This window comes from Xenophilus arseniciresistens (assembly GCF_028023875.1).
Classification (GTDB): domain Bacteria; phylum Pseudomonadota; class Gammaproteobacteria; order Burkholderiales; family Burkholderiaceae_C; genus Xenophilus; species Xenophilus arseniciresistens.
In genome coordinates, this window is record NZ_JAQIPB010000014.1 from 1 (window position 1) to 55,697 (window position 55,697).

The window sequence follows — 55,697 nt, forward strand, 5'->3', positions numbered from 1 at the left end:
CTGAGCACGGCCGACGGCTATGACGTGTATGGCGACGGCTCGTTCATCTACGGCGCGCAAGCGCAGTCCGTGAACAAGGCGCGCTTCATCGTCACGCTCGCCAAGTCCTTCTGATCCACAGCCTCTGCGCTAAGCTGCCCGCGCCATGGCCGACACCACCCGCCCCGACCCCGACGCGCTGCTGGCGCAGCTGCGCGCCGACCAGGCGCGCGCCGGGCGCGGGCGGCTGCGCATCTACTTCGGCGCCAATGCCGGCGTGGGCAAGACCTGGTCCATGCTCAGCGCCGCGCAGCGCGAGCGCGCGGCCGGACGCGACGTGCTGATCGGCGTGGTCGAAACCCATGGCCGCGCCGAAACGGCCGCGCTGCTGGCCGGGCTCGAGGCGCTGCCGCTGCGCGAGCTGCCGCACCGCGAGCGCGTGCTGCACGAGTTCGACCTGGATGCCGCGCTCGCGCGCCGGCCCGAGTTGCTGCTGGTCGATGAACTGGCCCACAGCAATGCGCCGGGCTCGCGTCATGCCAAGCGCTGGCAGGACGTGCAGGAGCTGCTGGCCGCGGGCATCGAGGTGTGGAGCGCGCTGAACGTGCAACACCTAGAAAGCCTCAACGGCACCGTGGGCGCCATCACCGGCGTGCGCGTGCAGGAGACCGTGCCCGACCGCGTGCTGGACGAAGCCGACGAGGTGGTGCTGGTGGACGCGACGGCCGACGAGATGGCGGCCCGGCTGGCGGCCGGCAAGGTCTACCTGCCGCGGCAGGCCGAACGCGCGGCGCAGAACTTCTTCCGCAAGGGCAATCTCATCGCGCTGCGCGAGATCGCCCTGCGCCGCACGGCCGAGCATGTGGAAGACGACGTGCGCGGCTGGCGCGTGGAGCAGTCCGGCGCGGCCAGCGCGGCACCGCCGGCCTGGCACACCTCGGGCGCCATCCTGGCGGCCGTGGGGCCGAACGAGGAAGCCGCGCAGACCGTGCGCGCCGCCGCGCGGCTGGCCGGCCAGCTCAACGTGCGCTGGCATGCCGCCTACGTCGAGACGCCGGCGCTCGCGCGCCTGCCCGCGGCCCGGCGCGACCGCATCCTGGCCGTGCTGCGGCTGGCGCAGGAGCTGGGCGCCGAGACCGCCGTGCTCAGCGCCGACGACGTGGCCGCCGCCCTGGCGCAGCAGGCGCAGCGGCTCAATTGCGCCACGCTGGTGATGGGGCGCGAGGCCGCCGCGTCGGCGGCGCGACTGGCTGCGCTGTGGCGAGGCCTGTGGCGGCCTTCACTCGCGCAGCGCCTGGCGCGTGCGGCGCCGGGGCTGGATCTGGTGTGCGTGGCACCCAGCGACAGCACGCGCCGCCTGCCGCGCGCCAGCCTGGGCCCGCCGCGCCCCGAACTGGCCGACGAGGCGCACGCACGCGCGGGCGGCGGCAGCCAAGGCGCGACCTATGCCTGGGCCGCGGCCAGCAGCGTGGCGCTGACCCTGCTGGCCACCCCGCTGTCGGGCGTGCTGGAGCTGACCAACATCGTCATGCTCTACCTGCTGGGCGTGGTGGGCGTGGCCTGGCGCTTCGGGCGCGGGCCTTCGGCGCTGGCGGCGGCGCTCAACGTCATCGCCTTCGACTTCTTCTTCGTCCAGCCCACCTTCTCCTTCGCGGTGAGCGATGTGCAGTACCTCATGACTTTCGGCGTGATGCTGGGCGTGGGGCTGCTGGTGGGGCAGCTGATGGCGGGTCTGCGCTTTGCGGCCGGCGTGTCGGCCAGCCGCGAGCGCCGCGCGCAATCGCTGTTCGAGCTCACGCGCGAACTGTCGGCTGCGCTGGAGCCGTCGCGCATCGCCGAGCTGGGCGCCGCCGCCGTGCAGCGCCACTTCGGCGGCCAGGCGCTGGTGCTGCTGAGCGAGCCTGATCCGCGCGCCACCGCCGACGGCGCCAGCGACCGCCTGCGGCCCCCCGCGCCACAGCAGCTGCCCGAAGGCTTCGACTTCAGCGTGGCCGACTGGGCCTTCCGCCACGGCCAGAGCGCCGGCCTGGCCACCGCCACGCTGGCCGCCCAACCCTGGCACTACATACCACTGGCGGCGCCCATGCGGGTGCGCGGCGTGCTGGCGCTGCGGCCCGAACGGCCACGCTGGCTGCTGATTCCCGAGCAGGCGCAGCAGCTCGAGACGCTGGCGCGGCAGATCGCCATCGCCGTCGAGCGCGTGCATTACGTGGAGGTGGCGCAGCAGGCCGTGGTGGACGTCGAGTCGGAGCGGCTGCGCAACGCGCTGCTGGGCGCGCTCTCGCACGACGTGCGCACGCCGCTGACGGCCCTCATCGGCCTGGCCGAAACGCTGCGCCACCTGCCGCCCGCGCTCAGCGAGGCGCAGGCGCAGGCCGCCCAGGCCATCGTCAGCCAGAGCCAGGCCCTGCATGCGCTGGTCAGCAACCTGCTGGACATGGCGCGGCTGGAAAGCAGCACCTCGGCCGGCGGCGCCGTGCGGCTGCGGCGCGACTGGCAATCGGTGGAGGAAGTGGTGGGCGCCGCCATCCGCGCCGCCGCGCCCGCGCTGGCCGGGCAGCCGCCCGTGCGCACCCAGGTGCCGGCCGAGCTGCCGCTGGTCGAATTCGACGCCGTGCTCATCGAGCGCGTGCTGGTCAACCTGCTGGAAAACGCCGCGCGCTACGGCGCTGCGCCCATCGTGGTGGCGGCCCGGGCGCTGCCCGGCGCCATGCAGATCAGCGTGCGCGACCACGGCCCCGGCCTGCCCGCGCACCTGCGCGGCCGTGAACAGGTGCTCTTCGACAAGTTCACGCGCGGCCAGGCCGAAACCGCCACACCCGGCGTGGGCCTGGGGCTGGCGATCTGCAAGGCCATCGTGCAGGCGCATGGCGGCAGCATCGGTGCGGCCAATGCGGGCCCAGGAAACGAGGGCGAAGGGGGCGGCGCCGTGTTCACCGTGACCCTGCCGCGGCGCGATGCCCCGGCACTGGAGTGAAGCGCAGGCCTGCGCGCCGGACTCAGCCTTCCTCGCCCGATGAAGTCAGAAGCGCCAGCACGCCCGTCACCAGCAGCACCGGCCCGGCCGCGGTCGTGACGTAGCCTTCGAGGGGCGTGCCGCGCCCCGCCATGAAGGCGTAGAGCGACAGCGTGATCCAGAACACCGCCGCAATCTTTTCGTGGAGCCAGGCTTTCATCCGCAGTGCGTCTTTCGTGAGGCGCCACTGTGCACGGGCCCTGTGACTGCTGCAACAACTGTTTACTGATGTTGATGCGCTCGCAGGACTATTTGTAAGACAAAGTATTCCTTTTGCCTGCGCGTGCGCCGGCCGGTGTGGTCGCAAGCGCACATGGCAGACTCCTTGCCGCTGCACCGGCCGCTGTTTTTTTCCCGATGTCCTCCCCCACCGCCCTCGTGATCGAAGATGAAGTCCAGATCCGCCGCTTCGTGCGCGGCGCGCTGGAGGCCGAAGGTTTTGTGGTGCACGAGTACGGCACGCAGCGCGAAGGGCTGGCGGCGGCCGGCACGCGGCGGCCCGATCTGCTGGTGCTGGACCTGGGCCTGCCCGACGGGGATGGGCTCGTGCTGATCCGCGATGTGCGCGGCTGGTCGGCGGTGCCGATCATCGTGCTCTCGGCCCGCACCGATGAAGACGACAAGATCGCCGCGCTGGACGCGGGCGCCGACGACTATCTGACCAAGCCCTTCGGCACTGGCGAGCTGCTCGCCCGCGTGCGGGCCAACCTGCGCCGGCCACGCGGGGCGGTGCCCGGCGCATCAGGCAGCCCGGAGGCCTTGGGCGCCGATGCGCCGCTGTTCCGTTTTGGCGAAGGCGAAGGCGCGGTCGAGCTGGACCGCGCGGCGCGCCTGGTGCGGCGTGCGGGCAAGGAAGTGCATCTGACGCCCACCGAGTACCGGCTGCTGGCGGTGCTGGTGGCCAACGCGGGACGCGTGCTCACCCAGCGCCAGCTGCTGCGCGAGGTGTGGGGGCCGGCGCACAGCGAGCAGAGCCACTACCTGCGCGTGTACATGGGCCACCTGCGCAGCAAGCTCGAAGTGGAGCCCGCGCAGCCCCGGCATCTGCTGACCGAGACGGCCGTGGGCTACAGGCTGGTGCCCTGAAAAAAGACGAGGGCCCCGCTGGGGCCCTCGTGCCTTTGGCGTGCCAGCGGGCCGCTGCAGGCCCGGCCGGCGCAGTGCCGCTCAGCGCGGCGAGATGCGCGTGATGCGGTCGCCTTGCGCGTCGTCGGCGCCGCGCGCCTTGTTCACGGCATAGATGCTGCCCTTGCCGTCGAAGGTGGCGTGGTTGGGCAGCGTGCCGCCGGGCAGGTTGGCCACGATCTGGCCGTTGGTGTTGACCACCGTCACGGTGCCGGCGGCGCGGTTGGGCACATAGGCCAGGCCGCGCGGCGCGTCCACCGCCACGTTCAGCGCGCCGGCGCCCACGGGCACGTCGTGCAAGGTCTTGCCGGTGGCCGGATCGACGATCACGACGTTGTCGCTGCCCTGGCCGGTGACGAACAGGCGCTTGCTGCGCTCGTCGATGCCGATGCCGGTGCCCGACTTGATCTCTTCCACGATGAAGACCTTCTCGACCGTGCCGCTGCGCGTGTCGATGACGGCCACTTCACCGGCGCCGCTCACCGCGTAGAGCTTGCCGGACGCGCGGTCCAGGTCGATGCTCATGGGCGAGAAGTCCTTGGCGTCGCGGCCCTTGATCGTGGTCTGGACCTTGATCTCGGGCAGCTCCTGCAGGCTGCGGGTGTCGAAGACCTTGATGGCCGGATGGCCCACGGGCGAGGAGAAGGCCTTGCCGCGTGCTTCGTCGACCAGCACGTCACGCGCATGCGGCACGGTGCCGGGCGCGAACTGCTTGACCAGCTGCAGGTCGGACTGGCGGTACACGGCGACGGTGTCCTGGCGGGTGTTGGTGACCCACACGGTGCCGTTGCTGTCGTCCACGCCCACGCCATAGACGGCGAAGACGCCGGGTGCGCGGGCCTGCTGGCCGGGCGCCGGGGCCCGGGCCGGGGCGGCGGCGGGCGTCACGGCGGCTTCGACGGCCAGCGTCTGCGCATTGACCTTGAGAAGCTGCGACTGCGTGACCGGCGGGCGGCCCACGGCGGAGGTGACGAAGACGCGGTCGGTCTTGGCGCTGTAGGCCGCCTGGTACAGGCCCTGCACCAGCTTCTGCGAGCTCAGCGCGAACTTGTCCTGGCCCGACAGCGGCACGTTGGGCGAAACCTTCAGCGGATGCACCAGGGCCGCGGCCGGCTTGGTGGCGCTCACCACCACGGGGTGCTGGCCGGCCGGCGCATTGGCGGGCACGGTGAAGGCCGTGCGGAACTTGCCCTCGGCGTCGGCCGTGGCGGGGGCGGCCAGCGCCACGCCGCCGTAGCTCAGCTGCACCTGCTGGCCGGGCACGAAGCCCTGGCCGGCGATCTTCACTTCCGTGCCCGGCACCACGACCGGCGTGTCGACCAGGCTGATGCGGCCCTTGAAGTCATCGGCGGGCGCCTCGAAGCTCGGGCCGGTGGCACAGGCGCTCAGCAGCAGGGCCAGGCCGATGGCGGCCACGGGGCGCGCAACGCGAAAACGGGAGGGCAGTTGAGCAGCGCTCATTCAGATTTCCTTTGGAGGCAATGAATCAGGGTCTGTTACGGATATTACCGGGTTCATGTAAAGACGAATCGTTCTCATGAATCTTGTGCGGTCGTGCGTGACAACGCGCTGTCAATGAAGCGGGCACACTGCGCGCTGGGCCGCGGCCGAGCGAGGCGGCCCGGCGCCCGCGAGCGCCCCACAACAACGACCCGAGACATGTCCACCGCCCTGCCCACCCAGCCCGCCCGGCGCGATCGAGCGCACCTGCCCGATTCGCCCTATGCCTGGCTGCGCCTGGGCGTGACGCTGCTGATCATGACCGTGGGCAGCAGCGGCATGTACGTCATCTCCGTGGTGCTGCCGGCCGTGCAGGCCGACTTCGGCGTGGCGCGGGCCGACGCCTCGCTGCCCTACACGCTGCTGATGATCGGCTTTGGCGTGGGCGGGGTGCTGATGGGGCGGCTGGCCGACCGCCATGGCGTGGCCTGGCCGCTGTTTGGCGGCGCCTTCAGCATCGGGCTGGGTTTCATCGCGGCCAGCTTCGCGCAGAGCGTGACGGCCTTCGGCCTCATCCAGGCCGTGTTCATCGGGCTGGGCAGCGGCGCCGTGTTCGCGCCGCTGGTGGCCGACACCTCGCTGTGGTTCGTGCGCCGGCGCGGCATCGCGGTGGCGGTGTGCGCCAGCGGCAACTACGTGGCCGGCGCCGTGTGGCCGCCCATCGTGCAGCACTTCGTGGAGGTCGCGGGCTGGCGCCCCACCTACGTGGGCCTGGGCCTGTTCTGCGCACTCAGCATGGCGGCGCTGGCGCTGTGCCTGCGCGAGCGAGCGCCCGCGCTGGACGAACCCGCGCCCGCCGCAATTCAGGCCGGCCAGGCCGCGCCCGTGCAGGCGGCGCTGCGGCCTTTCGGCTTCAGCCTGGGCGTGGCGCAGGCGCTGCTGTGCACCGCCGGCGTGGCCTGCTGCGTGGCCATGGCCATGCCGCAGGTGCACATCGTGGCCTATTGCGTGGACCTGGGCTTCGGCGCCGCGCGCGGGGCGCAGATGCTGTCGCTGATGCTGGCCTGCGGCATCGTGAGCCGGCTGGTCTCGGGCTGGATCTGCGACCGCATCGGCGGCCTGCGCACGCTGCTGCTGGGCTCGGTGCTGCAGGGGCTGGCGCTGGCGCTGTTCCTGCCCTTCGACGGCATGGTGCCGCTGTTCGTGGTGTCGGCGCTGTTCGGCCTGTTCCAGGGCGGCATCGTGCCGGCCTACGCGATCATCGTGCGCGAGTTCTTCGCCCCGCGCGAGGCCAGCGCCCGCGTGGGCCTGGTGATCAGCTTCACACTGCTGGGCATGGCGCTGGGCGGCTGGCTGTCGGGCAAGGTCTTCGACCTCACGGGCAGCTACCACGCGGCCTTCCTCAACGGCATCGCGTGGAACGCGCTGAACCTGTGCATCGCCGGCACCTTGCTGTGGCGCGCGCATCGGCTGGGCACGCTGGCGCCCATTCGTTGACCCCCTGAATTTCCGGGCACCGGGCTCACCCGGGCTTGCGCGCCGGAGCGCCATGCGCATACTGGCGCCATGGCACTCGAACACTCCCAACCTGGACAGGCCGCGGACGTGACGCCATTCGGCAGCCGGCTGGCCTCGCAGCGCACCACGGCGCTGTTCAAATCCAACGACCTCGAAGTCATTCGCCTCGTGCTGCGCGCAGGCGAGGTCTTCCCGCCCCACAGCGTGAACGGCGAGATCACGCTGCAATGCATCGAGGGCCGGCTCGAAGTGCAGTCCGATGGCCACAAAAGCCAGACGCTGCAGGCCGGCCAGCTGCTCTACCTGCTGGGCAAGACGCCCCACAGCGTCACGGCACTCAGCGATGCCTCGGCGCTGCTGACGCTGGTGGTGCGCAAGTAGCGCAGGCGGGCGCCGCGCGGGCAGGGGGTCGGTAGCATCGGCCCATGCTCGACAACCTCGCTCCCTTCCTCCTCCACTGGGCCATCACGGCCCTTTCCCTCTGGGTGGCCAGCCACATCTTCAAGGGCGTGCGCTTCGACAGCACGGGCGCGCTGGTCGTCGCCGCGCTGCTGCTGGGCTTTGCCAATGCCATCGTCAAGCCGCTCTTGATCGTGCTCACGCTGCCGCTGACGCTGCTGAGCTTCGGCCTCTTCCTGCTGGTGATCAACGCGCTGGTGATCCTGCTGGTGGCGGCGCTGGTGCGCGGCTTCCACGTCTCGGGCTTCTGGACCGCGCTGTTCGCGAGCCTGTTCGTGTCGGTGCTCAGCCTGCTGATCGGCGCCTTCTTCGGCGGCAGCGACCCGGCCACGCAGATCCAGATGCCGCAGGGCAGCGGCAACTGGCTGTAGCCGCGCCGATCAGCGCCGCCGCGCCGCCAGATCGGAGGGCGGCACGGGGCTGCGCAGATAGGGCAGCAGGCCGCCCAGCGCCAGCAGCGCCGCCAGCCCGAAGATGGCGGCATAGGTGTGGGGTGCGCCCCAATGCAGGCGCTGGCCCGCATCGGCCACCTGGCCGAAGAGCCAGGCGGCGAAGCCCGAGCCCAGAAACACGAAGCTGTTGAGCACGCCCAGGCCGCGCCCGCGATAGGCCGGCGGCAGCAGCTCGCGGCCGTGGGTCATCACCAGCGGATGCAGCATGCCGATGGTGACCAGCAAGGCCAGCAGCGGCAGATTCAGCGCCAGGCCCCAGGCCGGCACCAGCGCCAGCAACAGGGCCGCCAGCAGGCCCACCACGCCGCCACGCCAGATGGTGCCGCGCAGCGAGCCGCGCCGCACCAGCACCGGCAGCAGCACGGCCGTGACGATGCCCATGCCGCTGAGCACGGCCAGCGCCAGCCCGCGCGTGCCGGCCGGCAGCCCGAAGACATCGGCGAAGTACGGCCCGCCCCAGGCATTGCGGAAGGTGGTGCCGGCGGCCATCGCCACGCAGAAGGGGATCAGCGTCCACAGCGCGGGCTGCCCCAGCAGGCGCAGGCTGCTGCCCAGCATCTGCGCTGCGCTTTCCTCGCGCGCCTCGGCATGGCCCTCGTCGCGTACCCAGCGCCACACGGCCACGCAGGCCAGGGCCATCACCGCGGCGGCCAGCAGCAGCGGGCTGCGCCAGCCCCAGGCATGGGCGGCCCAGCCCAGCGGCGCGGTGGCGGCCAGCGCACCCAGCATGCCGCAGGCATTGGCGCGCCCCAGCACGGCCACGCTGCGCTGTGCCGACAGCGCCGCGAGTGTGTAGTGCATGAGCCCCATGAACACCGGTGCGCAGGCCAGGCCCAGGCCCGCCTGCGCCAGCATGGCGGTGGGGCCGTTGGGCGCCGCCATGAACAGCAGCGCCGCCACGGTGCCCAGCGCCAGCAGCCAGCGGGTGGGCCGGCCCACGCCCCAGCGGTCGAAGGCGATGCCCACCGGCACCTGGGCCAGGCCGAAGACGGTGAAGAAGCAGGAGGAAAGCGCGCCGAAGCCCGCGGGCGAGAGCTGCAGGTCGCGCTGGAGCTCAGGCGCGATCACGGCCAGGCAACCGCGGAAGAACTGGCTCAGCGACAGCGCCAGAGTCAGCGCGGCAATGCCACGCAGGGTGGCCGATCGGGAAGACATGCAGGCGGGAAGCCGGGCACCCCAGGGCGCCGGCCGCAGAAAGGAGGATCGAGGCAGCGCGGGCAGGGCCAGCGCCGCCGCCCGGCATTAGACCGCACGGCGCAGCACGCGCTCGCGCCCGCCTCGATCCCCGAGCGTGAATGCCCGGTGGCCGGCTCAGAAGGTGTGAATGAATCCCGCGTGGCCGAGCAGACCGTCCAGAGGTGCGCCATCGAGGCGCAAAGCGCAGCCATAGCTCGGGCTATGGCGAGCATTTGCAACGATGAGGGCGCGCCTCTGGGCGGGATGAGCGGACATGTGGGGTTCGTTCACACCTTCTCAGGCCGCCGCGCGCTGCGCGTGCTTCTTTGCCAGCGCCACGTACCAGTCCAGGCAGCCCGGATTGGCCATGGCCTCCTTGTTGACCACCTTCTCCAGCGGCTGGCCCAGCAGCAGCTTCTTGATCGGCAGCTCCTGCTTCTTGCCCGAGAGCGTGCGCGGGATCTCGGCCACCTGGAAGATGTCGTCGGGCAGGAAGCGCGGCGACAGCGCGGCGCGGATGGCGTCGCCCAGCTTCCTGCGCATGGCCTCGTCCAGCGCCACGCCCGGACGCAGCACCACGAACAGCGGCATGTAGCTGTCGCGGCCCAGGTATTCGAGGTCGACCACCATCGAATCGAGCACCTCGGGCAGCGCCTCGACGGCGTTGTAGATCTCGCTGGTGCCCATGCGCAGGCCCTGGCGGTTGATGGTGGCGTCGCTGCGGCCATAGATGACGCAGCCGCCGTCCTCGCCCACCTTGAGCCAATCGCCATGCCGCCACACGCCCGGGTAGGTGTCGAAGTAGCTAGACAGGTAGCGTGCGTTGCCGGCGTCGTTCCAGAAGTACAGCGGCATCGAGGGGATGGGCTGCACGCACACCAGCTCGCCCACCTCGCCGATGACGGGCCGGCCGTCTTCGTTCCAGGCTTCCACCGCGGCGCCAAGCTGGCGGCACTGCATCTGGCCCGGCACTTCGGGCAGCTCGCGGTTGCCGCCCACGAAGGCGCCGCAGAAGTCCGTGCCGCCAGAAATGTTGCACCACCAGGGGTCGCGCGCGCCTGCGGCCTTGAGCTGGGCCGTGCCCCAGCGCTGAACGTCTTCGGCCAGCGGCGAACCCGTGCTGCCCAGGGCGCGCACGTGCGAGAGATCGCCACAGTCGCTGGCCACCACCCCCGCCTTCATGCAGTTGGTGAAGTAGGCCGCGCCCGCGCCGAAGAAGGTGACCTTGTGGCGCGCCACGAAGCGCCACAGCACGCCCCAGTCGGGCTTGTCCTTGCTGCCCCCGGGGTGGCCGTCGTAGATGCAGATGGTGGCGCCGAAGGCCAGGCCTGAGAGCTGCGAGTTCCACATCACCCAGCCCGTGGAGCTGTACCAGTGGTAGCGCTCGCCGCGGTTGTTGTCGCTGTAGCTGGCGCCCACGTCGTTGTGCAGGCCGCAGGCGTACATGGTGGTGATGATGCCGCCGTGGCCATGCACGATGGGCTTGGGCAGGCCCGTGGTGCCGCTGGAATACACCACCCAGATCGGGTGGTCGAAGGGCAGCCATTCGGGCTCGAAGGCGGCCACCTGCGCATCGTCGCGCGCGCTGGCGGCCGACCAGTCGGCGTCGGCAGCGATCTGCGCGGCCGCGTGCGGCGTGCGCAGCAGCAGCAGCTTCTGGACGCTGGGCAGCGCCTCGCGCAGCTGCTGCACGGTGGCGCTGCGGTCCAGCGCCTTGGCGCCGTAGTACACGCCGTCGGCGGCGATCAGCACCTTGGGCTCGATCTGCTTGAAGCGGTCCACCACCGCGGCCGTGCCCATGTCGGGCGCGCACACGCTCCACACCGCGCCCAGGCTGGCGCAGGCCAGGAAGGCGACCATGGTTTCGGGCACGTTGGGCATGTAGGCCGCCACGCGATCCCCGCGCTGCACGCCCAGCGCCTTGAGCGAAAGCGCGACCGAGGCGATCTGCCGGCGCAGCTCGGGCCAGCCCATCTCGCGCACTTCGCCCAGCTCGTTCTCGCTCACGATGGCCGGGCAGCCCGCGGCATCCGCCGCGTCCACGTGGCGCAGCACCTCGCGGGCGTAGTTGAGCTGCGCACCCGGGAACCAGCGCGCGCCGGGCATGCGGCGCTCGGCCAGCACGGCGCTGTGCGGCGTGGGCGAATGCAGGCCGTGGTAGTCCCAGATGCTCTGCCAGAAGGCGTCGAGTTCGGTGGTGGACCAGCGCCACAGCGCGTCGTAGCTGTCGAACTGCAGGCCGTGCGTGTCGCGCAGCCAGTTCTGGTACAGGCGGATCTGGGGGACGAAGGGGGCGGATTGACTCATGGCCGCAGCCTAGCGGCGGGCGGCGTCAGCGGCATCGGGGCTTGCCTGACGAAGGTCGCCTGCGCGACGCGCGCAGCCGCCGGCCGCATTGCCCACCCCCCAAAAAGAAGGGCGGCGCCCAGGCAGTGCTTCTGCCCGGGGCGCCGCCCTCCGTCAGCCGCAATGGGCCTGCTTACTTACTGGCCGACGCGAACCCCGCCGCTGCCCTGGGCTTCGGCACTGCCGCCCACGCCGGCACCCTTGAGCGCGCCGCCCGCCGAGCCTGCGGCCCCGGCCGCGCCAGCAGCCGTGTTGCGGACCTTGCCTGCGGCCTTGCCCACGGTGCCGGTGGCCGAGTTCACCGTGCCGCCCACGGCATTGGTCGTGCCGCCCACCACGTTCCCGACGGTGCTGCCCACGCCGCCGGCAGCGCTGCCGCTGCCCTGCGCCGCGGCGCCGCCACCGGCCTGCGCATCGGCGCCGCCCTGGGCGCTGGCGCTGCCTTGGCCGCTTGCATCAGCACCGGCTGCGCCAGCCGCGGTGCCCTGGGTGCGGGTCACGGTCCTGCCTGCTGCCTTGCCCACGGCGCCGGTGGTCGACTTCACGGTGTCGGTGGCGCTGTTGACGGCGCCGCCCACGGCGTTGGTGGTGCCGCCCAGCACGTTGCCGACGGCGCCGCCCAGGCCCGCACCGCCGCTGCCCTGGGCACTGGCGCCACCCTGGGCGCCCACGTCGGCACCCGCCGACTGGCCGCCGCCCTGTACGCCGGCGCCCACCTGGGCGCCCACGCCCACGTTCAGGCCCTGGGCCTGGGCCACGCCGCCTGCGGCCAGCAGGCCGGCCAGCAGGCCGGCCAGCAGAGCGCCCAGAACAAGGCGGGAGTTCGACGGGCTGTGTTGTTGTCGCTTCATGGCAAGACTTCCTTTCATCCGATGCGGCCGCCAAGGCCGCTTGAAAAAAGAGCCGACAGGGAGCCGGCTCAGAGCGCATGGTGCGCAGAAGTCCCGGCCGAGTCTGTGCGCCATTGGCTGCCACCGCCGTGGGAAGCCTCCGTCGGCGCTTCCAGCCGCTCGAGCGTTCAGGCCCAATGCCCGCTTTTGGCCGCAGTTTGGCCGATGAAGGAAGATTTAGAGCGCATCCCAAGCCGTCCTGCCACGCCCGGTCGCACTCAGCAACATGCGCTTGCACGGCCTGCGGCCCGTTCAGCGCGCAAAACTGCCGCTTCTGGCATCCTGAGGGCCCTTTTGTGTTCACAGTTGTTTCCATGACCCACCCTCAGCTGTCCGATTTCCCGATCACGCAGAAATGGCCCGCGCAGCATCCCGAGCGGCTGCAGCTGTATTCGCTGCCCACGCCCAATGGCGTGAAGGTCTCCATCCTGCTGGAGGAGCTGGGGCTGCCCTATGAGGTCCACCGCGTGGACTTCGGCAGCAACGACCAGCTCTCCCCCGAGTTCATCTCGCTGAACCCCAACAACAAGATCCCCGCCATCATTGACCCGGACGGCCCGGGCGGGCAGCCGCTGGCGCTGTTCGAGTCGGGCGCCATCCTGGTCTACCTGGCCGAGAAGACCGGCCGCTTCATCCCGCAGGACGCGGCAGGCCGCTATGCGGCCCTGCAGTGGGTGATGTTCCAGATGGGCGGCGTGGGCCCCATGTTTGGCCAGCTGGGCTTCTTCCACAAGTTCGCGGGCAAGGACTATGAAGACAAGCGCCCGCGCGACCGCTACGTGGCCGAATGCAAGCGCCTGCTGGGTGTGCTGGACAAGCATCTGAGCGGCAAGGAATGGATGCTGGGCAGCGACTACGGCATTGCCGACATCGCGCTGTTCCCCTGGATCCGCAACCTGGTGGGCTTCTACGAGGCGCGCGAGCTGGTGGGCTTCGACGAGTTCAAGCAGGTGCAGCGCGTGTTGGACGCCTTCGTGGCGCGCCCGGCCGTGCAGCGCGGCCTGGCCATTCCGGCCGCGCCGCGCTGACAGGGCACCGGCCCGCTCAGGGCCGCACGCCCTGCAGCGTGCGCTTGAGGTGCTTGACCTGACCACGGCCCAGCTTCTGGGCCTTGGGCAGCGCCTTGTTCACCTGGCTGCCGGCCTCTGACCAGACGCCGCGAAGGCCCTGGCTCAGCAAAGACAGCGGTTTTTTCTGCGCGGCCCGGCGCCGGCCCAGCAGCATGGCCGCGCCCACGCCCAGCGCGGCCGTGGACAGCAGCGCCGCAGCCCAGACCGCGGTGGAGCCCGGCAGCCGGCGCGCGTGCGCGGCGTCTGCTGCGCCTGCGGGGGGCTCCTTGGGCACGGGGCTGACGGTGACGGACACCGGATCGCTGGCCGGAAAGGACTCGGCGATGGCGTCATCGAGCTGGTCTTCGCCGGGCTGGGTGCGGGCCTGTGTGCGCACCTTCTCGCCCTCTTCGGGGTGGCTGGCCGTCGGGAAGGCGAATGCGTTGGCAGCGTCGGGGCGGGCGGATGACATGGTGGTGATCTCCTCTGGATGGAATGTCAGCGCGCAGTGCCTGCAGCAGTGCGCGGCCGGGGGCTCATGCCGCAGCGCCAGCGGGCCTGTTGGAGGCAGGCGACGACACCTTGTCATGAGCACCCCTCGACCGTCTCTCAACCGGCCCTTGCACGCTGTGGGACAGCCCGGCAATCCGCGTAGGAGCCCGGCGCCCTTGGTGAAGGGGCTGAAGCCGCTCAGGGCCTGGCGCGCGGGGCGGGCGCGTCGGCCTTTTCTTCTTCGTCGCCGAACCAGTCTTCCAGCTTCTGGCCCAGCCGCGCGCCCAGCGCCGTGCCCAGGCCGGGTGACACGGCCGTGCCGGCCGCGGCACCGGCCAGCGCACCGCCGCTGAAGCCCAGCTGCGGCGCGTCCAGCGTGCCGCCCAGTTGCAGCGGCATGCCCACCACGCCGTCCACCAGGTCGATGGCCAGCCGGCCCTGGAGCTGGCGGTTGAAGACCTGCAACTGGCCCTGCCCCGTCAGCACGCCGGAGCGCGCGTGCAGGTCGCGGTAGCGCAGGCGCACGCCGCGCTCGGTCGCCTGGGTCTGCAGGCTCCCGCTCAGCTCGTCCAGCGGCGTCTGGCCGGCCCGCTCCTGGCCCAGCGTGCGCACGGTGCGGGCCAGGTCGAAGCGCAGCAGCGTGGCCGGCGCCACCCGGAAGTCGGTGCGCGTCTGCAGGCTGCGCAGCAGCTCGCCGGGCCGGTGGCCTTCGGCCTGCAAGGTGGTGCGGCCGCTGGCCCGGCCCTGCAGCGCGGGCTTGCGACCGAAGGTGCTCACCAGCTGGGCCACGTCCACGTCGCGCAACTGCAGGTCGGCGCTCAGGCGCATGGGGCCGTCCTGCTGCGCGGGCTCGCGCAGTTGCGCCCTGCCCTGCCAGCTGCCGCCGCCCACGTCGGCCTGCACCTGCCAGGCGTGCGTGACGGGGCCGGCGGCCTCCGCCGAGGCCTCGCGCGTCAGGCGCAGCTGCGCTTCGGGCGAGGCCCCGGGCCGCTGCAGCACGGCCGTGCGCGGCAGCCAGCCAGGGTCGAAGTCGATCCGGCCCGCGTAGGCCAGCTCGATGCCGCGGCGGTCCACCCAGCGCAACTGGCTGAACACGAAACGCGCCAGCGGCAGCGCCGCGGGCCGCCAGTGGGCGCCGGGGGCCGGGTCGTCGGCGCGCGCCTCTCGGCCCCGGAAAGCGCGCACCGAGGCACTGGGCAGATGCACGTCATGCACCGTCACCTCATCCAGCGCGATCTGTCGATCCAGCAGGGGCCGCAGTTGCGGCCGGGCCGTGATCCGGGCCAGCGTGATCGGCGCGCTCTGGCGGGTGCGCACATCGGCAAACACCAGTTCCGGCCCAGGCCGCCACTGCCAGTGCGCCTGGCCGATCTGCAGGCCGATGCCGAATCGGCGCTCGAATTCCTGCTCGGCCTGGCGCGCCAGTTCCTCGCCGCTGGGCAGCCGGCTGGCCAGCCACAGGCCCGCGCCGCCCAGGAGCAGCAGCAGCGCCAGGCCGACGCCCAGGGCCCAGCGCCTGCCGCGATGGCGAGGTGGCGTGGGAGGGGTGGTGGGCGCGTGCGGCATGGCGTGCAAGCGCCGAGCCTAGCGAGCATGCAGTCGCTGCGCTGTAGGCCGGCGCGCGAAGGCATTGAAGAAAGGCCGGCAGCTTGCGCCGGCCGTCGCTATAGTTTTGCGGTTTTTCACGATTCCGAGTCCCATCGCCATGGCCATCTGGCAAAAGCCCATCGATCTGCCGGCGCTCAATGCGCTGTCTCCCAACACCGCCGTGGGCCACCTGGGCATCGAGTTCGTGGAGATCGGCGACGATTTCCTGCGCGCCCGCGTGCCGGTGGACAAGCGCACGGTGCAGCCTTTTGGCCTGCTGCATGGCGGCGTGTCGGTGGTGCTGGCCGAGACGCTGGGCTCGATGGGCGCCTACTTCGCCTCGCCCGAAGGACATCGCGCGGTGGGACTGGACATCAACGCCAACCACCTGCGCGCCGCCACCAGCGGCTGGGTGACCGGCACCGCGCGGGCGGTGCATCGCGGCCGCACCACGCAGGTGTGGCAGATCGATCTGGCCAACGAAGCGGGCGAGCTGGTGTGCGTCTCGCGCATCACGATGGCCATGCTCGTGCCGCGGGGCTGAGGGTCGCACCGGCCCCGCCGCGGACAGACAGACACAGATACACAACGAGGAGAAGAGCCATGAGCCTGTTCAACTGGCGCGAAGTCGCCATGACCCCCGGTGCCGTGGTGGCGCCCGACGAGCGCCTGCCCTGGCCGCAGACCGCCGCAATGGGCGTGCAGCACGTGATCGCCATGTTCGGCGCCACGGTGCTGGCGCCCATCCTGATGGGCTTCAACCCCAACATCGCGATTCTGATGAGCGGCATCGGCACGCTGATCTTCTACCTGATCACGGGCGGGAAAGTGCCCAGCTACCTGGGCTCGAGCTTCGCCTTCATCGGCGTGGTGATCGCGGCTTCGGGCTATGGCGGCCAGGGGCCCAATGCCAACCTGGGCGTGGCGCTGGGCGGCATCGTGGCCTGCGGCGTGGTCTACATCGCCATCGGCGCGCTGGTGCAGGCCATCGGCACGGGCTGGATCGAGCGCTTCATGCCGCCGGTGGTCACGGGCGCCGTGGTGGCGGTGATCGGCCTGAACCTGGCCCACGTGCCCATCAAGAACATGGCGCCCACCAACTTCGACGCCTGGATGCAGGCCGTCACCTTCCTGTGCGTGGGCCTGGTGGCCGTGTTCACGCGCGGCATGGTGCAGCGCCTGCTGATCCTGGTGGGCCTGATCCTGGCCAGCGTGGTGTACGCGGTGCTGACCAACGGCATGGGCCTGGGCAAGCCGATGGACTTCTCGGGCATCGCCAACGCAGCCTGGTTCGGTGCACCCACCTTCACCACGCCGGTGTTCCAGGCCAACGCGATGCTGCTGATCGCCCCGGTGGCCGTGATCCTCGTGGCCGAGAACCTGGGCCACATCAAGGCCGTGACGGCCATGACCGGCCGCAACCTGGACCCGCTGATGGGCCGGGCCTTCATCGCCGACGGCGTGGCCACCGTGGTCAGCGGCAGCGCGGGCGGCACCGGCGTGACCACCTATGCCGAGAACATCGGCGTGATGGCGGCCACGCGCATCTACTCCACGGCCGTGTTCGTGGTGGCGGCCGTGATCGCGCTGGTGCTGGGCTTCTCGCCCAAGTTCGGCGCGTTGATCCAGGCCATCCCGCTGCCGGTGATGGGCGGCGTGTCGATCGTGGTCTTCGGCCTCATCGCCGTGGCCGGCGCCAAGATCTGGGTCGACAACAAGGTCGATTTTTCCGAGAACCGCAACCTGATCGTGGCTGCCATCACGCTGATCCTGGGCACGGGCGAGTTCACGCTGAAGTTCGGTGAGTTCGCGCTGGGCGGCATCGGCACCGCCACCTTCGGCGCCATCATCCTGTGGGCGCTGCTGGGCCGGGCCAAGAACGCCTGACGAGCGATTGAGGGCGCCTGAGCAGGCGCCCTTCAGGGTCAGCGCGCCGTCGCCACCAGCCGCGCGTGGCGCATCTGCTCGGGGCTCAGGGCGTCGGTCGACACGATGGTCAGGCTGCCGGCCGAAGAGGTCGGCGTGCCGGCGGCGTTGAGCGTGCCGGTGACGCTGTCGGGGAAGGTGTACATGCCGCCAGTGGCCGGATCGATCGCGAGCATGCCGAGCAGGCCGCCCAGCATGAGGTTGCCGAAGTACCAGCCGCTGACGGTGGGGGTCAGCACGATTTCCTTGTCCGCAAAGCCTTCCTTCTTCATGCGGATGGTGTAGCTCTCGCCCTTGAAGTAGCCGGCGCCGCGCTTGAGCGTGAGGGTCACGGGCGTGGTACCCGTGTGCACCGTTTCACCTGCGCGGTTGGTCACGCTCACGGCAGCGCCTTCCTGCGGCGCGCTGTGGAGCACGACGGACTGGGTGGTGCCGTTGAAGATGCTGGCGCAGCCAGTCAGGGTGCCGGCGACAAGGCAGGCGATGAGCAGTCGTTTCATGAATTCCTTCCTCCTGAGTATTTTTGGAAGCGCGAATGTAGGAGGCCCCTCCCCGGGCCGCGAGGAACTAATACCTGAAACAAAAAGAAACCCGCCGGCATGAACCCGGCGGGCTTCTCCTGGGGCGACGGCCTGGCCGCGGGTGTCAGCGGCTGGTGGCCCTGGCGGTGGCCTTCTTGCGCGCAGCGGGCTTGGCAGCTGCCTGGGCCGCGGGCTTGGCGCCGGGCTTCTTCTTCGCGGCTGCGGCCCGCGCGGGCGCTGCTGCTGCTGGTGGTGGCTTGCGCCTGGCCGCAGGTGCCGTCTTGGCAGCCCTTGCGGGCGCGGCAGGCCGGCGCACCTCGTCGGTGTCGTGGTCCAGGTTGCCGATCTTGGCCCTGGGGATGGCAGCGTCGGCCGCCTTGGCGGCGCTCGGCTCGAAGGGCACGGGCGGCACCTTGTCCATCAGCGCCATCAGCGTCTGGTGCTCGACCAGCATGTAGTCGCCGATCTCGGTGATGTCGGGCACCGCGCGGCGGCAGCCGATCAGGCCGTAGTCCATGCGGCCGTTGTAGCTCTGCACCGTGACGTTGAGCGCGCAGCCGTGGCTGGCGATGGAGACCGGGTAGTAGCAGCTGACCAGCGCCCCCGCGAAGTACATCGGGAAGGGCGCGCCGGCCACGTTGGAGATGGCGACGTTGGTGGCCGGCGGCAGCGCATTGACCAGCCCCGAGCGCCCGATGGCCGAAGCCAGGCCCGACATGAGCCAGGGCGCGCCAAACATCGGGAAGTCGTCGAACATCACGGCCCTGAACTTGTTGACCGTGTCCTTGGAGGCGGTGGAAGACTTGTTGATGGCCTTGAGCCGCTCCAGCGGGTCCTTGATGTCGGTGGCCAGGCTCACGAGCATCATGCTGGCCTGGTTGTTGGCGGTTTCGTCGCCGGCCTCGCGCAGGCTCACGGGCACGCCCGCGATCAGCGGCTGCTCGGGCAGCTCGTTGCTGTCCTTGAAGTACTGGCGCAGCGCGCCGGCCACGGTGGCCAGCACCACGTCGTTGAGCGAGACGCCGAAGTGGCGCGCGATGGCCTTGGTGTCGGCCAGCGGAATGGTGCGGCCGGCAAAGCTGCGCTGGTTGGTGATGGCCACGTTGAAGGCCGTGCGTGGCGCGCGCATGTCCAGGCGCTTGGCCAGCTCGCGCAGGTCGCCGGCGCCGGGCGCCTCGCCGGGCGTGGCCAGCGAGCTGATGGCCTTGCCCAGCGCCGGCAGCATCTTGTAGAGCTTGACGTACTGCGCGGCGGTGTTGCGCATGGCCGCGCTGGCCAGTTCGGCCATGCCCAGCTGGTAGCTGCCGCGGCGCGGCTTCTCGCGCGGCGGCTTGACCACGCGGCCCGTGGGCTGCAGGTCGAAGATGGCCTTGCCCAGCGCCACGCCGGCCTGGCCGTCGATGCCCGCGTGATGCACCTTGGTGTAGAGCGCCACGTGGCCGCTCTTGAGGCCGTCGATGATGTAGAACTCCCACATCGGCCGGCTGCGGTCGATCAATGAGGAATGCAGCCGCGCCACGTACTGCTGCAGCTGGCGGTTGGTGCCGGGCCGCGGCAGCGTCACATGCCGCACGTGGTAGTCGATGTCCACGTCGTCATCTTCGACCCACACGGGATTGGAGAGGTCGAAGGGCATCAGCGCGAGCTTGCGCGTGAACACGTCGGCCAGGTGGATGCGGCTGGCCATGAAGGCCTTGGCGTCTTCGTAGAAGTCGCCCTCGTAGTCGTCGGGCAGCTCCAGCACATTGAGCGAGCCCACGTGCATGGGCATTTCGGGGGTCTCGAAATGCAGGAAGGTGGCGTCCAGCCCACTGAGATGCTTCACGGTGCGGGTCTCCTCTTGCGCAAGCGCCGCTGCGCCTTGCTGTTTGTGTGTGGTGGGCTGCTCTTTGTACTGCGGGCCGCGCACCGGCCCATCCGCACAAACGCCGATGCGGCCTGCGGCGCATGGCGCTGCGCCCGGCCCCGCGGGCGCCAAAGATGCAACGCTTGGCAACAGCTGTGCCCGCACAGCGCCGCCCGGCGCCTGTTTGGCCCTGGGAGCCGCCAGGCGGCCGTTAGACTCGGGCGCTTTGGGCCGGGCCCTGCCCCGTCCGTCCATCTCCCAATCCCCCGTTCCGATGACCGATGCATCCGCCGCGCACACCCGTGCGGTGTTCGAATTCAAGAGCGCGACGCTGCCGCTGATTGCGGTGATCCTCAAGACCAGCGACCTGGGCGTGCTGCGCAGCGCGCTGGACGCCCAGTTGGCCGACTCGCCCGACTTCTTCGAGCAGGAGCCGATGGTCATCGATCTGTCGCAGCTCGGCGAAGCCGATCAGCAGGCGCCGCTGGACTTCGCGGCCCTGCGAGCCCTGCTGGCGCGCCACCAGACCCAGCCCGTGGCCGTGCGGGGCGCCAATGCCGCCCATGCCCAGGCCGCGCGCGCCGCCGGCCTGGCCATTGCGGCCATGCCTGCGGCCCCCGTGAGCCGCCCGCCCGCGCCCGCCCCCAGCCCCGAGCCGCAGATCGTGCGCGAGGTGCAGGTGCCCGCCGGCGGCACGCTGCTGATCGACCGGCCGCTGCGATCGGGCCAGCAGGTGTATGCGCGCGGCGGCGACGTGATCGTGACCGAGGTGGTGAACTTCGGCGCCGAGGTGATCGCCGACGGCCATGTGCATGTGTACGCGCCGCTGCGCGGCAAGGCCATCGCGGGTGCGCGCGGCAACACCGAGGCGCGCATCTTCACGACCTGCCTGGAAGCACAGCTGATCGCCATCGCGGGCATCTACCGGACCTCGGAAGTGCCGCTGCCGGCCAGCGTGGCGGGCAAGGCCGCGCAAGTGCGCCTGGCCGAGGACAAATTGCTGATGGAAGCCATCGCGTCCTGAAAAAAAGGCGCAGCGGCTCCAGGACAATCAACCAATCATCGAAGAGCAGAGAAAAAGGACTCAGGCAATGACCAGAATCGTGGTGGTGACCTCGGGCAAGGGTGGCGTCGGCAAGACGACCACCAGCGCGAGCTTTGCGTCCGGGCTGGCCCTGGCCGGCAAGAAGACGGCCGTGATCGACTTCGACGTGGGCCTGCGCAACCTGGACCTGATCATGGGTTGCGAGCGCCGCGTGGTGTACGACCTGATCAACGTGATCCAGGGCGAGGCCAACCTCAAGCAGGCGCTGATAAAGGATAAGCAGTGCGACAACCTGTTCGTGCTGGCCGCCTCGCAGACGCGCGACAAGGAAGCGCTGACGCAGGAGGGCGTGGAGAAGGTGCTCAATGAGCTGCGCGAGATGGACTTCGACTTCGTGATCTGCGACTCGCCCGCGGGCATCGAGACCGGCGCGCTGATGGCCATGCACTTCGCCGACGAGGCGCTGATCGTGACCAATCCCGAGGTGTCCTCGGTGCGCGACTCCGACCGCATCCTGGGCATGCTCAGCAGCAAGACCAAGCGGGCCAAGGAAGGCGGCGAGCCGATCAAGGAACACCTGCTGATCACGCGCTACAACCCCGGCCGCGTGGCCGACGGCCAGATGCTGTCGCTGGAGGACATCCAGGACATCCTGCGCATCCAGCTCATCGGCGTGATCCCCGAGTCAGAGACCGTGCTCAATGCCTCGAACCAGGGCATTCCGGCCATCCACGACAAGGGCACCGACGTGGCCGAGGCCTACAGCGACGTGGTGGCGCGCTTCCTGGGCGAAGACCGGCCCATGCGCTTCATCGAGGCGGAGAAGCCCGGCTTCTTCAAGCGCCTGTTCGGGAGGTAAGGGCGATGTCCTTTCTCTCCTTCCTGCTTGGCGAGAAGAAGAAAACGGCCAGCGTGGCCAAGGACCGGCTGCAGATCATTCTGGCGCACGAGCGCTCCAGCCTGAGCAGCAAGCGGCCCGACTACCTCCCCGAGCTGCAGCGCGAGCTGGTGGCCGTGATCTCCAAATACGTGGCCATCAAGTCCGAAGACATCAAGGTGCACCTGGAAAAGCAGGACGACCTCGAAGTGCTGGACATCAAGATCGAGCTGCCCGAGGCGGCCGCCGGCGCGCGCTGAAACGCGGGCGCGTTCTTTCCCCCCTGGCCTGGCGCCCCTCACTCGCGTGACGGGGCGCTTTGCATTGCGGGTCGGCCGGCGTATCGTGCATGGGCGATGCACCGCATCCACCCCTCAACTTCAGGAGACCGACCCCATGGCCACCCGCAAGACCAGCACCCCGCCCGCAGGCAGCAGCACCGATGCGGCCGCCCAGTTCCAGGAAGCGGTGTCGCAGACCCTGCAGGGCGCGGCCGAACGGCTGCAGTCGCTGAACCTCACGGGCGCTGCCGCCAACCTGATGGAAAACGGCCGCAAGGACATCGAGGCCCTGGTCGAGGCCAACAAGCGCTCCTACCAGGGCCTGCAGACGGTGGTGCAGCGGCAGACCGAGATGCTGCGCAGCTCCATCACGCAGTGGCAGGAAACCGTTTCGGGCATGCAGGGCCAGGACATTTCGGCCAACCTGTCCAAGCTCGACGAGATGGGCCGGTCGGCCTTCCAGCAGGCGCTCAACGACATGCGCGAGCTGGCCGAAGTCGCGGCCAAGTCGCAGTCCGAAGCCTTCGACATCGTGCGTCAGCGCATCCAGGACAACGTGGAACAGGCCGCCAAGCTGCTGCAGCCGGGCGGCCCGAAGAAGTAGGCCGCGCCCCGCAGACCGATCAGCGGGGCCGCAGCAGCTTGCCGGTGGACGAAGCGCGCGCCAGCACCCGGCCGTCCTGTGCGAACAGGGAGGCTTCCAGGAAGACCACGCTGCCGCCCCAGCGCAGCACGCGCGCCTCGGCCTCCACGGGCGCCACGCCCACGCGCTCCAGGAAGCTCACCTTCAGCTCCAGCGAGGCCAGGCCCACGCCGCTCTCGCGCGAGACCACGGCAAAGGCCATGCTGTTGTCCAGCCAGGCCGTGATGAAGCCACCCTGCACGATGGTGCCTTCGGTGTGCGCGAACTCCGGCCGCGGCACGAAGCGCACCCGCGCCACGCCCTGCGGGTCGCTGTGCAGCAGGCGGTCAAAGCCGATGGCGTGCAGCAGCGGCTGGGTGTTCTTCTCGATTTCGTTCATGGCATGCGAAGGCGGTGCGACACAGGAAAAGCCCAGCATAGGCGCGCGGGCCGGCAGGCCCTGTCGCACGCGCAGCGTCCCAGGCCATGCCAGCCCTCCGTCACACCCTTGACCCCATGACCCTCGAACTCCCCCGTGAAACGCGCCAGCAGGCGGTCCAGTCCATCGAACGCTATTTCGAGCAGGAGCTGGATCAGCGCATCGGCAACATCCAGGCCGGCGCGCTGCTGAACTTCTTTTTGCGGGAGATCGCGCCCAGCGTCTACAACCAGGCCGTGCGCGAAGTGCAGGAGCGGCTGCTCGCGCGCGTGCAGGAGCTGGACATCGAATGCCACGAGGACGAGTTCGTGCACTGGCGCGGCCAGGGCGCCGCAGGCGGCACACGGCGGCGCTGAGCGCGCCGCGCTGGCCTGGCCGCAGGGCAGAAAAAGCAGGAAGAAAAAAGGCCCGCTGCGCGAACAGCGGGCCATTTGAAAGCCCCGAAGGGCTCGGCGAGGAGACTTCTGCCGAACTTTGACTTCCCTAATCCCCCAAGAGACCGAGGCCACGAATCTCTCACGGGCCGGGCCAAGTTGTCAGTGACTTAGTTCGCAAGCGCGCCGCATGCAAGGTCAACAAAGGTGGCCACCGCATTTTTCTCACGGTGCCTGGCGCTCCGCGGCCCGTTCGTTGGCGCGCCGCGAAGCCGCACCCGGCCCGCGCTCGAGCTTGTCGCCCAGCCAGTTGCCGAACTTGCGCACGGGGCGGCTGGCACTGTCGGCGGCGCGATTGACGCCGCTGAGCGTGGCGTCGCCGGCGCGGTCCACGCCGCGGCCCGCGGCGTCGGTGCCTTTCTTGATGCCGCCCAGCACCGGGCCGTCGGTGGAGGGCTGCGGAAGGGTGGCCGCGCGCTGGGGTCGCTGGATGGACTGCGCCGCGGCCTGCAGGGGCAGGCCGCCCAGCGCGAACGCTGCAGCCAGCAAGCCCGCGGCCATCAGGCCAGGACGTGGGGAAGATGCAGACATGGTGGGGCTCCTGGTGAAGGTTTCACAGCAGGCCGGGCGGTGCGCCTTCGAGCCCGGCGCGCGCGCATCGGCCGTGGCGGCAATCCTAGGCGTGCGGAAGCACGCGCGGTGTAGGAACAGGGGCAGCTCGCCCGTCACGCCGCCTTGGTGGCGGTGTATTCGGAGAACACGCCCAGCTCCACGTGCCGCTTCACGTCCGTGAAGCCGGCATCGCGCAGCGCCTGCATCACGCGCTCGGGTGGGATGCAGGCCTCGATGGTGTCCCAATAGAAGCGCCACAGCTCGGGCGTGGCCGTCTTCTTGCGGGCCACCACGCGCGCGATGACGGGCACCACCGTGCGCATGTAGCCCTTGAGCAGGGCCGCGCCCCAGCGGCTTTGGGGCTTGCTGATTTCCAGCACCAGCAGCCGCCCGCCCGGGCGCAGCACGCGATGGAACTCCTCGAAGGCCGCGGCCACGTCGGAGATGTGCCGCAGCGCGTAGCCCATGCTCAGGAAGTCGGCGCTGGCGTCGGGCCGGGGCAGCGCCTCCGCACGGCCGGCCACCAGTTCCACGCCCGGCAGCGCCACCTCGCCCATCATGCCGGGGCTGGGGTCCACGCCGGTCAGGCGCCCCGTGGGGCCGATGAGCGCCAGCGCCTCGCGCGCGACCAGCCCAGTGCCGATGCCCACGTCCAGCACCTGCGCGCCCGCCGCCAGCCCCGCGCGCTGCAGGGCCATGCGCCGGTACCAGGGGCCGCTGCCCAGGGCCAGCACGCGTTCGATGCGGTCGTAGTCGGCGGCCGTGTCATCGAAGATGCGACGCAGGTAGCGCGTGTGCTCCGCCTCGTCGGCGTAGTACGCAGGCAGGGGCGCATGCGGAAGCTGGACCCGGGCTGCCGGGTCCTTCGGAGGGCTGGCGTGTGCGTTCATCGCCGCGGATCATAGGCGCAGGCCGGGCCGGCCAGCCGCTGCGAGACCCTGTGAGATCGTCAACACGTTCTTAGAATCGTCAACCGCCCGACGCCCCTGGAACAGCCAGCGCCGCGGGCCCTGCTGGAGACTGCCATGAACGCCCCCACTTCCCTGGCCCACGTGCGGCCCGAGATCGCCCCGCGACCGGTGCCCGAAGCGCTGATCGCCGCCCTGCAGGCGCGCTTCGGCGCGCAGTGTTCCACGGCCATGGCCGTGCGCGAGCAGCACGGGCGAGACGAGTCCTCCTACACCGAGGTGCCGCCGCCCGCGGCCGTGGTCTTCGCCGAAGGCACGCAGGACGTGGCCGATGCGTTGAAGCTGGCCAGCCAGCACGAGGTGCCGGTCATTCCCTTCGGCGCCGGCTCCTCGCTCGAAGGCCATCTGCTGGCCGTGCAGGGCGGCATCAGCATCGACGTCTCGCGCATGAACCGCGTGCTGTCCGTGAACGCCGACGACCTCACGGTCACGGTGCAGCCTGGCGTCACGCGCAAGCAGCTCAACGAGGAAATCAAGTCCACCGGCCTGTTCTTTCCGATCGACCCGGGCGCCGATGCCTCCATCGGCGGCATGACGGCCACGCGCGCCAGCGGGACCAACGCGGTGCGCTACGGCACCATGCGCGAGAACGTGCTCGCGCTCGAAGTGGTGACGGCCAGCGGTGAAGTGGTGCGCACCGGCACGCGGGCCAAGAAGTCCTCGGCCGGCTACGACCTCACGCGCCTTTTCGTGGGCAGCGAAGGCACGCTGGGCGTGGTGACCGAGGTCACGCTGCGCATCTATCCGCTGCCTGAAGCGGTGTCGGCCGCCATCTGCTCGTTCCCGAGCATCGAGGCCGCCGTGCGCACCACCATCGAGACCATCCAGTTGGGCGTGCCCATCGCACGCGTGGAGCTGATCGACGTGAACACGGTGCGCATGGTCAACGCCTACAGCAAGCTCAGCCTGCGCGAGGAGCCGATGCTGCTGATGGAGTTCCACGGCTCGCCGGCCGGCGTGAAGGAGCAGGCCGAGACGGTGCAGGAGATCGCCAGCGGTCATGGCGGCAATGCCTTCGAATGGGCCAGCACGCCCGAGGAGCGCACGCGCCTGTGGACCGCGCGGCACAACAGCTTCTTCGCGGCCATCGCCTCGCGCCCGGGCTGCCGCGCGATCAGCACCGACACCTGCGTGCCCATCTCGCGCCTGGCCGACTGCCTGCTCGACTCGGTGGCCGAGGTGGACGCCAGCGGCATCCCCTACTTCCTGGTGGGCCACGTGGGCGACGGCAACTTCCACTTCGGCTACCTGATCGACCCCGACGACCCTGCCGAGCGCGAGAAGGCCGAGCAGCTCAACCACGCGCTGGTGGCGCGCGCCATCGCGCTTGAAGGCACCTGCACCGGCGAGCACGGCGTGGGCCTGCACAAGATGGGCTTCCTCGTGGACGAGGCCGGCGCGGGCGCCATCGACCTCATGCGCACCATCAAGCGCGCGCTGGACCCGAAGAACATCATGAACCCGGGCAAGATCTTCAGCTTGGGTTGATGGCGAGCCAAACCCGATTGCAGGCGCGGACGCTCAACGCTTCGCGCCCTCGGGATACGCCACGCCTAGATCCGTCAACCGGTTCTCAAGATCGCTATCAACCGGTGCTTTTTTGGATGTGCGCAGCCAAACATAAACCTTGGCCTGCACGATGCGTGCGTCCCTTTCTTCGCTGTCGATTTCGATCTGCGTCATCACTTTGGTGGGGTTCTTCTTGCGCCAAAGTGCGTGCGCGGCTTCATGTACCAGCTCGCAAGTTGTGATGAAGACTTTGCCGAGGTAATTGACGTTCACAAGAATGTCGGTGCCGTCCCAAGCGGCTCGCTCTTCCATCTCTGTGTACTTGATGCGGCCAGCCTTGTTGAAAGCCTTGAGGAGTTCGACGATCTCCTTGCCCTGCGTGGTCTTGCCGATGCTCGACTGCTGGATCAGCGCGATGTCGTAGTCGAACATGGCCCGAGCCGCTGCTGCGGTCTCCGGGTCAAGGGTATTGGGTTCTGCCACAAGATGCTCCGTGTGGAGTGAAATGAATTGCCTTCGACTTTCGACTCGGGGGTCATTGCGAAGAGACGGACCGTCGTGTTTGCGGCAGGAAGAAGGCGCACACCCTGCTTCCTGCCTGCGCTTACCTCCTGCGGCGCGGCTCGGCCGGCACCGAGGTCTGCGAAGGCGCCACGCCGCCGTCCACGCCCAGGCGCCCGCCGCCGCCCAGGCCCTGGCCGCGCACGGTCTGCGCCTGGTAGTTGCGCAGCGACAGCACCATCTGGTTGAAGGCGTCCATGAAGGCGGCCGAGATCACCTTGCCCTGCGCAGTGTTGGAATAGCCGCCCAGCGAGCCGCCCGCGCGGCTGCCAAAGACCGAGCCGAAGGCGCCGAAGTCCATCTTGGAAGCGCTGCCCTCCGAAGCCGCAACCTGCACGCCCGAGCGGTTGTCCACCAGCGTGAGCATGGCTGCGGCTTCCTTGGTCTGCATGTTGCCGCCGATGGTGGCCAGCGCACGGCCCCGGTTGCCGCCCACCAGGCCACCCAGCGCGCCGCCGATGCCGCCTGCGTCGCTGTTGCTGAAGATGATTTCGGGCGACAGCGCGTAGTCCGATGCCACCATCTGGCCGCGGCCGAAGTTGCTGCCGGCCCGCATCTCGCCCGACTGCATGATCGCGCGCTCGCGCTGCATCGCGCCCATGCCCGCGGCGCCACGCTCCACCACCACGAAGCAGTTGGACTGCTGCACCAGCAGACGCAGCAGGTTGGCCGTGGGCGGCAGGCGGTACTGGCCCGTCAGCACCGTGTACCAGCCGGCGTTGACGTTTTCCACCAGCGAGACCGTGCCCAGCGGCGATTCGCAGCGCTCCAGCTGGCTGCTGGCATTGGCCGAGGCCGAGCCCGCCGCGCTGCCCGTGGCCACGGTCTTGGCGCCCATGCTGCCCATCTGCATGTCGGTGGTCTGGCAGCCCGTGAGCGCCAGCGCGCCCAGCGCTGCAGCCAGGGCGGTGCGTGTGAAAGGACTGGACATGGCTTTCCCCTTGTTCAAAACAGGCTGCGAGGCTATCCGCGCGCTGCGTGGGGCGGCATCGGTCGAAAGGCGGGCCGAGGGCATACATCGGAGGGCGGTGGCGCCTGTCCTGCGCCCGATTCCAATACGGCACACATGTAGGCCCTGACCGATGGATTGTTTCCATAGCGGGAACAGCCTGTTCAGAAACTCAAGGGTTTACACCTAGTCGATCGGCGCACAATTCATCTCACGGGCCAGCGATTGAACGCAGACCCGAAGCGAGAGACCCGCGATCCTGCCTGTCTCCGCTCTGTTCAAACCGCTTATCGCATTGGAGTAGAACCATGAAGACCTCGAAGATTTTTGCTGTTGCCGCCCTGTCCTTCGCCGCCCTGACGGGCGCTGCACACGCCGAGCAGTACCAAGGCGTGCTGGACTTCCAGGGCCAGCTGAGCCGCGCTGAAGTGCAAGCCCAGGCCGTTGCCGCCGCCCATGCACCGAACCAGAACATCAACAGCAGCTCGGTCGCACTGAGCGCCCCGGCCAACCCCCGTACCCGCGCCGCCGTGCAGGCTGAAGCCGTTGCCGCTGCCCACGACAGCACCCAGAACCTGAATCGCTCGTCCTTCGCGGACAGCCAGATTCCGGCCACCTTGCAGAACAACCCGGCTGCCACCAGCCAGGCTGCGCTGTAATTCAAGGCCGCCCCGGCACTCAGGCGGGCTCCGCCTGTGAATGAGGTCCGGGTTGGGCCTGGGAGGCGCCTGAATGCAGAGGCCCGACATGCACTGGCATGTCGGGCCTCTTTTTTTTTGAGCCCTCCGCGGAGGGCTCCGCTCAGTCGGCCACCGGGCCGCGCAGGCGGTCGATCAGGCCGTTGAGCGCATCGAGCGAGCCGAAATGGATGGCCAGCTCGCCGCTTTCTTCCAGCTTGCCCGCGCGCTTGCTGCGCTTCTTGATGCGCACTTCCACCGTGGCCATCAACAGGTCGGCCAGCTCTTCTTCCACACGCTGCAGGTCGCGCGATTTCTCGGCCCGCGCGGGCTGGCGCGAAGGCGTGAGGCTGAATTCCGCCGCCAGCTTCTTGACCAGGCCTTCGGTCTCACGCACCGACAGCTTCTTGGCCACGATCTGGTTGGCGGCCGTGATCTGGGCGGCGCGGTCCAGCGCGAGCAGCGCGCGCGCATGGCCCATGTCCACGTCGCCGGCCATCAGCATGCCCTGGACCGGCTCGGCCAGGTTGAGCAGGCGCAGCAGGTTGCTGGCGGCGCTGCGCGAGCGCCCCACGGCCTGGGCCGCAGCTTCGTGAGTGAGCCCAAACTCGTTGACCAGCCGTTGCAGGCCCTGGGCCTCTTCGAGCGGGTTGAGGTCTTCTCGCTGGATGTTCTCGATCAGCGACATGGCCGCGGCGGCCTCGTTGGGCACGTCGCGCACCAGCACGGGCACTTCATCCAGGCCTGCCAGCGCGGCGGCACGGAAGCGCCGTTCGCCCGCGATGATTTCGTAGGCGGCGTTCTTGGCCGCCGCCTGCTCCGCGTCCAGGCGCCGCACCAGGATCGGCTGCATGATGCCCTGCGCCTTGATGCTTTCGGCCAGTTCATACAGCGCGCCTTCGTCCATGCGGGTGCGCGGCTGGTAGACGCCGGGCACCATCTGGTCGAGCTTGAGGGTGCTGGGCGCACCGTCGCGCGCGGCTGCGCGGCCGGTCTGTGCACCGCCCTCCTCGTCCATGCCTACCGTCAAGCCACCGTCGTCCTGGTTGCTGCCGCTGCTGGCGGGGCCCAGCAATGCTTCGAGCCCGCGGCCCAGTCCCTTTGGTTTCTTGGTGGCCATCAAGCCCCTTTCTTCACGGTGGTGGTGGTGGTCGTCGTCGTCAATGCCTGCAGCCATTGGCGGCCCTGAGCCCAGTCGCCCAGGCCGGACTCGGCATTGATGTGGCCCGAGGGGCCAAGGTTGATGAAATGCGCGCCCCAGGCCCGGGCCATCGCCTGCGCCCGCTCGGCCTCGCAATAGGGGTCGTTGGTGGAGCCCACCAGCGTGGCCGCAAAAGGCAGGCGCTGGCGCGCGATGGGCGACCAGCCCGGAATCTGCTGGCGCAGGTCGTCTCGCTCCACGTCGCCCGGGGCGACCAGCAGCGCACCGAGGACCTTGTGGGTGTTGCGCGAGTGCGCGGCCCAGGCCGCGACCAGGATGCAGCCCAGGCTGTGGGCCGCCAACAGCACGGGCGCCGGCGATGCCAGCAGCTCTTCTTCGAGCCGGGCCGACCAGTCGCCGCGCAGCGGGCGCAGCCAGTCGTGCTGCTCGACGCGATGGTCGCCATGCAGCGCCTCCCAGCGACTTTGCCAATGGCCGGGGCCGCTGTTCTGCCAGCCGGGCAGCAGCAGCACGCGGGGCTGCGCAACACTCATGCGTCGGCCTCTCCCGTGGCGGCCGCGGCAGGTGCGGCGGCGGGCGTCACCACGGGCGGCGGCGGTGGTGCCTCGGCCGCGGCGGCCACGGCACTGGCCGGGGGCATCTTGCGCACCAGTTCTTCGGCAAAGGCCACATAGGCCTGGCTGCCGCGCGCGGCGCCGTCGAACACCACGCCGGGCAGCCCGTAGCTGGGCGCCTCGGCCAGGCGCACGTTGCGCGGGATGACGGTGTCGAACACCTTGGGGCCGAAGTGGGCCTTGAGCTGCTCGCTGACCTGCTGCTGCAAGGTGATGCGCGGGTCGAACATCACGCGCAGCAGGCCGATGATGGACAGGTTCTTGTTGAGGTTGGCGTGGACCTGCTTGATGGTGTTGACCAGGTCCGTCAGGCCTTCGAGCGCGAAGTACTCGCACTGCATGGGCACGATCACGCCATGGGCGGCGCACAGGCCGTTGAGGGTGAGCAGGCTCAGCGACGGCGGGCAGTCGATGAGCACGAAGTCGTACTCGGCGCCCACCGCGGCCAGCGCGGTGCGCAGGCGCTTCTCGCGGCGGTCCAGCGCCACCATCTCGACCTCGGCGCCCGCCAGTTCGCGGTTGGCGGCCAGCACGTCGTAGCCGCACTGCTCGGCGCGCACCCGCGCCTCGGCCACCGACGCCGATTCCAGCAGCACGTCATAGACGGTGAGTTCGGCCTCGCGCTTGTCGATGCCCGAACCCATGGTGGCGTTGCCCTGCGGGTCCAGGTCGATCATCAGCACGCGCTGGCCGACCTTGGCCAGGCCGGCGGCCAGGTTGACGGTGGTGGTGGTCTTGCCGACGCCACCCTTCTGGTTGGCGATGCAGAAAATTCTTGCCATGTGCCCTCTTCCCTCTTTCAGCGGCCCAGCGCCAGCTTGATGCCAAAGCCCAGCAGGAACACGCCTGCAAGCTTCTCCAGCCGCGCGGCAATGCGCGGATTCGCCCGCACACGCTCGGCCAGGAAGTGCGTCAGCAAGGTGGCGCCCAGGCCGTACAGGAAGGTCAGCGCGGCGATGGTCAAGGCCATCACGCCGAAGGTGCGCAGGCCCTGGTGCCGGGCCGGGTCGATGAACAGCGGGAAGAAGGCCATGTAGAACACGATGGCCTTGGGGTTGAGCAGCGTGATGGCCAGGGTCTGGCGGAAGTACTGGCGGGGCTGGATCTGCAGCACGGGCGCGGCGCCGGGCTTGGCGCGCAGCATCTTCAGGCCCAGCCAGGCCAGGTAGGCGGCGCCCAGCCACTGCACGGCATGGAACACCGCCGGGTTGGCGGCCAGCAGCCCGGCCACGCCAGCCACGGCGGCCCACAGCAGCACCTGATCGCCCGAAATGCAGCCCAGGGTGGCCGCCAGGCCGCCCCGGATGCCACCCTTGCTGGTGGAGGTGACCAGCGCCAGGTTGCCGGGCCCGGGGATGGCGAGAAAGACGATCACGGCCACCACAAAGGCGCCGTAGTCGGAGATACCGAACATGGAAGGACTCCGCCCATAAGACAAAGAGAGGCCGGAGTCTAAGCGAGGCATCCGCACGCAGGCGCCGACTGCGCTTCTTTGTGTGAGCACCGGGCCGGGGCAGAGTCTCTAGGAGGCTTGCGCGGGCCGTGCCCAGACGATGCAGCGATCGGCCTCCAGGCCCGGCACCTGCAGTTGTTCCACGTGAAACACATCCACGCCCGATGCTGCCTCGCGCAAGGCCGCCAGCTCGTCCTGCGGGCTTTTGCCCTTCATGGCGAGCCACAGCCCGCCCTCGGCCAACAGGTGCCTGGAGCCATTGAAGAAGTCAGGCAGCGAGGCAAAAGCGCGCGAGCTGATGATGTCGTAGGCACCCGTCCAGCTTTCCACACGCGCATGCACGCCGCGCAGGTTGCTCAGCTTCAGTTCCGAAGCAACCTGCTGCACGAAGGCCATCTTTTTGGCCACGGCGTCCAGGCAATGCACCTCCACATCCGGGCGCAGGATGGCGATCACCACCCCGGGCAGGCCGGCGCCGGCGCCCACGTCGAGCAGGCGGGTGGCGCCCGGGCGCGCGCGCGTCAGCGGCGGCACGGCCGCCAGGCTGTCGAGCAGATGGTGGGTCAGCACGGCGGCCGGGTCGCGCAGCGCCGTGAGGTTGTAAACCTTGTTCCACTTGAGGATGAGCGCGCCGTAGTGCAGCAAACGCTGCACCTGCTGCTCGTCCAGCGTCAGGCCCAGCGCCTGGGCGCCCTGGCGCAACTGCATGCTCTGCGCGCCCTGCTCTTCTTGCTGCACGACGCTCATGCGGCGCTTTCGGCAGTGGCGGGCGCAGGCGCGGCGGTCGTCTGGAAAGCCTTGTAGCCACCCTTGCGCAGGTGGATCAGCAGCAGCGAGATCGCCGCGGGCGTCACACCAGAAATGCGCGAAGCCTGGCCCAGCGTTTCGGGGCGCTGGCGCGCCAGCTTCTGACGCACCTCGATGCTCAGCGCCGTCACCTGAGCGTAGTCCAGCTCTTCGGGCAGGCGCAGGCTTTCATAGTGCGCGGCGCGTTGCACCTCTTCGTGCTGGCGGTCGATGTAGCCCGCGTACTTGGCGGCGATCTCCACCTGCTCCACGGCATCGGCGCTCAGAGGTTGCTCGGGCTGGTACTTGCCGCCGTCCAGCGACAGCAGCGCCTCGTAGCTGACATTGGGGCGGCGCAGCAGGTCGCCCAGGTTGTATTCGTGCTCGATGGCCTTGCCCAGCACGCGTTCCGATTCGCTGGCCGGCAGGTTGCGAGGGTTCACCCAGGTGGCCTTGAGGCGTTCTGTTTCACGTGAAACAGCATCTCGCTTGCGGCTGAAGGCGTCCCAGCGCGCATCGTCCACGAGGCCCAGCTTGCGCCCCACTTCGGTCAGCCGCATGTCGGCGTTGTCTTCGCGCAGCTGGAGCCGGAACTCGGCCCGGCTGGTGAACATGCGGTAGGGCTCGGTCACACCCTTGGTGATCAGGTCGTCCACCAGCACGCCCAGGTAGGCCTCGTCGCGGCGCGGCATCCAGGCCTCTTCGCCGCGGCACTGCAGCGCGGCGTTGATGCCGGCGAACAGGCCCTGCGCGGCGGCTTCTTCGTAGCCCGTCGTCCCGTTGATCTGGCCGGCGAAGAACAAGCCCTGGATCGCACGCGTCTCAAAGCTGCTCTTGAGGCCGCGCGGGTCGAAGTAGTCGTACTCGATGGCGTAGCCGGGCCGCAGGATGTGGGCGTTCTCCAGGCCGGGCATGGAGCGCACCAGCGCGTACTGGATGTCGAAGGGAAGGCTTGTGGAAATGCCGTTCGGGTAGTACTCGTGCGTGGTCAGCCCCTCGGGCTCCAGGAAGATCTGGTGGCTGTCCTTGTCGGCAAAGCGGTTGATCTTGTCTTCCACGCTGGGGCAATAGCGCGGCCCCACCCCTTCGATCTTGCCCGTGAACATGGGGCTGCGGTCGAAGCCCGAGCGGATGATGTCGTGCGTGCGCGCGTTGGTGTGCGTGATCCAGCAGGGCATCTGCTGCGGATGCATGGCGGCGTTGCCCATGAAGCTGAACACCGGCATCACCGGGCTGCCGCCACCGGGCATGCCGTCGCCGGGCTGCTCGGTGCACTTGGAAAAGTCGATGCTGCGGCCGTCCAGCCGCGGCGGCGTGCCGGTCTTCAACCGGCCCTGGGGCAGCTTCAGCTCCTTCAGGCGCGCCGACAGGCTCACGGCCGGCGGATCGCCGGCGCGGCCGGCCTGGTAGTTGTCCAGGCCCACATGGATGCGACCGTCCAGGAAGGTGCCCGCGGTCAACACCACGGTGCGCGCGCGAAAGGCGATGCCCACCTGCGTCACCGCGCCCACCACGCGATCGCCCTCCACCATCAGGTCGTCCACGGCCTGCTGGAACAGCATCAGGTTGGGCTGGTTCTCCAGCCGGCGGCGGATGGCGGCCTTGTAGAGGATGCGGTCGGCCTGGGCCCGCGTGGCGCGCACGGCCGGGCCCTTGCTGCTGTTGAGGATGCGGAACTGGATGCCCGCCTCGTCGGTGGCGATGCCCATGGCGCCGCCCAGCGCGTCCACTTCCTTGACCAGGTGCCCCTTGCCGATGCCGCCGATGCTGGGGTTGCAGCTCATCTGGCCCAGGGTTTCGATGTTGTGGGTCAGCAGCAGCGTCTTCGCGCCCATGCGCGCGGAGGCCAGCGCCGCTTCGGTGCCGGCATGGCCGCCGCCAACGACGATGACGTCGAATTCTTCGGGATAAAGCATGTGAGGTCGGGCCCAAGGCCTGGCGCCGCCGGAACAGCCCAATCCGGCGCGGCAAAGAAGGGGTGCGCGCATGCGCAACAAAGGGCGCCGATTTTAGTCGGCGCCCCGTCTCTTTGCTTAAAAGATGGGCAATGCCGCAGGGAGCGGCGGCCCCAGGCCCGCCCCGCCTGCGGCCAGTGGCGCAGGCGGCTGCGTCCTCAGTCCAACGCCCGCTTCACCGCGCCCACGCCCAGCAGGGCCAGCACCACGAAGACCACCGCCAGCACCAGGAAGAGGCCGAAGAGCAGCTTGGCGATGCCGGCCGCACCGGCCGCGATGCCGCCAAAACCCAGAGCGCCAGCCACCAGGGCGATCAGCGCAAAAACCAGTGCGTACTTGAGCATGTCAACACTCCTTCAAAGCAATGCCGCAGCAAGGATCGCCGGGCTGACTGGGACCTTAGAAGTGCGTCCGGCCAGGCCGCATCGGCAGCGCGCGCGGCGCCCCGTAGGACGCCCTCCCACGGCCGTGGCATCGCGCGCCGCATCCATCAGCCCTGCCGGCGCGAGGGCACGGGCAAACCGCTACATTCGCCCTGCCGCATGCCCGTATGCCCGCGGGCCTGCGCGACGCTTTCATCATCCAAACCCAAGGATCCCTGTCCATGAAGCTGTACTACTCGCCCGGCGCCTGTTCGCTCTCGCCTCATATCGCGCTGCAGGAGGCCGGCATTGCCTGCGAAACCGTGTTGGCCAGCACCAAGTCGCACAAGCTGCAGGATGGCACGGACTACTACACCATCAACCCGCTGGGCTATGTGCCGCTGCTCGAACTGGACGACGGCACCCGCCTGCGCGAAGGCCCGGCCATCGTGCAGTACATCGCCGACCTGGCGCCGACCAAGAACCTGGCGCCGGCCAACGGCACGCTGGCGCGCTACCGCCTGCAGGAATGGCTGAACTTCATCGGCACCGAAATGCACAAGGGCTTCAGCCCCCTGTTCAACCCCAAGATGCCCGAAGAAGCCAAGGCGCTGGCCAAGGAAAAGCTGGCCTCGCGCTACCAGTGGCTCGACGAGCAGCTGGCCGGCAAGCAGTGGCTCACCGGCGAGCACTTCACCGTGGCCGACGGCTACCTGTTCACCGTCACCAACTGGGCCAAGCCCACGGGGCTGGACCTTTCGGCCCATGCCAACCTGCAGGCCTGGCATGCGCGCGTGGCGGCCCGCCCTGCCGTGCAAGCGGCCATGAAGGCTGAAGGCCTGCTCAAGTAAGCGCAAACAAACCCAAAAAGGCGGCCCATGGGTGGCCGCCGCGAGAACGCCCCGTCCCGGCGCCCTGGCGCACAGGCACGGGGCGTTTTTCATCCTGCAAGCGGCAACAGTTGCAGACATTGCCAGTCCAAAGCGCTTCTGACGACAATTTCTGAGCAGGCATCGAACTTGCTTTAACTGTTCCGAGCCCCGGCATGGTCGCCGCGGGCTCACCCACCTCCGCTAACGACGGCGGAACTCGAGCAAACGGGAGGCCTGCGCCTGCGCAGCACCGATTTGCCTGTTTCCACCCGATTCACTGACGTGATCGCGCGGGGGTGCTCTGCACCCGAACTGCGCCGTGGCCCTGATCCAGGAAGCGCCATGGCCTGCCGCAAGAACGCGCCGGTGTGCAGGAACCCCCCATGAAAATCGTCGTTGTCGGCCACGGCATGGTTGGCCACAAGTTTCTAGAGCAGCTGCATGAGCAGGGCCTGAGCCAGGCCGAAGTCACGGTGCTGTGCGAAGAGCCGCGCGCAGCCTACGACCGCGTCCACCTGTCCGAATTCTTCAGCGGCAAGACGGCCGAGGACCTGTCGCTGGTGGAGCCGGGCTTCTTCGAAAAGACCGGCTTCTCGCTGCGCCTGGCGGCCCGGGCCGTTGCCGTGGAACGGCGCGACCAGACCGTCACCACCGCCGACGGCGAAGTGCTGCCCTACGACAAGCTGGTGCTGGCCACGGGCTCGGCTCCCTTCGTGCCGCCCGTGCCGGGGCGCGACAGGCCGCATTGCTTCGTCTACCGCACCATCGAGGACCTGGAGGCCATGAAGGCCTCGGGCGCCAAGTCCAAGAGCGGCGTGGTGGTGGGCGGCGGCCTGCTGGGCCTGGAATGTGCCAAGGCGCTGCGCGACCTGGGCCTGCAGACGCACGTGGTGGAGTTCTCGCCGCGGCTGATGGCCGTGCAGGTGGACGACGGCGGCGCACGCGTGCTGCGCCACAAGATCGAGGCCCTGGGCGTGCAGGTGCACACCAGCCGCAACACGGTGGAGATCGTGGACGGCGCCACCGCGCGCCATCGCATGGTCTTTGCCGACGGCACCTGGCTGGAGACCGACATGATCGTGTTCTCGGCCGGCATCCGCGCGCGCGACGAGCTGGCCCGCCAATGCGTGCTGGCCATCGGCCCGCGCGGCGGCGTGGTCATCGACGACCACTGCCGCAGCAGCGACCGCAATGTCTACGCGATCGGCGAATGCGCCTCGTGGAACGAGATGGTCTACGGCCTGGTGGCGCCGGGCTACGACATGGCGCGCGTGGCGGCCAGGCACATCGCCGGCGACGCGAATGCCGCCTTCGCCGGTGCCGACATGAGCACCAAGCTCAAGCTCATGGGCGTGGACGTGGCCTCCATCGGCGATGCCCACGGCAAGACCCCGCGCAGCCAGAGCCTGCACTACGTGGACGAGCGCAAGCAGGTCTACAAGAAGATGGTGATCAGCGAAGACGGCAAGACGCTGCTGGGCGCCGTGCTGGTGGGCAATGCCGACGAATACGGCACCTTGCTGCAGACCGCGCTCAACGGCATCGCGCTGCCCGACGAGCCCGAGTTCATGATCCTGCCCTCCTCCGATGGCAAGGCCAAGCCGGGCCTGGGCGTGGAGGCGCTGCCCGACAGCGCGCAGATCTGCTCGTGCAACAGCGTCAGCAAGGGCCAGATCTGCGCGGCCGTGGGCGAAGGCGCCTGCACCATCGGCGAACTGAAGGCCTGCACCAAGGCCGGCGCCACCTGCGGCGGCTGCGTGCCGCTGGTCACGCAGGTGATGAAGTTCGAGATGGGTCGCCGCGGCATGGCCGTGAACAACCACGTCTGCGAACACTTCGCCTATTCGCGCCAGGAGATCTACCACCTGGTGCGCGTGGGCCAGATCAAGACCTTCGACGAGCTGCTGGCCCGGCATGGCAAGGGCCTGGGCTGCGACATCTGCAAGCCCGTGGCCGCCAGCGTGCTGGCCTCGATCTGGAACGAGTTCGTGCTCCAGCCCCAGCTGGCCAAACTGCAGGACAGCAACGACTACTTCCTGGGCAACATCCAGAAGGACGGCACCTACTCCGTCGTCCCGCGCATGCCCGGCGGCGAGGTCACGCCCGACGGCCTGATCGCCGTGGGCCAGGTGGCCAAGAAGTACGGCCTGTACACCAAGGTGACGGGCGGCGCGCGCGTGGACATGTTCGGCGCGCGGCTGGAGCAGCTGCCGCTGATCTGGGAAGAGCTGATCGCAGCCGGCTTCGAGAGCGGCCACGCCTATGGCAAGTCGCTTCGCACCGTCAAGAGCTGCGTCGGTTCGACCTGGTGCCGCTACGGCGTGGACGACTCCGTCGGCCTGGCCGTGCTGCTGGAGAACCGCTACAAGGGCCTGCGCGCGCCGCACAAGATCAAGTTCGGCGTCTCGGGCTGCACGCGCGAATGCGCGGAGGCGCAAGGCAAGGACGTGGGCATCATCGCCACCGACAAGGGCTGGAACCTCTACGTGTGCGGCAACGGCGGCATGAAGCCGCGCCATGCCGAGCTGATCGCCAGCGACCTGAGCAAGGACGCGCTGATCGCGCTGATCGACCGCTTCCTGATGTTCTACGTGCGCACGGCCGACCGGCTGCAGCGCACCAGCACCTGGCGCGAAAGCCTCGAAGGCGGGCTGGACTACCTCAGGCAGGTGCTCATCGAGGACTCGCTGGGCATCGGCGCCGAACTCGAGGCCCAGATGCAGCACGTGGTGGACACCTACCAGTGCGAATGGAAGACCGCCGTGACCACGCCGGCCGTGCGCCAGCGCTTCAAAAGCTTCGTCAACAGCGAAGTGCCCGATGCGCGCATCGTCTTCGTCAAGGAGCGCGGTCAGATCCGGCCTGCGCGCCCCGAAGAGCGCACGCCCGACACCACCGCCACCGCCTGAGGAGCACGCATGTTGACCAAGACCCTGAGCTGGACCGCCGTCTGCGCGGCCGAGGACGTGGTGCCCCATACCGGCGTGTGCGCGCTGGTCGAGGGCCGGCACGTGGCCGTGTTCCGGCTGGCCGACGATCGCTTCGCGGCCATCGACAACATCGACCCCAAGTCCGGCGCCAGCGTGCTCTCGCGCGGGCTGGTCGGCAGCCTGGGCGAGCGCGTCGTCGTGGCTTCGCCGCTCTACAAGAACCACTTCGACCTGGCCACCGGCGAATGCCTGGAAGCGCCCGAGCACTCGGTGCGCGTGCACGCCGTGCGTGTCGAAGACGGCCGCGTGCTCGTGGCCCTGAACTGAACTGACCCCGTCCCCACCCTGCTTTCCGGAAGAGATCCATGGCCTACCTTGCCCCCACCGAATTCGTGACCAAGATGGTCGACGCTGGCGAATCCAAGCTGCTGATGTCCACGCGCGATACCTTGATCCGCTCGTACATGGCCGGCGCCATCCTGGCGCTGGCGGCCGCCTTCGCGGTGTCCGTCACGGTGAACACCGGCAACGCCCTGGTTGGCGCGATGCTGTTCCCGGTCGGCTTCATCCTGCTGTACCTGCTGGGCTTCGACCTGCTGACCGGTGTGTTCACGCTCGCGCCGCTGGCCGTGCTGGACAAGCGCCCCGGCGCCACCTGGTCCGGCGTGCTGCGCAACTGGGGCCTTGTGTTCTGCGGCAACTTCGCCGGCGCCTTCACGGTGGCGGTGTTCATGGCCATCATCTTCACCTTCGGCTTCTCCGAAGCACCCAATGCCATCGGCGAAAAGATCGGCCACATCGGCGAAGGCCGCACCGTGGGCTATGCGGCCCATGGCGCCGCCGGCATGCTGACGCTGTTCATCCGCGGCGTGCTGTGCAACTGGATGGTGTCCACCGGCGTGGTGGCGGCCTTCATGTCCACCTCGGTGTCTGGCAAGGCCATCGGCATGTGGATGCCCGTGATGGTGTTCTTCTACATGGGCTTCGAGCACAGCATCGTCAACATGTTCCTGTTCCCCATCGGCCTGCTGCTGGGCGGCAACTTCACGATCATGGACTACCTGATCTGGAATGAGATCCCCACCGTGCTGGGCAACCTGGTGGGCGGCCTGACCTTCGTGGGCCTGACGCTGTACTCCACGCACTACAAGACGGCCCCCAAGCGCAAGGCCGCCTGAGCCCCGCGCGCGTGAGCCCGCGCACCCTGCAGGTCAGCCTGGGCCAGCACTCCGCGGCGGCCCCGGGAAAGGCGCTCAACCAGGACTTCCATGGCGCCATGCTGCCCGGCGGCGCGCTGCTCGCGCGCAAGGGCATCGCGCTGGCCGTGGCCGACGGCATCGGCTCCAGCCCCGTGAGCCAGGTGGCCAGCGCCGCGGCCGTGCGCTGCTTCCTCGATGACTACTACGCCACCTCCGAGGCCTGGTCGGTGCGCCGCGCGGGCCTGCGCGTGCTGGCAGCCACCAATGCCTGGCTGCATGCGCAGGACCGCCACAGCCATGCGCGGCTGGACCGCGACCGCGGCCATGTCTGCACCTTCAGCGCACTGATCCTCAAGGACCGCAGCCTGCACCTGTTCCACGTGGGCGACTCGCGGGTGTACCGCGTGCATGCCCAGGCCCTGGAGCAGCTCACGCAGGACCATCGCGTGAACCTGGGCGATGGCGCCACGCTGCTGGGCCGGGCCCTGGGCGCCCAGGCTTCGGTGGAGATCGACCACCATTGCTGGCCGGCCGAAGCCGGCGAGCTGTACCTGCTGGCCACCGACGGCGCCTGCGCGGGCCTGGACGCCGCGCGCGTGCATGCGGCGCTGGCGGCCTGCGAGGGCGACGACCTGGACGCAGCCGCACGCCAGCTGGTCGCACAGGCCCAAAGCACGCCGGGCTGCGCCGACGACGCCACCGTGCAGATCCTGCGCATCGACGCCCTGCCCGCCGCCACGCACGGCAGCGGCTCGCTGCAGGCCCGGCGTGAAGGACTGGCCCTGCCGCCTGCGCTGGCGCCGCGCAGCCAGTTCGAAGGCTTCACCCTGGTGCGCGAACTGCACGTGGGCCCGCGCAGCCATGTGCACCTGGCCGTTGACTCGCACAGCGGCCTGCAGGCCGTGATCAAGGTGCCGGCCACGGAGATGCGCGAGAACGCCGCCCACCTCGACAGCTTCGTGCTCGAGGAATGGGTGGCCCGGCGCGTGGACAGCCCGCATGTGATCAAGGCCTTCGGCGCGCTTCAGGCACCAGCGCGCCAGCACCTGTTCGTGGCCCTCGAACATGTGCAGGGCCAGACCCTGGCGCAGTGGATGGTGGACCATCCGCGCCCCGGCCTGGATGCCGTGCGCGGCCTGGTCACGCAGCTCGCGCGCGGCCTGCAGGCCCTGCACCAGTGCGAGATGCTGCACCAGGACCTGCGGCCCGAGAACGTGATGATCGACCCCCAGGGCACCGTGAAGCTGATCGACCTGGGCTCGGCCTGGGTGGCCGGCCTGCATGACGAAGCCGCCGCACCCGGCCCCGACACGCCCGCGGGCAGCCTGCAGTACAGCGCGCCCGAGTACTTCACCGGCCAGGGCGGCGATGCCCGTTCCGACCTCTTCTCGCTGGCCGTGCTGTGCTACCAGATGCTCAGCGGCGAGCTGCCCTACGGGCTGCAGGTCACGCGCGTGCGCCACAGCCGCGACGTGCAGGCGCTGCGCTATGAATCGCTGCGCACGCACCGCCCCGACCTGCCGGCCTGGGTCGATGCCGTGCTGCGCAAGGCCCTGCACCCCCAGCCCCACCGGCGGCAGGAAGCCGTCTCCGAATTCGTCTTCGACCTCAGCGCGCCCGGTGAAGCCTTCACCCGGCCGCGGCGCCAGCCGCTGGTGCAACGGCATCCGGTGCGCTTCTGGCAGGCGTGCACGGCCCTGCTGGCCATGGCGCTGGTGGCCCAGGCGGCCTGGCACGTTCTGGGGCGCTGAGCCGCGCCGCTGCTCTACCACCGCGGCGCACTTGGCGCTGCAGCAAGGTTGTACGGGCTGCACTACGCTCGGCCCTCCACCGCGCTGCCTCGCGCCTTCTTTCCAAAGGGCCGGCAGGCACGCACGGTGGACCTCTTCCACGACTTCCACCTTCGCTTTTTCTCTTCCATGCCCACTCTGTTCGACCCCGTGCAAGCCGGTGAGCTGCAACTGGCCAACCGCATCGTCATGGCGCCGCTCACGCGCAACCGTTCGCCGGGCGCCATTCCGCGCGCTATCACGGCCACCTACTACGCGCAGCGCGCCACGGCCGGGCTGCTGATCAGCGAAGCCACCGCCATCAGCCAGCAGGGCCAGGGCTATGCCGACGTGCCGGGCCTGTACGGCACCGAGCAGTTGGACGGCTGGAAGCAGGTGACCGACGCCGTTCACAAGGCCGGCGGCAAGATCGTGACGCAGCTGTGGCATGTGGGCCGCGTCTCGCACACCGAGCTTCAACCCGACAACGGCGCGCCCGTCGCCCCCTCGGCAGTGGCGGCCAAGACCAAGACCGTGCTGATCAAGGACGGCGTCCCCACCTTCACCGAAACCTCGGTGCCGCGCGCCCTGGCCGCCGAAGAAATCCCCGGCATCGTGCAGGCCTACGCCGTGGCCGCACGCAATGCCGTGGAAACCGCGGGCTTCGATGGCGTGGAGATCCATGCCGCCAACGGCTACCTGATCGACCAGTTCCTCAAGGACGGCGCGAACCAGCGCAGCGACGACTACGGCGGCTCCATCGAGAACCGCGCCCGCTTCCTGCTGGAAGTCACGCGCGCCGTGGTCGATGCCGTGGGCGGCGGCAAGGTCGGCATCCGTCTGTCGCCCGTCACGCCCGCCAACGACATCGTGGACAGCAACCCGCAGCCGCTGTTCGACCATGTGATCCGGCAACTGGCGCCACTGGGCCTGGCCTACGTCCATGTGATCGAAGGCGCCACGGGCGGCCCGCGCGAGCTGCAGGACCGCCCCTTCGACTATGAAGCCCTCAAGGCCGCCTACCGCGCCGCGGGCGGCAAGGCTGCCTGGATGGTGAACAACGGCTACGACCTGCCCCTGGCCGAAACCGCCGTCAAGGAAGGCGACGACCTCGTGGCCTTCGGCCGCCCCTTCATCGCCAACCCCGACCTGGTGCGCCGCCTGCGCGAAAAGGCGCCCTGGAACGCGCTGGACAAGGCCACGCTCTATGGCGGCGGCGAGAAGGGCTACACCGACTACCCGGCCCTGGCCTGAGCATCACATCCGGTCAGCGCTGCTGCTGCTGCCGCGGCCTCCAGCGCCGCAGCAGCAGCGCGTTGGCCATCACGCTCACGCTCGAAGCCGCCATGGCCGCGCCGGCCACGATCGGACTGAGCAGGCCGGCCGCCGCGAAGGGAATGCCCACCACGTTGTAGGCAAAGGCCCAGAACAGGTTCTGCCGGATCTTGGCCACCGTGCGGTCCGACAGGTCCAGGGCCTGCCCCACCAGCGTCAGGTCGCCGCGCATCAGCGTGATGCCGGCCGCTTCCATGGCCACGTCGGTGCCGTTGGCCATCGCGATGCCCACGTCGGCCGCGGCCAGGGCCGGTGCGTCGTTGGCGCCGTCGCCCACCATCGCCACCGTGTGTCCGCCCTGGCGCAGCTGCTGCACGGCCTGGGCCTTGTCGGCCGGCAGCACCTGGGCCCGCACGTCCTCGGCCGCGATGCCCACGCGCGCGGCCATCGCGCGCGCCGCCGCCTCGTTGTCGCCCGAGATCATGACCACGCGCAGGCCCCGCGCGCGCAGGCTGGCCACGGCTTGCGCAGCGCCGGGCTTGGGCTCGTCCCTGAAGGCCAGCAGTGCCTGCAGCTGCGGCTTGCCGTCGGCTTGGGGCAGTCGCAGCAGCGCAGACAGCGAAGCGCCTTGCGCCGCCCAATGCTGCGTCAGCGCCGCATCCACCGGCACGCCCAGTTCCTCGCACCAGCGCAGGCTGGCGATGGCCCATTCACCGGCCTGGTCCTGCACCTGGCCCTGCACCCCGCGGCCGGGCACGGCGCGCACGGCCTGGGCCGGTGGCACGGCCAGCGCACGCTCGCGCGCCGCCTGCACCACCGCGCGCGCCAGCGGGTGTTCGCTGCCCGACTGAAGCGCAGCGGCCACCGCCAGCGCAGCCTCGGAGGCCACGCCCGCCACGGGCTCGAAACCCACCAGCGCCGGCTTGCCCAGCGTGAGCGTACCGGTCTTGTCGAAAGCCACCGTGTCCACGCGATGCGCCAGCTCCAGCGCGCGTGCGTCCTTGATCAGGATGCCGTGCCGCGCCGCCGTGCCGGTGCCGGCCATCACGGCCACGGGCGTGGCCAGGCCCAGCGCACAGGGGCAGGCAATCACCAGCACCGCCACTGCATGGATCAGGGCCTGCTCGACGCCCGCGCCCAGCAGCAGCCACCAGGCCAGGAAGGTCAGCAGCGCCAGCACCAGCACCACCGGCACGAAGACAGCCGCCACCCGGTCGACCAGGCGCTGGATCGGCGCCTTGGCCGCCTGCGCGTCTTCCACCAGCCGGATGATGCGCGCCAACACGCTCTCGGCGCCCGTGGCCAGCACCTGCACCACCAGCCGGCCTTCCCCATTGACCGAGCCGCCCGTGAGCCGGTCGCCCGCCTGCTTGGGCACGGGCAGCGGCTCGCCCGTGAGCATGGCTTCGTCCAGCGCCGACTGGCCTTCGAGCACCTGCGCATCGGCCGGCACGCGCTCGCCCGGCCGCACCACCAGCCGGTCGCCCACCATCACTTCGGCGATCGGCACGTCCACCTCCTCGTGCCGCGCGCCACGCTGCTGCAGCAGGTGCGCCGTCTCGGGCCGCAGTTGCTGCAGTGCACGGATCGCAGCCGTGGCCTGGCGCTTGGCGCGCGATTCGAGCCACTTGCCCAGAAGCACCAGCGTGATCACCACGGCCGAAGCCTCGAAGTACAGATGCAGCGCTTCATGCCCCGCATGCGCGCCCGTGGCGCTGCGCCACCACAGCCACAGCGACAGGCCGAAGGCCGCGCTGGTGCCGATGGCCACCAGCAGATCCATGTTGCCGGTGCCGGCGCGCGCGGCATGCCAGCCCGCGCGATAGAAGCGGGCCCCGAGCCAGAACTGCACCGGCGCGGCCAGCAGCAGTTGCAGCCAGGGCGAAGGCATCCACCTCAGGCCCAGCGGCATCAGCAGCATGGGCAGCACCAGCGGCGCCGACAGCAGCAGGCCTGCCGCCACGGGACCGAAGCCAGCCCATGGTGAAGCCGAAGCCTCCTTCGTCGCTGCCTCGGCCGCGCGCGGCGCATAGCCGGCGGCACGCACGGCACGATGCAGCTGCGCCTGCATCTGCCGCGCGGCCTCGGCATCGCCTGCCGGCAGGTCGGCCAGCACGCGCGCCGACTCCGTCGCCAGGTTCACGCTGGCGCGGGCCACACCGGGCACGCGTTCCAGGGCACGCTCCACGCGCGCCACGCAGGACGCGCAGGTCATGCCTTCCACGCCGAGGTCAAAGGAAGACGACGCTGCCGTGGCCGCCGCCGCTGAAGAAGAGGATGGAGGATCGATGTGCATGCTTGGAGCCTAAAGCTTCTCATCATGAGAAGGTCAAGCCTGCTCGCACGGCATCCCTGCTGCCGCACGGGTGAAGCACAAAGGGCTTGACTCTGACATCATGAGAAGGTTGATGATCACCGGCCTTTCCTTCCTTCCCTCTCTTTCCTGCGTTGCACCGTGCCGATGCGGCACAAGGAGTCTTTTCACATGAACCCCGATTCGCAGAACGCCCATCACTTCCAGGTCCAGGGCATGAGCTGCCAGCACTGTGTGCGTGCCATCGAAGACGCCCTGCAGACGCTGGATGCGCAGGCCGCCGTGCGCGTGGACCTGTCCACGGGCCGGGTCGACGTGCGCAGCGGCCAGCCCCGCGAAGCCCTCGCCGCGGCCATCGCCGAAGCCGGCTATCAGGTCCAGCAGGGCTGAGCGCCATGGCCACCGCAGCACACTCGCAGGCGGGCGCGCCGGTTTCCATCGGCACGGCCGCCCAGCGCTCGGGCGTGTCTGCGCGCATGGTGCGGCACTACGAAGGCCTGGGCCTGCTGGCCTCGGTGCCGCGCACCGAGGGTGGCTACCGCCAATATGGTGAATCGGATATCCACACCCTGCGCTTCATCAAGCGTGCGCGCGAACTGGGTTTCACGATGGAAGACATCAGCGAGCTGGTGGGACTGTGGCACAACCGCCGACGCAGCAGCGCCCGCGTGCGGCAGATCGCCCAGAAACACCTCGGCGATCTGGAGGCGCGCATCGCTGCGCTGCAGTCCATGCAGCAGACCCTCGCTCACCTGGTTCACTGCTGCCACGGCGACAGCCGCCCGGACTGCCCGATCCTGGACGACCTGGCGGGCGAGGCCTGAAGCGAAGGGCGGGTTTTCCCCGATTTCTCCCCACATCAGCTGGATAACTTTGTGGGCAACTTGCGGGCTTTGTTGTAAAGGCGTCGCAAGTTGTTGATTTAGCAGGACTTTAAACAGACTGCTACTTTTTTCCGCAGTGCACAGTTTTGCCGGCGCATTGCTTTCCCAGAATCCGAACAGGCTGTCAAAGGACAACTCTGGGGAGAATCCAGGCAGAAGTCCATGGCTTATCCACAGCTCGGCGTGGGGCGCCGAGCACCCGTGGCGGAGGCGATGGCTTCTATTCCAGACCTATTCACAGCCTTGTTCGCACCCCAAGTGCTCGTCAGCACTGCATAAAGCGGTGCTTTCCACAGCCACGCCTTTGCATCGGCGTCGCGCCCTTGCGCCCGTGACGCCGACATGAACAAGTCAGGCGACGCAGCCTCGCCTGAAAAAATCCGCCTTCTTCAGAGCCACGGCTCGTGCTTTTTCCTGGCCTGCCGCAAAACACAGCCAGCGCGGGTGCGCGTGCTCGCCAAGCGCAGGCCGAGCGTGGAGGGACCGGCGATCCGCCCCTTTCTCCCCACATTGACTGGATAACTTTGTGGGCAAGTTGCGGGCTAGGTTGTAAGAAGCTCGCAACCCATTGATTTCAAAAGACTTTCAACACATTGATGAAATTTTGTGCAGTGCACAGAATGCGTTGGCCGGCCCCTTTCCCAGATTCTGGAGACAGTGTCAAAGGACAAAGTTGGGGACATTTCCGGCACAAGACCCTGCTTATCCACAGCACAGCGGGCACGGCGCATCTTGTTCATGCGCGCGTATCACCCTGGAAGCAGGCCTGCACACATCCTTCCACCTGCTGCAAGCGGCTGTCGCGCCAGCAGAAAAGAAGGTTTTCCACAGCGGCGGCGCATGCCTATCTACTACTACTAATTAGAAATAGAAGAAATTAGCAAAACAAAGAGAGCGCCGCGGCCCTAAAAAAAAGGGATTGCTGCCTTCCGTGAAGCTCTGCAGCGCTCGCCGCCAGGCGACACCATTTGGTAAACGCTTTTCTTTTTGGCTCCGTGTGAACATTGAAGGGCGCCGGGGCCGCCATGCACGGCCCAGGACGCGGCCGTGTGCGACCGACGCAGGCCTTGCCCGGGACTTCAAGGCTGGGTGTCTTTCAGCGCGCGGCAGGCTGCCTCTTGAACAGGCGCTCGCTCATGGCCTGCACGTTCTCCCCACAAAACTTGAACAACTTTGTGGGCAACTTGGGGCCAGGGCTGTAGGGATTCTGCAAGCCCTTGATTCTTAAGGACTTAATACAAGTTGCCTGTCGTTTGGGCAATGGATGAAAAGGGCCACTTCCATCCCATCCCAGAAAGAAGACGCCGCGTCAAAGGATAAAGCTGGGGATATCTTCAGCCCAAAGTGCGAGCTGTCCACAGCGCCCGGCAGCTGCTCAATCTTGTTCAACTCCGGCCGGCGCATCGCGCAGGCGCTGTGCACATGCTTGCGGCTGACGCAACGGCTTGTCAGCCCAGGGAAAAAGCCGGTTATCCACAAATCTGCGCGTCCTTATCTACTACTACTAATCAGAAATAGAAGAAATAACTGGGAAGAAAGCAGAACATGCGCCGCAGAAAAAAAAGGGCCCCTCTGCTTTTGCCGTCAGCAATGTCCGGTGCCGCGAAACCAAGCAACCAGCCAGCCTGTATGAGCGCGACGGACGAGTCGCGTGTCATCCGGATCCGATCGCATCCGACGGATGCGCCCCAACCTTGCATGCCTGGCTTCCCAGGCGCTTTCCGTCGAGCTGGGGCTCAGCGCCGGAAGGCAGCAGGCCGCACGCAAAAGCTGCCTTGTTTTTGATCTTCTCCCCATAAAACATGGACAACTTTGTGAACAAGTTGGGTCCATTTTTGTAAACACGCCATAACTCATTGAAAACAAAAGACTTTCAACGGATTGCCCGCAAATTCAGCAGTGCACAGCTGGATGCAGCGGCGGCCATATCCCAGATCAGAAGCGCAGCGTCAAAGGACAAGTCTGTGGGTAAGTGCATCTTTACCTGTGGGTGAACTGCGCAGGCGAGCTCGGCGGCCCTGCGGCAGGGCGCCACGCGGGGAGCAATCCTGCCTTTATTCCACATCTTCATCCACAGCCCGGATGACCGGCCGGCGCGGCCCGGCCTGGCTTCTCCACAGGACGGCGTGTCTACCTTTGTGCCGCGTCAGCGTCGTTCGCAGGCGCAAAAAAAAAGCGGCCCGAGGGCCGCTTCCTTGCACCTGCTTCAGCCCGGGGCCGAAGGACGAGCGGGCCGTCAACGCCCCCTGACCATGGCCATCACCTTGGCTGTGTCCAGCGTGCGGGCCTGTTCCTGCATCTGGGGCAGATAGGTGGCGTGCAACTGCTGGCCCTGGGCTACCACCCTGGCGTAGCTGTCCTTGAGCATCTGCGTCGACAGCTGCCGGCCGCCGCCGTAGTAGCGCTTGGCCACATGCCCCAGCGCATAGGTGGTGGCGAAGCTCATGCCCGAGCTCACGGCCTGCTTGCCCACGCCGCGCAGCATGCCGCCACCCACCTTGCCCAGCAGACCGCCGATGAGCTTGCGCCCCGCCTGCTCCAGGTACTGGGAAGTCAGGCCCACGCCCACCGTGGCCAGGAAGTCCTTGATGTGGCCCTTGTCCAGTTCGTAGCCGTGTTCCTTGCCGATGCCGTAGACCAGGCGCATCTGCAGGGGAATGATGGCCAGCGTGGACAGGCTTTCGGGCAGCAGCTCCAGCGCGCCGTTGAGGATGGCTGCATTGAGGATGCGCTTGTCCATCGCGGCCTCATCCACCGCGGGGCGGCTTGGCGCCGGAGCCGTGGAGCCGGCCGACGGCAGATCGGCGGGCACCGGCACGGGCAAGGCGGCGCTGGCTGCGGCGCCGGCCAGCGGCGGCACCGGAGCGTCCACGGGTGCCTGGGCCAGCGCTTCGGCTGCGTCGTCCATGGCCTGCGCCTCGCGGCCGTCGAGCTTCAGCGCGTCGCGCAGTTCGCGCAGGAACTGGCGCTCGGCCTCGCTCTGGCCGCCGTCGGCATCGCACACGCAAACGGCCATCTCGTAGGCCAGGTGGCGCGCGCCCTCGTCCTGCAGCGAAGCGGCCACGCTGGCCAGCGTCTGGCGCTTGAGCAGAACGTCCTGATACAGCGAGGGCAGATGGATGTCCCCGGCCTGGGCCAGGCTTTCGGCGATGCGCCTGACTTCCTCGCGCTCCCGGTCATGCTTGCTGCCGTCGGCAAAAGCGGCCATCAGGCAGAGCGTGACGATGCTGCGGCTGTCCTGGGGATTCATGTCTAAGAGACCTTTCCTGAATGTTTTGGGTGAATTGGCGGCGATATGAACCCCTGTTGGGCTGCGATGCCGCACAAAGGTTCCATCTCGGTCGGCCGGGGCGTACGGCCCGCTACCATCGACCACCATGTCTTCCAAGCCTCGCATCCTGATCGTCGAAGATGAATCAGGCATTGCCGACACCTTGCAGTACGTGCTGCGCAGCGACGGGTTCACGCCCGTGTGGTGCGAGACGGCCGAAGCGGCCCTGCAAAGCTTCAGGCAGGAGCTGCCCGCGCTGGCCATCCTGGACGTGGGCCTGCCCGACATGAACGGCTTCGAGCTGTTCAAGCAACTGCAGGCCCACCTGCGCGAGCGCGCCCTGCCCGAGGTGCCCATGGTCTTCCTCACGGCCCGCAGCGACGAGATCGACCGCGTGGTGGGCCTGGAACTGGGCGCCGACGATTACATCGCCAAACCTTTTTCACCGCGCGAGCTGGTGGCGCGCGTGCGCACCATCCTGCGGCGCAGCCAGCGCGCGGGCATCTCCGCGCCGGCCGCAGCGCCGCCCACGGTTTCGGTTTCGGCTGCGCCCGCGGCTGTTATGCCGCCGCTGCCCTTCGTGGTGGACCACGAGCGCATGCTGATCCGCTACTACGGCCAGCCGCTGGAGCTCTCGCGCTACGAATACGGCCTGCTGCGCCTGCTGGTGCAGCGGCCCGGGCGCGTGTTCACACGCGACGAACTGCTCAGCCAGGTCTGGGACGACGCGAGCGAGAGCTTCGATCGCACGGTGGACGCGCACATCAAGACCTTGCGCGCCAAGCTGCGCGCGGTGGCGCCCGAAGTGGAACCCATCCGCACGCTGCGCGGCACGGGCTATGCGCTGCATGAAGACCTGCCCGCCCGCTGAGGCACAGGCCCGCGTGCCGCCGTGGGGGCCGCGTTGATCTCGCGCCGCACCCGCATCTTCATCGGCATCCTGCTGATCTATGCGGCGGGCATCGGCGCGCTGCTGTACAGCGTGATGCAGGACATCGACCCGCGCTACCGCGAATCGGCCGAGGAGTCGCAGGTCGAAACCTCCCAGCTGCTGGCCAGCCTGATCGAGCAGGACGTGTTGGCCGGCGCCATCAACGTGCAGCGCCTGGTGCCGCTGTTCCAGTCGGTCTACGGCCGCGAGTTCTCGGCCCAGATCTACAACCTGCACAAGCAGAAGGTGGAGCTGCGCGTGTACGTGACCGACCGCAACGGCCGCGTGCTTTTCGATTCCATGGGCCGCGCCATGGGCGCCGACTATTCGCAGTGGCGCGACGTGGCGCGCACGCTCGCGGGCCAGTACGGCGCGCGGGCCACGCGCGACGTGGAAAGCGACCCGCGCAGCTCGGTGCTCTACGTGGGCGCGCCCATCCGCTGGGCCGGCGAGATCGTGGGCGTGGTCAGCGTGGGCAAGCCGGTGCAGAGCTTCGGCCGCTTCGTCGAAGACGCGCGGGCGCGCACGCTGTGGGTGGGCATCGGCTCGGCAGTGGCGCTGCTGGTGTTCGCGATCATCGTCTCGGTGTGGCTGGTGCGGCCCTTCGGCCTGACGGCCGACTACATCCGCTGGCTGCGCACGCAGCGCGGCTTCCATCCGCTGCGCATGGCGCGCCAGGGCCTGACGATGCTGCGCAGTGCCGTGCATGAAATGCGCGATGCCGTCACGGGCCGCAACTACGTGGCCGACTACGTGCAGACCTTCACCCACGAGATCAAGAGCCCGCTCTCGGCCATCCGCGGCGCGGCCGAGCTGCTGCAGGAAGAAGGCATGCCGGCGCAGGAGCGCGCGCGCTTCCTGGCCAACATCGAGCGCGAGACCTTGCGCGTGCAGCACATCGTGGACCGCATGATGGAGCTGACGGCGCTGGAGGCGCGCCGGGTGCTCGAGCGCGTGGCGGTGGTGCCGCTGCGTCCGCTGCTGGAAGAAGTGGCCGCCAGCGCGGGCGCCGCGGCGCGCCAGCGCCAGGTGCACGTGCGCCTTCAGCTGCGCGGCGACGCGGCCGTGGAAGGCGACCGCTTCTTGCTGCAGCAGGCCCTGTCCAACCTGCTGGCCAATGCCATCGACTTCTCGCCCGTGGGCGCAGAGGTGCTGCTCTCTCTGGAGCGCAGCTCACGCCAGGCGCGCATCGGCGTGCGCGACCACGGCCCCGGCATTCCCGACTATGCGCGCGACAAGGTCTTCCAGAAGTTCTATTCGCTGGCCCGCCCGCACAACCAGAAGAAGAGCACGGGCCTGGGCCTGGCCTTCGTGCAGGAGATCGCCACCCTGCACAGCGGCCGCATCGAGCTGGCCAACGCCGCAGGCGGTGGCGCGCTGGCCGTGCTCACGCTGCCGACCACGGCGCAACGCGTGGAACCCACACGCGATGAGTGAATGAAACGCCCAGGCGGCCGCGTCAGCGGAAGATGTCCAGGATCCGGTTGCGCTCGGGCGATGAAGGCGGCGGCGGGGCGCCCGGTGCCGGGCCCGCGCCATAGGCTTCGGCCGGCACGCTGCTGCCAAAGCCGGGCACCTGGCCGCCGGGCATCACGGGGTACAGGGGCGGGTACAGCGGGGCCTCTTCCACACCCAGCTGCTGCACACCGCCGCCATGCGCGTACTCGGCAAAGGTCCAGTCGCCGCCCGCGTCCAGCACGCCCTCGGGCGCCTTCAGCGCGGCCACGGGAACGCCCTTGAGCGCGCTTTGCATGTAGCGCGTCCACACCGGCAGGCTCAGACTGCCGCCGGTTTCGCCGCGCACGCCCAGCTGGCGCGGCGTGTCGTAGCCCATCCAGGCCACGGCCACGCGCGTGCTGGCAAAGCCGGCGAACCAGGCATCGTGCGAATCGTTGGTGGTGCCGGTCTTGCCGTACAGGTCGTCGCGGCGCAGCGCCGTGTACGCACGCCGCCCGGTGCCGTTCTTCACCACGCTGGCCAGCAGCGTGTCCATCACGAAGGCATTGCGCTCGGGGATCGCGCGCGGCATCTGGTCGAGCACCGGCGGCTTCCATTCCTCGATCACCTGGTCGCGGTGGTCGGTCACGCGCGTGATCAGCAGCGGCGGCAGCTTCCAGCCACCGTTGGCGAAGACGGAATAGGCACTGGCCATCTGCAGCGGCGTGACGGCGCCTGCGCCCAGGGCCATCGGCAGGTAGGCCGGATGCTTCTCGGCCTCGAAGCCGAAGCGCGCGATCCATTCCTGCGCGTACTGCGTCCCGATGGCATCCAGCACCCGGATGGTCACGAGGTTCTTCGACTTGGACAGTGCGTCGCGCAGGCTCATCGGGCCTTCATAGGTGCCGTCGTAGTTCTTGGGCTCCCAGGGCTGGCCGCCGGTGCTGCCGGCCTCGAACACCAGCGGCGCGTCGTTGACCACCGTCGTGGGCATGAAGCCCTTTTCCAGCGCCGCCGAATAGATGAAGGGCTTGAAGGCCGAACCCGGCTGCCGCCAGGCCTGCGTGACGTGGTTGAACTTGTTCTTGTTGAAGTCGAAGCCGCCCACCAGCGCGCGCACGGCGCCGTCGCGCGGGTCCAGTGCCACCAGCGCGCCCTCCACCTCGGGCAGCTGGGCCACGGTCCAGGACGGCGTCTTGCCTTCGGTCTGCATCACGCGAATGATGGAGCCGCGCCTGATCTGCAGGTTGGGCGGCGCCTTGGAAGCCAGCCCGCGCTGGGCCAGCTGCAGGCCACGGCCCGTGATCTCCACCGTCTCGCCATTGGCGCGCACGGCCCGCAGCTTCTTCGCGTCGGCCTGCAGCACCACCGCGGCCCGCAGGTCGCCGTTGTCGGGGTGGTCGCCCAGCGCGTCGTCCACCGCGGTGTCCAGGGCCTTCTCGTCCTGTGTGTCCTCGGGCAGGTTGACGAAGCCTTCGGGCCCGCGCCAGGGCTGGCGAAGCTCGTAGTCCATGATGCCTTCGCGCAGCGCGCCATAGGCTGCGCGCTGGTCGGCATCGGTCAGCGTGGTGTAGACCTTCAGGCCGCGGGTGTAGGCCTCGTCGCCGTACTGCGCCACCATCTGCTGGCGCACCATCTCGGCCACGAACTCGGCGCGCACGCGCTGCGGGTCGGCCGGGTCGCGCAGTCTCAAAGGCTCGGCACGGGCCGCGTCGGCTTCTTCGGCGCTGAGGTAGCCGGTCTCGTGCATGCGGTTGATCACGTACTGCTGGCGCGCCACGGCGCGACGAAGGTTGTTGACCGGGTTGTTGGTGCCGGGCGCCTTGGGCAGGCCGGCCAGCATGGCCGCTTCCGACACCGTCAACTGCTGCACCGGCTTGCCGAAGTAGGTCTGCGCCGCGGCCGCAAAGCCATAGGCGCGGTTGCCCAGGTAGATCTGGTTCAGGTAGATCTCCAGGATCTGGTCCTTGGTCAGCCGCTCTTCGAGCCTGTAGGCCAGCAGCACCTCGTTGAACTTGCGCGTGAGCGTGCGTTCGGAACTGAGGAACATGTTGCGCGCCACCTGCATGGTGATGGTGGAAGCGCCCTGGGCGCGGCCGCCCGACAGGTTGGCCACCAGGGCGCGCATCAGGCCCTTGCTGTCCACGCCGCCGTGCTGGTAGAAGCGCGCGTCCTCGGTGGCCAGCACGGCGTCCTTGAGCACCTTGGGCATCTGATCGATGGGCACGAGCTGCCGGCGCTCCTCGCCGAACTCGCCGATCAGCGAACCGTCGGCAGAGAACACGCGCAGCGGCAGCTTGGGCTTGTAGTCGGCCAGCGAAGACACGTCGGGCAACTGGCGCGAGACCAGCAGAAAGGCCACGCCGGCCGTCACCACGCCGGCCACGGCCAGGGCCAGCAGCCCGCCCAGGCCCCACAGCAGCATGCGGCGGGTGCGCGGCGCGGCCGCCAGGGCCTGGATCCGAGAGAGAAAAGTCATGTTGTTCTTCAAAAGTAAGCGCCGGCTTCAGCTTTTGACAGCGGGTGCGGCGGGGCGAATGCCCGGGCGATCGGAGCCATTGGACAGCGCATACCAGTCAACGTTCCGTGTCAGCAGCATCAGGGTGGCCAGCATGCCGAAGGTCAGCAGCGCGCCCAGCAGCAGGGCGTTGCTTTCCGAGGCCAGCAGGCCGTACAGCGCGGCATAGAGTACGCCCACGAAGGCGCCCAGTCCCAGGCCACGCCGCGCGCTGCCCAGCACCGCGCTGAAGTAGGCCATGAGCAGCAGCACGCTGGCGCAGGCGGACAGCGCATAGGCCTGCCAGAAGCTTAGCTTTTCAGACAGGGCCACCAGCAACAAAAAGAACAGCGCAATCGACAGCCCGACCAGCCCGTACTGCACCGGATGCAGGCGCAGCTGGCGAAACAGCTCGAACATGAAGCAGCCCAGCAGCACCAGGCCGATGATCAGCGCGCCGTACTTGGCGGCGCGGTGGCTCATCGTGTACACGTCCACCGGCTGGGCCAGCGAGACGGCGAAGGTGTCGATGCTGCCCGTGGATGCGCGCGCGGCTTCGGCGGCGCCGTAGTCCGCGGCCTGCATGGCCTGCGCTGTGGCGGCACTGGCCGCGCAGCCTACCGACCCATCGCAGGCGGCTGCGGGCGAAAGCGCCGTCGGCGCCTCGGCCTTGAGGTGCCGTGCCAGCTGCGAGCGCGCATCGCTGGTCAGCGACGAGATCTGCCAGCGCGCATCAAAACCGCTGTCGGTGACCGTGCGCTCGCTGGCCAGAAAACGCCCGCCGAAGGCCGGATGCGGCCAGGGCGAGGTGAGGTGCGCCTGCGTGTCTTCGGCCAGCGGCACGATGTCCAGGCGGTTCTGGCCCACCAGCTGCAGCTTCATGTCGAAGCCCGGGCCGGCCTGCAGCGCCTTCAGCGCTTCAGGCGGCAGCGGCGCATGGATGCCCTGCCCGGGCACGCCCGGAATGCCGGGGCGGAACTTCAGCGTCAGGCCGCCCAGCGTGGCTTGCGGCATGCCGACGATGCCGCGCACATCGCTCAGCGACAGCGCCAGCATCGGCATGCCCATCTCCAGCCGCCCGCCCTTCTCGGTGGGCGCGGGCGGCTGCGTGGGGATCTGGAAGCGCCCGCTCAGGCGGCCGTCGAGCTTGTAGAACAGGACTTCGAAAATGCCGCGGTAGCGTGACTCCGGCAGCATCTGCCCTTCGATGCGCAACTGCTCGGGCATCAGCAGGGTCTGGCGGCGCTTGT

The 55,697-nt window shown here is 69.1% G+C and carries 50 protein-coding genes (1 of these 50 running past the window's edge); 25 read left to right on the plus strand and 25 right to left on the minus strand.

The window, feature by feature from the left end; translation table 11 throughout:
• The first annotated feature begins 145 nt into the window (after window positions 1–145).
• Window positions 146–2,956 carry a DUF4118 domain-containing protein gene (locus PGB34_RS22225; protein WP_271430299.1) on the plus strand — a complete coding sequence of 937 codons (2,811 nt, stop codon included), beginning with the start codon at window positions 146–148 and terminating at the stop codon, window positions 2,954–2,956.
• 22 nt (window positions 2,957–2,978) lie between these two features.
• Here PGB34_RS22225 and PGB34_RS22230 read toward each other — a convergent pair whose 3' ends face one another.
• Window positions 2,979–3,155, minus strand: a complete 177-nt coding sequence (locus PGB34_RS22230; RefSeq protein ID WP_271430300.1) for a hypothetical protein — start codon at window positions 3,153–3,155, stop codon at window positions 2,979–2,981.
• 197 nt (window positions 3,156–3,352) lie between these two features.
• On the opposite strand from PGB34_RS22230, the gene PGB34_RS22235 reads away from it, so the two are divergent.
• Window positions 3,353–4,081: a response regulator gene (locus PGB34_RS22235; RefSeq protein WP_271430301.1), complete on the plus strand. Its 729-nt coding sequence runs from the start codon at window positions 3,353–3,355 to the stop codon at window positions 4,079–4,081.
• Between the two features lie 81 nt (window positions 4,082–4,162).
• Here the strand turns inward: PGB34_RS22235 and PGB34_RS22240 are convergent, their stop codons facing one another.
• The gene (locus PGB34_RS22240) at window positions 4,163–5,581 is read right to left on the minus strand and encodes a YncE family protein (RefSeq protein WP_271430302.1); all 1,419 of its coding nucleotides are present in this window, start codon (window positions 5,579–5,581) and stop codon (window positions 4,163–4,165) included.
• 198 nt (window positions 5,582–5,779) lie between these two features.
• Between PGB34_RS22240 and PGB34_RS22245 the strand changes: the two genes are divergently transcribed.
• The 3 genes from PGB34_RS22245 to PGB34_RS22255 all read left to right on the plus strand — a co-directional run bounded on the left by PGB34_RS22245 (window position 5,780) and on the right by PGB34_RS22255 (window position 7,908).
• Window positions 5,780–7,057, plus strand: a complete 1,278-nt coding sequence (locus PGB34_RS22245) for an MFS transporter (protein WP_271430303.1) — start codon at window positions 5,780–5,782, stop codon at window positions 7,055–7,057.
• Window positions 7,058–7,126: 69 nt separating this feature from the next.
• Window positions 7,127–7,459: a cupin domain-containing protein gene (locus tag PGB34_RS22250; RefSeq protein WP_271430304.1), complete on the plus strand. Its 333-nt coding sequence runs from the start codon at window positions 7,127–7,129 to the stop codon at window positions 7,457–7,459.
• A 44-nt stretch (window positions 7,460–7,503) separates the two neighbouring features.
• Window positions 7,504–7,908, plus strand: a complete 405-nt coding sequence (locus PGB34_RS22255) for a phage holin family protein (RefSeq protein ID WP_271430305.1) — start codon at window positions 7,504–7,506, stop codon at window positions 7,906–7,908.
• Window positions 7,909–7,917: 9 nt separating this feature from the next.
• Here PGB34_RS22255 and PGB34_RS22260 read toward each other — a convergent pair whose 3' ends face one another.
• From PGB34_RS22260 to PGB34_RS22270, 3 genes are all read right to left on the minus strand, one after another.
• The gene (locus PGB34_RS22260; RefSeq protein WP_271430306.1) at window positions 7,918–9,144 is read right to left on the minus strand and encodes an MFS transporter; all 1,227 of its coding nucleotides are present in this window, start codon (window positions 9,142–9,144) and stop codon (window positions 7,918–7,920) included.
• A 318-nt stretch (window positions 9,145–9,462) separates the two neighbouring features.
• Window positions 9,463–11,472: an acetoacetate--CoA ligase gene (locus PGB34_RS22265; protein ID WP_271430307.1), complete on the minus strand. Its 2,010-nt coding sequence runs from the start codon at window positions 11,470–11,472 to the stop codon at window positions 9,463–9,465.
• 176 nt (window positions 11,473–11,648) lie between these two features.
• Complete coding sequence (locus tag PGB34_RS22270) at window positions 11,649–12,362, minus strand: hypothetical protein (RefSeq protein ID WP_271430308.1); 714 nt, start codon at window positions 12,360–12,362, stop codon at window positions 11,649–11,651.
• Between the two features lie 353 nt (window positions 12,363–12,715).
• Between PGB34_RS22270 and PGB34_RS22275 the strand changes: the two genes are divergently transcribed.
• Window positions 12,716–13,429, plus strand: coding sequence for a glutathione S-transferase N-terminal domain-containing protein (locus PGB34_RS22275; protein WP_271430309.1), 714 nt, complete (start codon window positions 12,716–12,718; stop codon window positions 13,427–13,429).
• Window positions 13,430–13,445: 16 nt separating this feature from the next.
• On the opposite strand, the gene PGB34_RS22280 is transcribed toward PGB34_RS22275, so the two are convergent.
• Together PGB34_RS22280 and PGB34_RS22285 are read right to left on the minus strand one after the other, a co-directional pair.
• Entirely contained in the window at window positions 13,446–13,922 is a 477-nt protein-coding gene (locus PGB34_RS22280) for a hypothetical protein (RefSeq protein ID WP_271430310.1), read from the minus strand.
• A 218-nt stretch (window positions 13,923–14,140) separates the two neighbouring features.
• Window positions 14,141–15,508 carry an AsmA-like C-terminal region-containing protein gene (locus PGB34_RS22285; protein ID WP_271430311.1) on the minus strand — a complete coding sequence of 456 codons (1,368 nt, stop codon included), beginning with the start codon at window positions 15,506–15,508 and terminating at the stop codon, window positions 14,141–14,143.
• Between the two features lie 139 nt (window positions 15,509–15,647).
• Here PGB34_RS22285 and PGB34_RS22290 point away from each other — a divergent pair, with 139 nt between their 5' ends.
• Window positions 15,648–16,073, plus strand: coding sequence for a hotdog fold thioesterase (locus PGB34_RS22290; RefSeq protein WP_271430312.1), 426 nt, complete (start codon window positions 15,648–15,650; stop codon window positions 16,071–16,073).
• A 59-nt stretch (window positions 16,074–16,132) separates the two neighbouring features.
• Window positions 16,133–17,416 (plus strand): solute carrier family 23 protein, encoded by a 1,284-nt coding sequence (locus tag PGB34_RS22295; RefSeq protein ID WP_271430313.1) that lies wholly within the window; start codon window positions 16,133–16,135, stop codon window positions 17,414–17,416.
• A 38-nt stretch (window positions 17,417–17,454) separates the two neighbouring features.
• Here the strand turns inward: PGB34_RS22295 and PGB34_RS22300 are convergent, their stop codons facing one another.
• Window positions 17,455–17,955 (minus strand): putative periplasmic lipoprotein, encoded by a 501-nt coding sequence (locus PGB34_RS22300; protein WP_271430314.1) that lies wholly within the window; start codon window positions 17,953–17,955, stop codon window positions 17,455–17,457.
• A gap of 145 nt (window positions 17,956–18,100) precedes the next feature.
• Window positions 18,101–19,801, minus strand: coding sequence for a WS/DGAT/MGAT family O-acyltransferase (locus PGB34_RS22305; protein ID WP_271430315.1), 1,701 nt, complete (start codon window positions 19,799–19,801; stop codon window positions 18,101–18,103).
• Between the two features lie 295 nt (window positions 19,802–20,096).
• On the opposite strand from PGB34_RS22305, the gene minC reads away from it, so the two are divergent.
• The 4 genes from minC to phaP all read left to right on the plus strand — a co-directional run bounded on the left by minC (window position 20,097) and on the right by phaP (window position 22,629).
• On the plus strand, window positions 20,097–20,846 hold the full coding sequence (minC, locus tag PGB34_RS22310; protein ID WP_271430316.1) for a septum site-determining protein MinC: 750 nt from the start codon (window positions 20,097–20,099) through the stop codon (window positions 20,844–20,846).
• A gap of 67 nt (window positions 20,847–20,913) precedes the next feature.
• Complete coding sequence (gene minD, locus PGB34_RS22315; protein WP_271430317.1) at window positions 20,914–21,726, plus strand: septum site-determining protein MinD; 813 nt, start codon at window positions 20,914–20,916, stop codon at window positions 21,724–21,726.
• A 5-nt stretch (window positions 21,727–21,731) separates the two neighbouring features.
• Window positions 21,732–22,004, plus strand: a complete 273-nt coding sequence (minE, locus tag PGB34_RS22320) for a cell division topological specificity factor MinE (protein WP_271430318.1) — start codon at window positions 21,732–21,734, stop codon at window positions 22,002–22,004.
• A gap of 136 nt (window positions 22,005–22,140) precedes the next feature.
• Window positions 22,141–22,629 (plus strand): TIGR01841 family phasin, encoded by a 489-nt coding sequence (phaP, locus tag PGB34_RS22325; protein WP_271430319.1) that lies wholly within the window; start codon window positions 22,141–22,143, stop codon window positions 22,627–22,629.
• 19 nt (window positions 22,630–22,648) lie between these two features.
• On the opposite strand, the gene PGB34_RS22330 is transcribed toward phaP, so the two are convergent.
• Window positions 22,649–23,047, minus strand: a complete 399-nt coding sequence (locus PGB34_RS22330) for a PaaI family thioesterase (protein WP_271430320.1) — start codon at window positions 23,045–23,047, stop codon at window positions 22,649–22,651.
• A gap of 116 nt (window positions 23,048–23,163) precedes the next feature.
• Here PGB34_RS22330 and PGB34_RS22335 point away from each other — a divergent pair, with 116 nt between their 5' ends.
• Entirely contained in the window at window positions 23,164–23,442 is a 279-nt protein-coding gene (locus tag PGB34_RS22335; RefSeq protein ID WP_271430321.1) for a DUF2164 domain-containing protein, read from the plus strand.
• 243 nt (window positions 23,443–23,685) lie between these two features.
• Here PGB34_RS22335 and PGB34_RS22340 read toward each other — a convergent pair whose 3' ends face one another.
• Both PGB34_RS22340 and PGB34_RS22345 read right to left on the minus strand, forming a co-directional pair.
• Entirely contained in the window at window positions 23,686–24,051 is a 366-nt protein-coding gene (locus tag PGB34_RS22340) for a hypothetical protein (RefSeq protein WP_271430322.1), read from the minus strand.
• A gap of 134 nt (window positions 24,052–24,185) precedes the next feature.
• Window positions 24,186–24,962, minus strand: a complete 777-nt coding sequence (locus PGB34_RS22345; RefSeq protein WP_271430323.1) for a class I SAM-dependent methyltransferase — start codon at window positions 24,960–24,962, stop codon at window positions 24,186–24,188.
• A 135-nt stretch (window positions 24,963–25,097) separates the two neighbouring features.
• On the opposite strand from PGB34_RS22345, the gene PGB34_RS22350 reads away from it, so the two are divergent.
• Window positions 25,098–26,528 (plus strand): FAD-binding oxidoreductase, encoded by a 1,431-nt coding sequence (locus tag PGB34_RS22350; protein ID WP_271430324.1) that lies wholly within the window; start codon window positions 25,098–25,100, stop codon window positions 26,526–26,528.
• Between the two features lie 33 nt (window positions 26,529–26,561).
• On the opposite strand, the gene PGB34_RS22355 is transcribed toward PGB34_RS22350, so the two are convergent.
• Window positions 26,562–26,981, minus strand: a complete 420-nt coding sequence (locus PGB34_RS22355) for a hypothetical protein (protein WP_271430325.1) — start codon at window positions 26,979–26,981, stop codon at window positions 26,562–26,564.
• Window positions 26,982–27,153: 172 nt separating this feature from the next.
• The gene (locus PGB34_RS22360) at window positions 27,154–28,041 is read right to left on the minus strand and encodes a CsgG/HfaB family protein (protein WP_271430326.1); all 888 of its coding nucleotides are present in this window, start codon (window positions 28,039–28,041) and stop codon (window positions 27,154–27,156) included.
• A gap of 326 nt (window positions 28,042–28,367) precedes the next feature.
• Here PGB34_RS22360 and PGB34_RS22365 point away from each other — a divergent pair, with 326 nt between their 5' ends.
• Complete coding sequence (locus tag PGB34_RS22365; protein ID WP_271430327.1) at window positions 28,368–28,718, plus strand: alpha/beta hydrolase; 351 nt, start codon at window positions 28,368–28,370, stop codon at window positions 28,716–28,718.
• Between the two features lie 142 nt (window positions 28,719–28,860).
• Here PGB34_RS22365 and PGB34_RS22370 read toward each other — a convergent pair whose 3' ends face one another.
• The 7 genes from PGB34_RS22370 to PGB34_RS22400 all read right to left on the minus strand — a co-directional run bounded on the left by PGB34_RS22370 (window position 28,861) and on the right by PGB34_RS22400 (window position 35,050).
• Window positions 28,861–29,856: a ParB/RepB/Spo0J family partition protein gene (locus tag PGB34_RS22370; RefSeq protein WP_271430328.1), complete on the minus strand. Its 996-nt coding sequence runs from the start codon at window positions 29,854–29,856 to the stop codon at window positions 28,861–28,863.
• Window positions 29,856–30,431, minus strand: coding sequence for an RBBP9/YdeN family alpha/beta hydrolase (locus PGB34_RS22375; RefSeq protein WP_271430329.1), 576 nt, complete (start codon window positions 30,429–30,431; stop codon window positions 29,856–29,858). Before PGB34_RS22375 ends, PGB34_RS22370 begins: the two co-directional genes overlap by 1 nt.
• On the minus strand, window positions 30,428–31,294 hold the full coding sequence (locus PGB34_RS22380; RefSeq protein ID WP_271430330.1) for a ParA family protein: 867 nt from the start codon (window positions 31,292–31,294) through the stop codon (window positions 30,428–30,430). Before PGB34_RS22380 ends, PGB34_RS22375 begins: the two co-directional genes overlap by 4 nt.
• Before the next feature lie 17 nt (window positions 31,295–31,311).
• Window positions 31,312–31,926, minus strand: a complete 615-nt coding sequence (locus tag PGB34_RS22385) for a LysE family transporter (protein ID WP_271430331.1) — start codon at window positions 31,924–31,926, stop codon at window positions 31,312–31,314.
• 108 nt (window positions 31,927–32,034) lie between these two features.
• Entirely contained in the window at window positions 32,035–32,712 is a 678-nt protein-coding gene (gene rsmG / locus PGB34_RS22390) for a 16S rRNA (guanine(527)-N(7))-methyltransferase RsmG (RefSeq protein WP_271430332.1), read from the minus strand.
• On the minus strand, window positions 32,709–34,667 hold the full coding sequence (mnmG, locus tag PGB34_RS22395; RefSeq protein WP_271430333.1) for a tRNA uridine-5-carboxymethylaminomethyl(34) synthesis enzyme MnmG: 1,959 nt from the start codon (window positions 34,665–34,667) through the stop codon (window positions 32,709–32,711). Before mnmG ends, rsmG begins: the two co-directional genes overlap by 4 nt.
• Window positions 34,668–34,864: 197 nt before the next feature.
• Window positions 34,865–35,050, minus strand: coding sequence for a DUF1328 family protein (locus PGB34_RS22400; protein ID WP_271430334.1), 186 nt, complete (start codon window positions 35,048–35,050; stop codon window positions 34,865–34,867).
• Between the two features lie 260 nt (window positions 35,051–35,310).
• Between PGB34_RS22400 and gstA the strand changes: the two genes are divergently transcribed.
• From gstA to PGB34_RS22430, 6 genes are all read left to right on the plus strand, one after another.
• Window positions 35,311–35,919, plus strand: a complete 609-nt coding sequence (gene gstA, locus PGB34_RS22405) for a glutathione transferase GstA (RefSeq protein ID WP_271430335.1) — start codon at window positions 35,311–35,313, stop codon at window positions 35,917–35,919.
• 404 nt (window positions 35,920–36,323) lie between these two features.
• Window positions 36,324–38,849, plus strand: a complete 2,526-nt coding sequence (gene nirB / locus PGB34_RS22410; protein WP_271430336.1) for a nitrite reductase large subunit NirB — start codon at window positions 36,324–36,326, stop codon at window positions 38,847–38,849.
• Between the two features lie 9 nt (window positions 38,850–38,858).
• Window positions 38,859–39,197: a nitrite reductase small subunit NirD gene (gene nirD / locus PGB34_RS22415; RefSeq protein WP_271430337.1), complete on the plus strand. Its 339-nt coding sequence runs from the start codon at window positions 38,859–38,861 to the stop codon at window positions 39,195–39,197.
• 38 nt (window positions 39,198–39,235) lie between these two features.
• The gene (locus PGB34_RS22420) at window positions 39,236–40,048 is read left to right on the plus strand and encodes a formate/nitrite transporter family protein (protein WP_271430338.1); all 813 of its coding nucleotides are present in this window, start codon (window positions 39,236–39,238) and stop codon (window positions 40,046–40,048) included.
• A gap of 11 nt (window positions 40,049–40,059) precedes the next feature.
• Window positions 40,060–41,820 carry a bifunctional protein-serine/threonine kinase/phosphatase gene (locus tag PGB34_RS22425; protein WP_271430339.1) on the plus strand — a complete coding sequence of 587 codons (1,761 nt, stop codon included), beginning with the start codon at window positions 40,060–40,062 and terminating at the stop codon, window positions 41,818–41,820.
• Between the two features lie 168 nt (window positions 41,821–41,988).
• Window positions 41,989–43,092 carry an alkene reductase gene (locus PGB34_RS22430; protein ID WP_271430340.1) on the plus strand — a complete coding sequence of 368 codons (1,104 nt, stop codon included), beginning with the start codon at window positions 41,989–41,991 and terminating at the stop codon, window positions 43,090–43,092.
• Window positions 43,093–43,105: 13 nt separating this feature from the next.
• Here PGB34_RS22430 and PGB34_RS22435 read toward each other — a convergent pair whose 3' ends face one another.
• Window positions 43,106–45,409, minus strand: a complete 2,304-nt coding sequence (locus PGB34_RS22435) for a heavy metal translocating P-type ATPase (protein WP_271430341.1) — start codon at window positions 45,407–45,409, stop codon at window positions 43,106–43,108.
• 189 nt (window positions 45,410–45,598) lie between these two features.
• Here PGB34_RS22435 and PGB34_RS22440 point away from each other — a divergent pair, with 189 nt between their 5' ends.
• Both PGB34_RS22440 and cueR read left to right on the plus strand, forming a co-directional pair.
• Window positions 45,599–45,817: a heavy-metal-associated domain-containing protein gene (locus tag PGB34_RS22440; RefSeq protein WP_271430342.1), complete on the plus strand. Its 219-nt coding sequence runs from the start codon at window positions 45,599–45,601 to the stop codon at window positions 45,815–45,817.
• A gap of 5 nt (window positions 45,818–45,822) precedes the next feature.
• Window positions 45,823–46,251 (plus strand): Cu(I)-responsive transcriptional regulator, encoded by a 429-nt coding sequence (cueR, locus tag PGB34_RS22445; protein ID WP_271430343.1) that lies wholly within the window; start codon window positions 45,823–45,825, stop codon window positions 46,249–46,251.
• A 2,296-nt stretch (window positions 46,252–48,547) separates the two neighbouring features.
• Here cueR and PGB34_RS22450 read toward each other — a convergent pair.
• Entirely contained in the window at window positions 48,548–49,561 is a 1,014-nt protein-coding gene (locus PGB34_RS22450; protein WP_271430344.1) for a YcjF family protein, read from the minus strand.
• Window positions 49,562–49,688: 127 nt separating this feature from the next.
• Here PGB34_RS22450 and creB point away from each other — a divergent pair, with 127 nt between their 5' ends.
• Both creB and creC read left to right on the plus strand, forming a co-directional pair.
• Window positions 49,689–50,453: a two-component system response regulator CreB gene (gene creB, locus PGB34_RS22455; protein WP_271430345.1), complete on the plus strand. Its 765-nt coding sequence runs from the start codon at window positions 49,689–49,691 to the stop codon at window positions 50,451–50,453.
• 36 nt (window positions 50,454–50,489) lie between these two features.
• Complete coding sequence (gene creC, locus PGB34_RS22460) at window positions 50,490–51,950, plus strand: two-component system sensor histidine kinase CreC (protein ID WP_271430407.1); 1,461 nt, start codon at window positions 50,490–50,492, stop codon at window positions 51,948–51,950.
• A gap of 22 nt (window positions 51,951–51,972) precedes the next feature.
• Here the strand turns inward: creC and PGB34_RS22465 are convergent, their stop codons facing one another.
• Entirely contained in the window at window positions 51,973–54,429 is a 2,457-nt protein-coding gene (locus PGB34_RS22465; RefSeq protein WP_271430346.1) for a penicillin-binding protein 1A, read from the minus strand.
• Window positions 54,430–54,456: 27 nt separating this feature from the next.
• Window positions 54,457–55,697, minus strand: partial view of a cell envelope integrity protein CreD gene (gene creD, locus PGB34_RS22470; protein WP_271430347.1) — the 3' portion only. It continues 271 nt past the right edge of the window; 1,241 of the gene's 1,512 nt are visible here — the last part of the coding sequence; its start codon lies beyond the right edge, outside the window; the stop codon is at window positions 54,457–54,459.

Bases quoted from the DNA above. Each gene is read 5' to 3' on its own strand.
- PGB34_RS22225 (WP_271430299.1), top strand. From the start codon at position 146: ATGGCCGACACCACCCGCCCCGACCCCGACGCGCTGCTGGCGCAGCTG.
- PGB34_RS22230 (WP_271430300.1), bottom strand. From the start codon at position 3,155: ATGAAAGCCTGGCTCCACGAAAAGATTGCGGCGGTGTTCTGGATCACG.
- PGB34_RS22235 (WP_271430301.1), top strand. From the start codon at position 3,353: ATGTCCTCCCCCACCGCCCTCGTGATCGAAGATGAAGTCCAGATCCGC.
- PGB34_RS22240 (WP_271430302.1), bottom strand. From the start codon at position 5,581: ATGAGCGCTGCTCAACTGCCCTCCCGTTTTCGCGTTGCGCGCCCCGTG.
- PGB34_RS22245 (WP_271430303.1), top strand. From the start codon at position 5,780: ATGTCCACCGCCCTGCCCACCCAGCCCGCCCGGCGCGATCGAGCGCAC.
- PGB34_RS22250 (WP_271430304.1), top strand. From the start codon at position 7,127: ATGGCACTCGAACACTCCCAACCTGGACAGGCCGCGGACGTGACGCCA.
- PGB34_RS22255 (WP_271430305.1), top strand. From the start codon at position 7,504: ATGCTCGACAACCTCGCTCCCTTCCTCCTCCACTGGGCCATCACGGCC.
- PGB34_RS22260 (WP_271430306.1), bottom strand. From the start codon at position 9,144: ATGTCTTCCCGATCGGCCACCCTGCGTGGCATTGCCGCGCTGACTCTG.
- PGB34_RS22265 (WP_271430307.1), bottom strand. From the start codon at position 11,472: ATGAGTCAATCCGCCCCCTTCGTCCCCCAGATCCGCCTGTACCAGAAC.
- PGB34_RS22270 (WP_271430308.1), bottom strand. From the start codon at position 12,362: ATGAAGCGACAACAACACAGCCCGTCGAACTCCCGCCTTGTTCTGGGC.
- PGB34_RS22275 (WP_271430309.1), top strand. From the start codon at position 12,716: ATGACCCACCCTCAGCTGTCCGATTTCCCGATCACGCAGAAATGGCCC.
- PGB34_RS22280 (WP_271430310.1), bottom strand. From the start codon at position 13,922: ATGTCATCCGCCCGCCCCGACGCTGCCAACGCATTCGCCTTCCCGACG.
- PGB34_RS22285 (WP_271430311.1), bottom strand. From the start codon at position 15,508: ATGCCGCACGCGCCCACCACCCCTCCCACGCCACCTCGCCATCGCGGC.
- PGB34_RS22290 (WP_271430312.1), top strand. From the start codon at position 15,648: ATGGCCATCTGGCAAAAGCCCATCGATCTGCCGGCGCTCAATGCGCTG.
- PGB34_RS22295 (WP_271430313.1), top strand. From the start codon at position 16,133: ATGAGCCTGTTCAACTGGCGCGAAGTCGCCATGACCCCCGGTGCCGTG.
- PGB34_RS22300 (WP_271430314.1), bottom strand. From the start codon at position 17,955: ATGAAACGACTGCTCATCGCCTGCCTTGTCGCCGGCACCCTGACTGGC.
- minC (WP_271430316.1), top strand. From the start codon at position 20,097: ATGACCGATGCATCCGCCGCGCACACCCGTGCGGTGTTCGAATTCAAG.
- minD (WP_271430317.1), top strand. From the start codon at position 20,914: ATGACCAGAATCGTGGTGGTGACCTCGGGCAAGGGTGGCGTCGGCAAG.
- minE (WP_271430318.1), top strand. From the start codon at position 21,732: ATGTCCTTTCTCTCCTTCCTGCTTGGCGAGAAGAAGAAAACGGCCAGC.
- phaP (WP_271430319.1), top strand. From the start codon at position 22,141: ATGGCCACCCGCAAGACCAGCACCCCGCCCGCAGGCAGCAGCACCGAT.
- PGB34_RS22330 (WP_271430320.1), bottom strand. From the start codon at position 23,047: ATGAACGAAATCGAGAAGAACACCCAGCCGCTGCTGCACGCCATCGGC.
- PGB34_RS22335 (WP_271430321.1), top strand. From the start codon at position 23,164: ATGACCCTCGAACTCCCCCGTGAAACGCGCCAGCAGGCGGTCCAGTCC.
- PGB34_RS22340 (WP_271430322.1), bottom strand. From the start codon at position 24,051: ATGTCTGCATCTTCCCCACGTCCTGGCCTGATGGCCGCGGGCTTGCTG.
- PGB34_RS22345 (WP_271430323.1), bottom strand. From the start codon at position 24,962: ATGAACGCACACGCCAGCCCTCCGAAGGACCCGGCAGCCCGGGTCCAG.
- PGB34_RS22350 (WP_271430324.1), top strand. From the start codon at position 25,098: ATGAACGCCCCCACTTCCCTGGCCCACGTGCGGCCCGAGATCGCCCCG.
- PGB34_RS22355 (WP_271430325.1), bottom strand. From the start codon at position 26,981: ATGTTCGACTACGACATCGCGCTGATCCAGCAGTCGAGCATCGGCAAG.
- PGB34_RS22360 (WP_271430326.1), bottom strand. From the start codon at position 28,041: ATGTCCAGTCCTTTCACACGCACCGCCCTGGCTGCAGCGCTGGGCGCG.
- PGB34_RS22365 (WP_271430327.1), top strand. From the start codon at position 28,368: ATGAAGACCTCGAAGATTTTTGCTGTTGCCGCCCTGTCCTTCGCCGCC.
- PGB34_RS22370 (WP_271430328.1), bottom strand. From the start codon at position 29,856: ATGGCCACCAAGAAACCAAAGGGACTGGGCCGCGGGCTCGAAGCATTG.
- PGB34_RS22375 (WP_271430329.1), bottom strand. From the start codon at position 30,431: ATGAGTGTTGCGCAGCCCCGCGTGCTGCTGCTGCCCGGCTGGCAGAAC.
- PGB34_RS22380 (WP_271430330.1), bottom strand. From the start codon at position 31,294: ATGGCAAGAATTTTCTGCATCGCCAACCAGAAGGGTGGCGTCGGCAAG.
- PGB34_RS22385 (WP_271430331.1), bottom strand. From the start codon at position 31,926: ATGTTCGGTATCTCCGACTACGGCGCCTTTGTGGTGGCCGTGATCGTC.
- rsmG (WP_271430332.1), bottom strand. From the start codon at position 32,712: ATGAGCGTCGTGCAGCAAGAAGAGCAGGGCGCGCAGAGCATGCAGTTG.
- mnmG (WP_271430333.1), bottom strand. From the start codon at position 34,667: ATGCTTTATCCCGAAGAATTCGACGTCATCGTCGTTGGCGGCGGCCAT.
- PGB34_RS22400 (WP_271430334.1), bottom strand. From the start codon at position 35,050: ATGCTCAAGTACGCACTGGTTTTTGCGCTGATCGCCCTGGTGGCTGGC.
- gstA (WP_271430335.1), top strand. From the start codon at position 35,311: ATGAAGCTGTACTACTCGCCCGGCGCCTGTTCGCTCTCGCCTCATATC.
- nirB (WP_271430336.1), top strand. From the start codon at position 36,324: ATGAAAATCGTCGTTGTCGGCCACGGCATGGTTGGCCACAAGTTTCTA.
- nirD (WP_271430337.1), top strand. From the start codon at position 38,859: ATGTTGACCAAGACCCTGAGCTGGACCGCCGTCTGCGCGGCCGAGGAC.
- PGB34_RS22420 (WP_271430338.1), top strand. From the start codon at position 39,236: ATGGCCTACCTTGCCCCCACCGAATTCGTGACCAAGATGGTCGACGCT.
- PGB34_RS22430 (WP_271430340.1), top strand. From the start codon at position 41,989: ATGCCCACTCTGTTCGACCCCGTGCAAGCCGGTGAGCTGCAACTGGCC.
- PGB34_RS22435 (WP_271430341.1), bottom strand. From the start codon at position 45,409: ATGCACATCGATCCTCCATCCTCTTCTTCAGCGGCGGCGGCCACGGCA.
- PGB34_RS22440 (WP_271430342.1), top strand. From the start codon at position 45,599: ATGAACCCCGATTCGCAGAACGCCCATCACTTCCAGGTCCAGGGCATG.
- cueR (WP_271430343.1), top strand. From the start codon at position 45,823: ATGGCCACCGCAGCACACTCGCAGGCGGGCGCGCCGGTTTCCATCGGC.
- PGB34_RS22450 (WP_271430344.1), bottom strand. From the start codon at position 49,561: ATGAATCCCCAGGACAGCCGCAGCATCGTCACGCTCTGCCTGATGGCC.
- creB (WP_271430345.1), top strand. From the start codon at position 49,689: ATGTCTTCCAAGCCTCGCATCCTGATCGTCGAAGATGAATCAGGCATT.
- PGB34_RS22465 (WP_271430346.1), bottom strand. From the start codon at position 54,429: ATGACTTTTCTCTCTCGGATCCAGGCCCTGGCGGCCGCGCCGCGCACC.